The following is a 57,671-nucleotide window of genomic DNA, read 5'->3' as shown; positions in this document are numbered from 1 at the left end:
TCATCAAGCGGTTGATCAATATTTCCCTGATATTATCGATATTGAGTTTACTGCGCAGATGGAAAAAAGTCTGGACCATGTGGAAGAAGGCAGCATCGAATGGCGGAAAGTTATTGATGCGTTTTATCAGGATTTTGAAAAGCATGTGGAAGTCGCTGATGCAGAAATGGAAAAGATCGAAATCAAAGATGAACCAGCCGGGGAAGACTGCGAGAAATGCGGCTCTCCGATGGTTTACAAGATGGGCCGCTACGGAAAGTTCATGGCCTGCTCCAACTTCCCGGATTGCCGTAATACGAAAGCCATTGTCAAACCGATTGGCGTGACGTGTCCGAAATGTAAAGAAGGCGAAGTCGTTGAACGCAAGAGTAAAACAAAGAGAATATTCTTTGGCTGTGACCGCTATCCGGAATGTGATTACGTGTCATGGGATAAACCGATCGTGCGTCCATGTCCGAAGTGTCAACATACACTGGTGGAAAAGCGTTTGAAAAAAGGTGTACAGATTCAATGTACGGAATGTGATTACAAAGAACAGCCGCAGAGCTAGAGAGCAAAACGAGGAAGAGGGATTGAGATGACGCAAACTGTAAATGTCATAGGTGCGGGTCTGGCGGGCAGTGAAGCAGCCTGGCAGCTGGCCAATCGGGGAATTCAAGTGAAATTATTCGAGATGCGTCCGGTCAAACAGACGCCAGCCCACCATACAGATAAATTTGCAGAGTTAGTATGCAGTAATTCATTGCGCGCGAATAATTTAACGAATGCAGTCGGTGTGATCAAAGAAGAGATGCGTCAGCTGAATTCATTGATCATCCAGGCGGCAGATAAGTGTGCAGTCCCTGCAGGAGGCGCACTGGCAGTGGACCGTCATGAGTTTGCAGGGAATGTCACGGAGCAGATCCGCAGCCACCCGAACATTGAAATCATAAATGAAGAAGTGACGAAACTGCCGGATGGCATTACAATTATTGCTTCCGGACCGCTTACATCACCTGCATTGGCAGAGGAAATCCGTTTGCTGACAGGTGAAGATTATTTATACTTCTATGATGCAGCAGCTCCAATCGTGGAAAGTGATTCGATCGATATGGATAAAGTCTATTTGAAATCACGCTACGACAAAGGGGAAGCAGCTTATCTGAACTGCCCGATGAATGCCGAAGAGTTTGACCGTTTTTATCAGGCGCTCATTACTGCGGAGGTAGCACCGTTAAAAGATTTTGAAAAAGAGATGTATTTTGAAGGCTGTATGCCAATTGAAGTCATGGCAAAGCGCGGAGTGAAAACCATGCTGTTCGGTCCTTTGAAACCAGTAGGACTGGAAGACCCGAAAACAGGGAAATGTCCAAAAGCAGTCATTCAGCTTCGGCAGGATGATGCAGCGGGAACGCTCTATAATCTGGTCGGTTTCCAGACTCACTTGAAATGGGGCGCACAGAAAGAATTGCTGCAGCTGATCCCCGGACTGGAAAATGTTGAAATCGTCCGTTATGGCGTGATGCATCGGAATACTTTCATTAATTCACCGAGAGTGCTGAACTGCACGTATCAGTTAAAGTCCAAGCCGACCATTTTCTTTGCAGGTCAGATGACGGGCGTAGAAGGATATGTGGAATCAGCCGGTTCAGGTCTAATTGCTGGAATCAATGCTGCGCATTTGGCGAAAGGCGAAAAACCGATCCGTTTGCCGAAAGAAACGGCGCTGGGCAGCATGTCCCGCTATATTACGGAAGCAGATCCGAATAACTTTCAACCTATGAATATTAATTTCGGACTGTTCCCAGATTTAGAACGCAGATTCAAGACGAAAGCAGAACGCGCAGAAAAACACGCTAACCGTGCGCTTGATGCACTGAAGGAATTTAAAGAAACGACTGATATTTGAATTCAGACCTTACCCTGACTTTTGGGTAAGGTTTTTCTCTTGTATGCAACTAAATTAAGAGGAACACGTCTTGTACTTAAGAGGGAATAGTTTGACATCGAAGTAATTTGAACATTATGTGTCAAATTAGAGTTTTCAGGGAATAACTGATGATGGATCAGTTTTCTTAGTTGCCCAAAAATCCTTGCTATTGTATAGTGTTTCAGGGAGAACATTTGGATTTCATTATAAATTCCAAACTATATACATTCAAGAATCTTTAGACTCTTCAAAAAATGCGCTGTCCTATAATCAGCAAGAGGTGGAGAAAATGGTTCCTGAGATAAAAGAGCTGGCGGATGAATATGTGTCGTATATTTGCTTGGAAAAAAACTATTCGTCTTATACTGTTGCGGAATATGAAAATGATTTGCGAGAATTTCTGGCATTCCTAGAATCGGAACATATCGAAAAACTGGATGATGTGCAATATCCTGCAGCCAGACTGTATGTTACCAAATTGTATGACAGATCACTGGCAAGAACAACGATATCGCGGAAAATTTCTTCAATCCGGTCTTTTTTCAAATTCACAAACGCCCGTTATGGCATTCAGGACCAAGCGTTTCGTTTATTGTTTCATCCGAAAAAGGAAGAGCGCCTGCCTGCTTTTTTTTATGAGCAGGAACTGCAGAAACTGTTCGAGGCAACGGTCGGCGATGATGCCCGTTCGCTTCGTGACCGTGCGCTGCTTGAATTACTCTACGCGACGGGTATCCGGGTAGGCGAGCTTGTGACAGTGGAGGTCCGTGATATCGATCAATACCTTGGAATTGTGAAAGTGATGGGAAAAGGCCGCAGAGAACGTTTTGTACCGTACGGCAGTTTTGCGGAAGAAGCGCTTCAGGAATATATCGATACGGCAAGACCCCGGCTGATGAAGCAAAAGAAGCATTCAAGTCTTTTTGTGAATTTGCGCGGTGATCCACTGACGGACCGGGGAGTGCGCTATATATTGAATGACTTAATGGAACGCGCAGCTTTGCATACAAAAATCACGCCGCATATGATCCGGCATACGTTTGCAACGCATTTACTCGGTGCAGGTGCAGATCTGCGCAGTGTGCAGGAATTGCTCGGTCACCGTCATTTATCATCAACTCAAGTATACACACATATTACGAATGAACATTTACGGCAAACCTATTTACAGACGCATCCGCGTGCTTAGGAGGAGATTGAATGGAATTCCATGCAACAACGATTTTTGCGATACACCATGAAGGGCAATGTGCCATGTCAGGTGACGGACAAGTGACGATGGGCAATGCGGTCGTCATGAAGCATACAGCCAGAAAAGTCCGCAGATTATTCAACGGACAAGTGCTTGCAGGCTTCGCGGGATCTGTAGCGGACGCATTTACTTTATTCGATTTATTTGAAGCGAAATTGATGGAGTACGACGGCAATTTGCAAAGAGCGTCTGTCGAGCTGGCAAAAGAGTGGCGCGGCGATCGGATTCTGCGCAAACTGGAAGCGATGCTGCTCGTGATGGATAAGAAAACCCTGCTGCTTGTCTCCGGTACAGGTGAAGTAATTGAACCGGACGACGGGATTTTAGCAATCGGTTCAGGCGGCAACTATGCGCTGTCGGCAGGAAGAGCTTTGAAGAAATATAGCAGCGGGTTAACAGCGGAGCAAATTGCGAGAGCTTCTTTGGAGACAGCTGCTGATATTTGCGTCTATACAAATCATGAGATCATCGTGGAGGTGCTTTGATTGGTAATGAAACAAGAAATGACACCTAAAGAGCTCACGGCCTATTTAAATCGCTTCATCGTTGGACAGGAAAAGGCTAAAAAAGCGGTTGCTGTTGCGATGCGCAACCGATACCGCCGTATGCAGCTGTCGACTGAAGAACAGGAAGAAGTCATTCCGAAAAACATCCTGATGATTGGACCGACGGGCGTAGGGAAAACGGAAATCGCCCGCCGGATCGCAAAGCTGATCCATGCACCGTTCGTCAAAGTGGAAGCGACGAAGTTTACAGAAGTGGGCTATGTCGGCCGAGATGTCGAATCCATGATACGTGATCTGACGGAAGTCGGGATCCGTATGGTGAAGGAAGATATGCGTGAGGCTGTTAAAGAGCAGGCGCAGAAGCTGGCGGAAGAGCGCCTGGTCAAACTGCTGGTCCCGGAAGTGAAAAAGAAAAGCAGCGGACAGAATCCATTTGAGATGTTCTTTGGACAAAAAGATCAGCAGGAAGAAGAGAATCCTGAAGAGCAGACGGAAATTAGGAGAAAGCGCTCAGAGATAGCGGAACTTCTGAAAAGTCGTCAGGCCGAAGAACAAATGGTCACAGTGGAAGTAACCGCTCAGCAGCCATCCTTATTTGATGCCCTGCAAGGTTCAGGCATGGAGCAGATGTCAGGCATGCAGGATGCATTATCTTCCCTGATGCCGAAGAAAAAGACGAAGCGCCGAATGAAAGTGAAAGATGCACGCGTGGTGTTGGAGGCGGAAGAAGCGGATAAACTGATCGACCAGGATGAAGTGGCACGCAAAGGCATCGAATTGACCGAGCAGGCAGGCATCATCTTCTTGGACGAGATGGATAAAATTGCAAGCAGCAACCAGAAATCGTCAGGTGAAGTATCACGCGAAGGTGTTCAGCGGGACATCTTGCCGATTGTTGAGGGATCGACTGTCACAACGAAATACGGGGCGGTTAAAACAGATTATATTTTATTCATCGCAGCGGGCGCTTTCCATATGTCAAAGCCTTCAGATATCATTCCGGAATTGCAGGGACGTTTCCCAATCCGCGTAGAATTGGATAAATTGACAAAAATCGATTTTGAGCGTATACTCCGAGAGCCAGATTTTTCACTGCTGCGTCAATATGAACGTCTGCTGTCTACCGAAGAAGTGGAAATCGAATTTACAGATGACGCAATCAGCAAAATTGCTGAAATTGCATTTGAAGTAAACAATGAAACGGAAAATATCGGTGCCAGAAGACTGCATACCATATTGGAAAAACTTTTGGAGGATCTTTCATTCGAAGCGGCGGATATCGGGCCGGCTTCCATAAAGATCACACCCGCTTATGTAGATGAAAAATTAGATGGAATCGTTAAAAACAAAGATTTGTCACATTTTATTTTGTAATTGAGGCTTTATAGTTTATTTAATGATTAAAAACCTTTAGAATATTCAATATAGTCAACAGAGAATTTGAGGAGGAACAATTGAAATGAGTTTATTAGTCAAAACAAGAAAAATTAATGCAATGTTACAAGAAGGCGCGGGCGGCCCAGTCAATTTCAAAGAGATGGCAGAGGAACTGAGCGATGTCATCGATTGTAATGCGTTTATCGTCAGCCGGAAAGGTAAATTGCTCGGACTTGAAGTACACCATCAGATTGAAAATGACCGCATGAAGAAAATGTTTGAAGACCGTAAATTCCCTGAAGAATACACGAATCATTTATTCGAAATTCAGGAAACATCACCGAACATCGATATCGAAAGTGAATATACTGTATTCCCTGTAGAGAATAAAGAGCTGTTCAAAGACGGCTTGACTACGATCGTTCCGATTATTGGCGGCGGAGAGCGTTTGGGAACACTGATTTTGGCGAGACTGAAGGAAGGCTTCAAAGAAGATGACCTGATTCTTGCTGAGTACGGCGCTACTGTAGTCGGCATGGAAATCTTGCGTGAGAAATCAGAAGAGATCGAACATGAAGCGCGCAGCAAAGCGGTTGTTCAGATGGCGATCAACTCTCTGTCATACAGTGAGCATGAAGCAATCGAGCATATCTTCAAAGAGCTGGACGGAAATGAAGGCCTGCTGGTAGCGTCAAAAATTGCAGACCGTGTAGGAATCACTCGTTCTGTAATTGTTAATGCACTTCGTAAATTAGAAAGTGCCGGCGTAATCGAATCACGTTCCCTGGGAATGAAAGGGACATACATCAAAGTATTGAACGATAAATTCCTGTCTGAGTTAGAAAAACATAATTCATAAAAAAAGAGCGCTGCTTCTTTACAGAAGCGGCGCTTTTATATTGGGTATGAATACATTGTGATTACCAGAGGAATGGGTAATAATTACATGATTTGACACAAGTACATAAGATACAGTTTCTTTAGTGTGGTATTCTATATAATGGTTTAAGGGATAAAAAAATAATCATATAAAAAAATATTTACCGATTTAGCCCTAAATAAGCATAAAAGAAAAAGCGTTTTCAAAATACAAAGTAGTGAAAATACGACGCTTTATAGTTCGAAAATAGCTAAAAGGGAAATTAGTCCTAGGGAATTATCTAGAATTCATTGGACAAAAATCATTAGAATCCGCTACAATAGATTAGTAGATAAAACAAGAATTTTACATTTACGTTTATAATCATAGCGAAAAATGTCTAGTATACTAGTTTGGAATCGGATAATGTAGGAATATAAGAAGAATGTGACTACTTTAAGAGAGGGAGGCATGACATTGAATATTTATGGCAGCACTATCAATCTGCTTGAAAAGGGCCTGGACTACTCGTCTGCCAAAGGTAAAGCTATTTCGCAAAATATCGCGAATGTTGACACACCCAAGTACAAAGCGAAATCTGTTAACTTTCAAGAAGTGTTTTCCAGTGAAAAGAGCAAAGCGTTTGAAGCGTATAAAACAGATGCAAGACATCTCGACTTTACGGCTTCTGCGGGAAGTAAAACATTCGACTTATCCAATTTGCGCTATCGTCAGGACCGCAACGGAGTCGATATGGATAAAGAACAGGCAGATTTAGCTGCCAATCAAATTTATAACTCTGCATTGATCGAACGGCTGAACGGCAAATTCAACAGCCTGCAAAACATTATTAAAGGAGGGCGCTAATCTTGAGTATATTTCACAGCCTGAATACTTCATCCTCCGCTCTGACTGCGCAGCGGCTTCGAATGGATGTTATTTCATCCAATATGGCGAATGTCGATTCAACGCGGGCAAAGCAAGTAAATGGCGAATGGGAGCCATACCGCAGAAAAACTGTTACGCTGCAGCCTAAAGAAGGGCAATTCGCTTCATTTCTGCAGGCGGCAAAAGGAGTTCAGTCTCATAGCGGCGCCGGCAATGGAGTCGCAGTGACAAGAGTGAAAGAAGACCGCGAGACGCCTTTCAAGCAAGTGTTTGATCCAACTCATCCAGATGCCAACGACGAAGGCTATGTACAGATGCCAAATGTGGATCCTCTTCGTGAAATGATTGACCTGATGTCAGCAACACGGTCATACGAGGCGAACGTCACGGTGCTGAACGCAAACAAATCCATGTTAATGAAAGCTTTAGAAATAGGAAGATAACGTATACGAACTACTATAGAAGGAGTGGAAAAGATGCCGATTCAAGCAATTACGGGCGCTTTGCCGACTATGCAGGTTCAGCCAGCTGAAGTACGGACTCAAAAGACCCCGTTCGAAGCGCAGCAAAACTTCTCAGCCATGCTGAATGATGCAATTCATCAAGTCGATCAGGCGCAGCAAACTTCTGATACTTTGACAGTCAAGCTGATTAAAGGCGAGGATGTAGACTTGCATAATGTCATGATCGCTGCCCAAAAGGCGAGTATTGCATTAAATGCGACGGTGGAAATGCGTAATAAAGTGGTTGAAGCATACCAAGAAATCATCAGAATGCCTGTCTAACAGAACAAGTTACGCTGGGCAGACGTGAAATTTTGCCTAGTTAGGCTGACCGGGGGATTAGAATGAAAGAAAGATTCACAAAGCTCAGAGCGGATCTTAAGGCGTTCTGGGAAAGTCGCTCCAAAAAACAAAAAATCACATACATTGCTACGGCAGCAAGTGTTATTGCATTGGCCATTTTTTTAACAATTTATCTATCACGAACTACATATGTCACACTTTATTCAGAAGTTTCACCTTCTGAAATAGGCCGTATTAAAGAAGTATTGGATGGTCAGGGTGTTCCGTATGTTGTCCAGCCCGGCGGAACTGCGATTGCAGTGCCTGAAAAACAGCTGGATACGCTTCGTGTTTCATTGGCTGCGGAAGGATTTCCGGACTCTGGTCTGATTGATTACTCCTTCTTTTCTGATAATGCAGGCTTTGGAACGACAGATAATGAATTCAATATGATTAAACTGGCTGCTATGCAGACAGAATTAGCAAACTTGATTAAGGGTATAGAGGGTATTAAGGACGCAAAAGTAATGCTGACTTTACCGACTGAAGGCATTTTCGTCAATGATTCAACACAGGAAGCCAGTGCGGCAATCATGCTGAAGACCAATCCGGGTCAAAGTTTCTCAGAACAGCAGATTGCATCTCTGTATAACTTGGTATCCAAGAGCTTGCCGAACCTGTCTAATGATAATATCGTCATTCAGAACCAATATTTTGAGTACTTTGATTTAAAAGGTTCAGAAAACTCCTACGGTCAGAGTGTCACGGATCAAATGGGTCTGAAGAAAACGATAGAGCGCGACTTGCAGAGACAAGTGCAGATGATGCTCGGCACGATGATGGGACAGGATAAAGTCGTTGTTTCGGTTACAACCGATATCGACTTCAAAGTGGAAAAACGTAAAGAAGACTTGGTGTCACCGGTGGATGAGGAAAATATGGAAGGCATCGCGCTGAGTGTACAGCGGATTACGGAGTCATTTTCCGGTACGAATCCGGCTGTCGGCGGAACACCGGAAGCCGAAGATCCGACCGATAACCGCACCACTTATGTGGAAGGTGAAATGGGCAACGGAGATTATGAACGATTGGAAGAAACCATCAATAATGAAGTGAACCGGATCAGTAAAGACATTATTGAAAGTCCTTATAAAATACGCGATCTGGGTATACAGGTAATGATCGAACCACCAACAGCGGACGATCCGAATTCATTGGCACCTGAAGTTCAGCAAGACGTAGAGCAGATTCTGGAAACAATTATTCGGACTTCACTGGATAAAGAAGCAGCAGGGGAACTGACAGATGAAATGCTGGCAGAGAAGATTGCTGTTTCGGTACAGCCGCTGAAAGGTAAAAATGTACTGTTTGAAGAGCCGAAGACGGTTATTCCTTGGTGGGCATACGTTATCGGCGGAGTCCTGCTGTTAGCATTAATCGCAGTAATTGTTCTGTTGCTGCGTAAACGACGCCGTGAAGCCGAGATGGAAGATGAGCTCGCATTGGAAGCGCAACTTGAAGCAATTCAAGTGGATGACATTAATCTGGAACAGGAAACAGAAGCAACAGCACGCAGAAAACAGCTTGAAAAAATGGCGAAAGATAAGCCGGAAGAGTTTGCCAAGCTATTGAGAACGTGGATTGCTGAGGAGTAACGGAGGGATGCAAGTTGGTAAAGAAAGATAAAGAAATGTCAGGCAAACAGAAGGCTGCCTTATTGCTCATCTCTCTAGGGCCTGAAGTCTCAGCAGCAGTTTATAAGCACTTGAACGAAGAGGAGATAGAGCGTCTGACGCTGGAGATTTCAGGCGTGAAAAAAGTAGATTCTTCGGTGAAAGAAGAGATTATTGAAGAATTTCATAATATTGCGCTGGCTCAGGATTATATTTCGCAGGGCGGGATCGGTTACGCCAAAACGATACTTGAGAAAGCACTCGGTAAAGAACATGCGCAGGCAGTAATCAATCGGCTGACATCATCGCTTCAAGTACGGCCGTTTGACTTTGCCAGACGGGCAGAGCCGTCTCAGATTTTAAACTTTATTCAAAATGAACACCCGCAGACAATCGCGCTGATTCTTTCCTATTTAGAGGCGGAGCAGGCAGGTTTGATTCTTTCTTCACTGCCGCAGGAAATGCAGGCTGATATAGCGAAGCGTATTGCGACGATGGAATCTACTTCACCTGAAGTGATCAGTGAGATTGAAGCTGTTTTAGAGCGGAAATTATCTTCTACTGTTACGCAGGATTTCACAGAAACCGGCGGAGTCGATGCGGTGGTCGAAGTACTGAACGGAGTAGACCGTGCGACCGAGAAAACAATTCTCGATGCACTCGAAATACAGGATCCCGAACTGGCAGAAGAAATCCGCAAAAGAATGTTCGTCTTCGAAGATATTATTACATTGGATAACCGTTCGATTCAGCGCGTGGTCCGCGAATGTGAAAATGAAGATCTCATTCTGTCCATGAAAGTATCCAGTGAAGAAGTAAAAGATATTCTATTCAAAAATATGTCGCAGCGGATGGCGGAATCATTCCAGGAAGAAATGGAAATTATGGGTCCAGTCAGACTCCGTGATGTAGAGGAAGCCCAGTCACGGATTGTTGGCATTATTCGCAGATTGGAAGATGCGGGTGAGATTATTATTGCCCGCGGCGGAGGAGATGACATCATTGTCTAATCTGTTTCGTTCAGATCGTACAGTAGTGAATCAAAGCGGCGCAAAAGAAATTTCAATACGCAGTCTTCAGCAGCAAATGCCGGATGATCAGTCTCCTGCTCAAGTGCCTGCAGACACAGGTGCAGTATTTGCCGAACGAAGCCGAATGGTTCAGGAAATGGAACAGCGCAGCGCCATGGTGAATGCAGACATTCAGCAGCGCATGGAGCATGCAGCGGCGGATATTGAAGCAATGCGTGCTGCGTGGGCTGAAGAGAAAGAACGGCTGCAGCAGCAGGCCTATGACGAAGGATTCCAGGCAGGTTTTGAAGACGGGCGCAACAAGGCGCAATCTGATATGCAGGAAACGATACAGGCGGCGAATGAAACGACTACTTTATCGTATCAGAATGCTACCCAGTATTTACTTAATCAGGAACGGGTCATTCTCGACATTGCCATTCGTTCCGCTGAGCAAATTATTAATAAAACAATTGAAGATGATGAAGAAACCTATCTCTCCATTGTTCGAAAAGGTATAAAAGAAGCACAGGAAATGAAAGAGATTAAACTGTATGTCCCGACCGAGCATTTTAAAATGGTGACAGCCAGCCGAGCTGAATTGGCATCAATCTTCCCTCCTGAAACGCCGTTTATGATCTTTGTCAACGAAGACTTTGATGCCAACGATTGTTTTGTCGAAACAAACCATGGCCGCATTGTCGTCAGTGTCGATGAACAATTGAATGAATTGAAGGAGCAGCTTGTCGAAATTATGGAAAGTGGTGTGTAATTTTGAGAAAAGCAGAAGATTTGATTCGAATCATTCCTAATATCAATACGATGAAAAAATATGGCCGGGTTATCCGGGTAGTCGGTTTATTGATTGAGTCACAAGGACCGGAATCCTCCATTGGAGATGTCTGTCTAATTCATTTGAATGTGCCGGACGCAGGAAGATCTATTATTAAAGCGGAAGTAGTCGGTTTCCGGGAAGAAATCGTCATGCTGATGCCTTACACAGATATCAGTAATATCTCGAGTGGCTGCCTGGTGGAATCGCTCGGCAAACCGCTGGAAGTTAAAGTGGGCATGAACTTAGTCGGCCAGGTGCTGGATTCGATGGGCAAACCGATCGATCACAGTGCTTTGCCGAAGGGGCTGGCGACAGTGCGGACTGAAAATAGCCCGCCAAACGTGCTGACCCGCCCGACGATCAATGATAAGCTTGCGGTTGGTGTCAAGGCGATTGACGGCATGCTGACGGTCGGAAACGGCCAGCGTGTCGGAATATTCGCCGGTTCCGGTGTAGGGAAAAGTACGCTGCTCGGCATGATTGCCCGCAATACGGAGGCTGATATCAATATCATTGCGTTAATTGGTGAGCGTGGACGCGAAGTACGGGAGTTTATTGACCGCGACTTAGGGCCTGAAGGCATGAAGAAAACAATTGTTGTTGCTGCTACGTCAGACCAGCCAGCGCTGATGCGAATTAAAGGAGCCTTTACGGCAACTGCCATTGCAGAGTACTTCAGAGACCGCGGTATGCGTGTCATGCTGATGATGGATTCCGTAACGCGTGTCGCTATGGCACAGCGTGAAATCGGACTTGCTGTAGGCGAACCGCCGGCAACTCGAGGGTACACACCGTCGGTCTTCGCGATTCTGCCAAAGCTGCTGGAACGGACAGGCACCAATGAACACGGTGCAATTACTGCGTTCTATACCGTTCTCGTTGACGGTGATGATATGAATGAGCCGATTGCGGATGCAGTGCGGGGGATTTTGGACGGGCATATTGTCCTGGACCGGACCCTTGCCAATAAAGGTCAGTATCCTGCGATTAATGTCCTGAAAAGTGTCAGCCGGCTGATGAATCATATTGCAGATCCGGAACATGTCAAAGCGGCAGAAAAGTTGCGGGAGCTGTACTACACCTATGATAAATCGGAAGACTTGATTAATATCGGTGCCTATAAAAAAGGGACATCGAAAGAAATTGATGAAGCGATTGACTATGAACCGATCATTACGAACTTTTTGAAGCAGAGCTATAAAGATAATATCCAGCTCGAAGATACAGTGAATGAAATGATCGCATTGGCTTCTGGAGGAGGAGGCAGCATATGACTTCTTACCGCTACCGATTTGAAAAAGTGCTGACATTGCGGGAACAAGAGCGTGATGAAACGGAAATGGCTTATAAAGAAGCCATTGAGCAGTTTGAAGAAGTGGCCAGGGAGCTGTATGACCAGCTGAAAAAGAAAGAAGACACACTGGAAGAGCAGCAGCAGCGAATGAGCACTGGTTTCTCCATTGATGATCTGCATCATTATTCACGATTTATCGGTACGCTCGATGTGAAAATTGATCAAATTCAACAGGAAGTCATGAAATCGCGTTCGAAAATGAGCTGGTATGAGTCGCAATTGCTGGAGAAAAATATTGAAGTGAAAAAGTTTGAGAAAATGAAAGAACTGAATAAACAACAATATGATGCAGAAATGGAACATGCGGAGGCAAATCGGATTGACGAACTGGCCACGATGAAATTTCGCTCAAAAGAAGACAGGTGGTAAAGTGGCAAAAGCTAAGAAGAAAAAAGAGGTAGAATCTGTAGAGGTGCAAGAGAAGAAGTCCACTGGTTTTTTTCAGATTTTATTAGCTTGGATCATTATTCCTCTCATGTTCACAATGGCTGTCGTATTAATTATAGCGAAAGTCGCGGACATAAATGTCTTTGATCAAGCTAAAGAATGGACTTCAAAAATACCTTTTCTTGAAGAAAAAGCACCTGACGAGCAGGCGGAAGGTGACTTAATCCTGGAAGAGCGTGTCATTTCACTGCAGGCTGAAATCCAGGAAAAAGAAGCCCAGCTGTTTGAAGTGCAGGATGAACTGACGAAAGTGAAAGATTCCAATGAAACACTGGAAATCGAAAAAGAAAAACTGAATGAAGAAATTGAAAAGCTGAAGCTCGCACAAAGTGAAACAAAGCGTGATTTCAAAGAAATTGTGACGACCTATGAACAAATGTCGGCTAAATCAGCAGCTCCTGTCATTACAAAAATGGGCGATGCAGAGGCAGTTCAAATTTTATCTAGCCTCAAACCTGCGACTTTAGCAGCGATACTTGAGAAGATGTCCCCGGAACAAGCTGCAAAATATACAACTATGCTTACAAAGTAGTATAATAGTAGTTAAAGGAGGTGGAAAAGTGAATTTAGGACTATTGATGGGTGTTGGTGCACCGAGTGTGCCGTCTGTTACTCCAAGTAATTCTTCCAGTGGTACAAGCGGTGCCGGATTTGGCAGTGTGTATCAGAGTTTGATGGGGGCTTCACAATTGCCGGATACCTCGCAAACGGTTGGAACTGACAGTGCTTTAGCTGAACTGATGCAGGATATTATGCAGGCTGGAAGTTTAAAAGAACTGGCAGCTATTTTAGAAGAATTGCAGCAGGATGGCAAGACGGTTTCGGCGATGGATCAGTTGATGAAAGTGTTGGGCGGTAAGCAAAACGTGGTTATCACAGATTCTGCAACTGAGGAAATTAATACTGAGTCGAAACTGGATGATAATCTAAACAGTGCGTTAGAAAGCGAATTACTTCTAACTGATCTGCCAAACTTAAATAAGTTTCCTAGTCTGCAACAATTAGCTTTTCTTATTACGGAAAATCCTGATAAACTAGTAGAAGTGATGACTAAGGCCCTAGCAGAAGCAGGTGTTTCGGAAGAAGAAATTAAGCAGTTGGAAGCAACCGGTGATATTTGGTTTGTATTGGAGACATTGCAAAAACTGCCGCCTGAACAGTTGCAGATCGTGACAGAGAATCTGCCTGAAAAAGTTGCAGTGGAAATCACAGCTTTATTCAAAGCCATTGAACTGACAGCTCCTAAAATGGATCTGCATATAAAGCAGGAAGAACTAATTAAGACCATTCAGCCATTGCTTGCACAGTTCGCGGGTCATATAGAAGAGAAATCCATTCAGCCGGAGATCAAACAGACAATCCAGCTGCCTGCTGCAGTTCAGCATATGATTCGTTTTACGACGGAACAGCCGGCTGCGGATACAAAACAGCAGGGCGAACAAACAAAGTCTAACGAGGCATCGACTCTTCAAACCGCGATGACGCAAACAGAAGCGAGACCCGTGTTTCAGATGACTCAGACTGAAAAAGTACCGGAAAGCCGCAGTGAAGCATTAATGAGAGAGTTTCAGGCTGTATTGAACCGTGCGAATTTTGGTCAGACAGGCGGAACGAACCGTCTATTAGTGAAACTGTATCCTGAGCATTTGGGGCAGGTACGTATTGAACTGCTGGAAGTAAACGGCGTTATGACAGCCAGAATCCTGGCATCGTCTGCCATGGCCCGTGAAATGCTCGACAGCCAGATGCACCAGCTGCGTCATGCATTCAACCAGCAAAACTTGCAGGTGGAACGCATTGATCTTTCACAGACGTTACAGGACCCGGGCAAGAATGAACGGGAGCAGGCTTTTAATAAACAGCATGAGAAGCAGAATGAACAGACTTCTGAACAAAACGAAAGTCAGGATGAACATGAACAGACTTTCCAGGAGTTCATGATTGAACTGGAGGTATAGAAATGGCTAACGAAGTAAATTCGATGTCAGGCCAGCAGGCGATCACAGACTCGATGTATCTGATCAACAAGCAGCGTGACGAACGTAAGACAGGACCCGATACAATGGGGAAAGATGCGTTCATGAAAATTCTGATCACCCAGCTGACAAACCAGGATCCGACGAATCCAATGAAAGATACGGAATTCATGGCACAGATGGCGCAGTTCTCAGCGCTTGAGCAGACGATGAATATGGCGAAAGCTTTTGATAAGTTTGCAGATATTCAGTCTCAAAGTCAATTGATTCAGTATAATAGTTTCATTGGCAAAGACGTGAAATGGCATGAAGTGACAGATAAGAAAGATGAAGACGGCAAGCCGATTATTAATGAAGGAACCGGCAATATCCAATCCATTAAATATGTGGATGGCTCAGTCATCTTTACACTGGCAGACGGCAAAGAGCTATCACCCGGCAATATTTCCGAAGTGCTTGCGAACGGTACAGGCGGAAGTGCAGGAAGCCAACCAAATAATCTCGTACAGGCCAGTATGCTGATCGGCAAGACAGTCGGTTACATGGACGGCGACGTAGAAAAGACAGCCAAAGTGATTTCAGTTACAAATAAAGAAGGCAAGTTGCATTACGTATTAGATAATGACAGTAAGATTGAAGGTAATCAATTTACTTCTATAAGTGAATAAAAATTGAATGGAGCGATGTCATGAACAAAATTGATTTCCATCGCATTCCATCACAGCCGCTCATACGCCCAGGACAGACACAGCAGAAAACTCAGCCCAATCAGTCATTCTCAGCACATTTGCAGCAAGCGGTACAGCCTGAAAAGCTGAAGATCAGCAAGCATGCCAACGACCGTCTGCAAGAACGAAGCATTCAGATGACCGAGGCAGAATGGGCACGCATCTCAGAGAAAGTGGACGAGGCGAAGAGGAAGGGAATCCGTGAAACGCTCGTGCTGACCGACCAGGCCGCACTCATAGTCAGTGCAAAGAACTCAACCGTCATCACTGCGATGAACCGCATGGAAGCGAAAGACCAGTTATTTACGAATATCGACGGCACTATATTGCTCAGCTAAAAACGGCAGGACCTTACGAGGATGCCACCGTACCGCCGACTGAACGAAGCGGTACACTTTAAAACCGAGAGGGGAAACTACATTATGTTACGCTCAATGTACTCAGGAATATCAGGATTAAAGAACTTTCAAACGAAATTAGACGTTATCGGTAATAATATTGCCAATGTTAATACTTATGGATTTAAGAAGGGACGTACGGTTTTTAAGGATTTGTATTCGCAGACTGTGGCGGGAGCAACTGGACCTGGAGACAACCGAGGTGGTGTGAATCCTAAGCAAGTGGGCTTGGGTGGACAGTTGGCAACGATTGACACACTCCACACTCCTGGATCAACACAATTTACTGGGAACACTTTAGACTTAGCTATTGAAGGAGATGGTTTTTTCCTGGTAGGAAATGCTGACGACCCTTATTATACGAGAGCTGGAGTGTTTTACCTGGATCAAGATGGTGCCATTGTGGATGGCGATGGTAGATTTTTAAGCGGAGAACAGATTCTCATACCAACAGAAGCTACGAGTTTATCGATTGGGCAAAATGGTCAAGTTTCGTATGTTCTTGATGGAACTTTAACAGAAGGGCCTGTTATTAACTTGTATAAATTCGCTAACCCGGGGGGATTAGAAAAGGCTGGTGGTAATTTATATAGAGAATCTCCGAACTCTGGTGCACCTGTCGAAGGAGTACCGGGAGAAGCAGGTGGACATGGTGTCATCAAATCCGGTTCGCTAGAAATGTCCAACGTAGACCTATCCGAAGAATTCACAGAAATGATCGTAGCGCAGCGTGGATTCCAAGCAAACACACGGATCATCACAACATCAGACGAAATCTTGCAGGAACTAGTAAACTTAAAACGATAATAATAGCATAGTTTGAAAAGGAGGGTCGGGCCGGCCTTGGCCTGGCCCCTTACATATGATTAAAGTTACGAGATTGAATAACACGACATTCACGTTAAACGCTTTATACATAGAGAAGGTTGAGTCGTTTCCAGACACGACCATTACGCTGACTTCAGGGTCGAAGTACATCGTTCTTGATACGGTTGAGGAAGTGAACAGCCGGATCATTGAATTTTATCAAGCGGTCCAGCTGTTGTCGAATCCGCATATCCGGGGTGAAGAAGATGAAGAATAAATTATTGACGATTTCATTGATTATTTTAGTAAGTATTACGCTCATCGGCGTAGTGGCGGTTGTACTCATTTTGAATTTTAACAAAGGTGACGAAGAGGCCGAGAAAGGTCCGAATATCGATGAAATTCTTGAGTCCTCTGTCGATGTCGAAGAAATTACAACCAATCTGTCCGGTCGCAATTTTATCCGGGTTTCATTGAAAATCCAGACGGACAGCAAAAAAGCCGGAGAAGAATTGACGAAGCGTGATTTCCAGGTGAAGAACCTCGTCATCCAGGAGCTTTCCGAATTAACGGCGAAAGATTTTGAAGGAAAAGCAGGAAAACAGCAGTTCCAGGATTCTATAAAAGCCCAGCTGAATGAACTGATGCAGGATGGTAAGATAGAGAAAGTGTATATTGTCTCTTACATTATTCAGTGACGGGCCGTATGATCTGTAAGAGGTGCTTACGCAAGAGGAGGTGGGCTAATGTCGGGAGATGTGCTGTCCCAAAATGAAATAGATGCGCTTCTGTCTGCCTTATCGACAGGTGAGATGTCAGCGGAAGAAATGAAGAAAGAAGAAGAAACCCGCAAAGTACGGGTCTATGATTTTAAACGTGCGCTGCGGTTCTCGAAAGATCAGATTCGCAGTCTGACACGGATTCATGAAAACTTCGCCAGATTGCTGACGACCTATTTTTCAGCTCAGCTGCGTACATATATTCAGATCAATGTCGTTTCGGTCGATCAGATTCCTTTTGAAGAGTTTATCAGCTCGATTCCGAATATGACGCTGATCAATATATTTGATGTGTCACCGCTCGAAGGCAATATCTTGATGGAAGTGAATCCGAACGTTGCCTATTCCATGCTGGAGCGCTTAATGGGCGGATTCGGCTCGAGTTCCGGCAAAGTGGATAATATGACTGAAATCGAGACGAAAATTTTAACGAACTTATTTGAACGTTCTTTTGACAGTTTGCGGGAAGCGTGGTCAGGTTTGATCGATATCGATCCGTATCTCGCGGAGATGGAAGTGAATCCGCAGTTCCTGCAGATGATCTCTCCCAATGAAACGGTCGTCGTTATTTCATTCAACATAATGATCGGCGAATCAAGCGGAATGATCAATATCTGTATCCCGCACATTGTACTGGAACCGATAATTCCGAATTTGTCGGTCAGCTACTGGATGCAGACGAATAAAAAAGAACCGACGCCTGAACAGAGTGTACTTCTCGAAAAACGAATTAAAAAAGCCTCACTGCCGATTACTGCTGAACTGGGTAAAGGAGAAATCTCTGTAGAAGACTTCTTATACTTGCAGATGGGTGATGTCATTTCATTAAATACAAGGATTGAAGAACCATTAACGATCCGAGTCGGTGATACGCCTAAATTCACCGCACAGCCGGGAAAACTGCGAAACCGCATGGCTGTTCAAATACTGGATATTTTGAAGACGGGAGGGGATGAGGATGATGAGTGATAACATTCTCTCACAGGAAGAAATAGAAGCGTTGCTGCGGGGGGAAACATTGGAACCCGCTGAAGAAGCTGCACCTGAATCAGATGAAATCGAAATTAATGATTATTTGACGGAGATGGAGCAGGACGCGCTTGGGGAGGTCGGCAATATTTCATTCGGCAGTTCGGCGACTGCACTGTCTGCATTGCTTGGACAGAAAGTGGAAATTACGACACCGAAAATCACACTGATTAAACGTGACGAGCTGGATAGAGAATTTGTCCATCCTTATGTTGCGATTAAAGTGGAATACACAGAAGGTCTGAGCGGTGTGAATCTGCTTGTTATTAAGCAGAGTGACGCAGCGATTATCGCAGACTTGATGCTGGGCGGGGACGGGACTTCGCCGAATGAAGATTTGGGGGATATCCATCTTAGCGCTGTACAGGAAGCGATGAATCAAATGATGGGATCTTCTGCTACTTCGATGTCCACTATTTTCAATAAGAAAGTGGATATTTCACCGCCTACAATTGATTTGATGAATATTCAGCTGGACCAGGGAACAGAACATATTCCGCCTCATAATCTGCTGATCCGCGTGTCTTTCAATTTAAGGGTGGGCGAGTTAATTGATTCGAATATTATGCAGCTATTCCCTCTGGAGTTTGGTAAGAAACTAGTTTCATCTTTGATGGGAGAAGAAGAGGCGGCAACTGTTACAGAAGAACCGCCTGCACCGGCACAGCCTGCACCGCAGCCGCAGCAGCAGGAATATCAGCAGCCGGCCGCCCAGCAGGAGCCAGAGCCGGCTTATCAGGCACCGCCCCAGCAGCAGGTTCAGCAAGCGCCACCTCAGCAAAGACCGGCACAGCCTCAGGTTCAAGTACAGCAGGCACAATTTGCCAGCTTCGACGCGCCGAGCTTGAACAAAGAAGAAGCAAATAATTTAAATATGCTGCTTGATATACCTCTTCAAGTAACGGTAGAATTAGGCCGTACGAAGCGTTCAGTCCAGGAAATCCTGGAAATGTCCGGAGGCTCTATTATTGAACTGGATAAATTGGCGGGTGAACCTGTCGATATCTTGGTCAACAACCGCTTTATTGCTAAAGGAGAAGTAGTAGTCATAGATGAAAACTTCGGTGTCCGGATTACGGATATACTAAGTCAGATGGACCGATTAAACAATTTACGATAGTAGATACTTGGAGGGATAAGCAATGGGAAAACGAATTTTAGTAGTTGACGACGCAGCATTTATGCGTATGATGATCAAGGATATCTTGACGAAAAATGATTATGAAGTAGTAGGAGAGGCAGCAGACGGTGCGCAGGCTGTAGAAAAGTACAGTGAGTTAAAACCGGATCTGGTCACAATGGATATCACGATGCCGGAGATGGACGGAATCGCTGCACTTAAAGCAATTAAAGGCAATGATCCGTCTGCAACAATCATTATGTGTTCAGCTATGGGGCAGCAGGCCATGGTTATTGATGCAATTCAAGCGGGCGCTAAAGATTTCATCGTAAAACCATTCCAGGCTGACCGTGTGATTGAAGCGATCGACAAAGCGTTGAGCTAAGTCATCTTATGAACGTAAAACAATTGACCAAATGGTTTGTTATGCTGCTCGTATGCCTCGTTTTCTGGATGCCGCACGCAGAGGCAGAAACAGATCCTAATGCCCGTGTATCTGACTGTTTTGGAAAAGGAAAAGACTGCAGTTCGGATGATACTGCCGGAAATCAAGCAGATAAAAAAGATCAGGAGATCCCGTCGGGGGCCCCGGGAAGCCTGTCCGATCCGCAGGAGACTGAGAAAGCGCCAAAAGGGCTGTCTGCCTGGGATTATATCCGGACCCTATTAGCCTTTATTTTTGTTATCGGTTTGCTTGTATGGCTGCTGCGATTTCTTAATAAACGCAACCGCAGTTTTGACCAGACCCGCTTGATGACCAATTTGGGCGGCGTGCCGCTTGGACAGCATAAATCTATTCAATTAGTGAAAATGGGCAATCATTATTTTGTAGTAGGTGTCGGCGAAAACGTCCAGCTGCTGAAAGAAATTGATGATCCTGCCGATATCGCTGACTTGCTGGACCGTTATGATTCCGAAGGCAGTGATGTTCGCAAAGGCATTATTTCACAGCTTTATGAACGCTTTTTCTCGAAAGCACAATCTGGAAACACCTCAACGGATTCATCTGATTTCAGTCAATTGTTTTCTTCCAAAATGGATGAGATCAAAGCAGATCGCAAGGAACAATTGGATCGGTTGAAGCGGAAAGGAAGCGACCGGGATGGCTGATTTTCTAAATTCGTTTTCAAACAGTGATCCGGCTAACGTTTCGACTTCCATCAAAATGCTTTTGCTGCTGACAGTGTTGTCACTGGCTCCCGCTATTTTGATATTAATGACATCTTTTGCCCGGATCATTATTGTATTATCATTTGTTCGGACGGCTCTTGCGACACAGCAGATGCCGCCTAACCAAGTGCTTGTAGGACTGGCTTTATTTCTGACTTTCTTTATTATGGCGCCTGTTTTATCTCAGGTGAATGAAGAAGCGCTGACTCCTTTATTTGATGAAAAAATTTCATTGGATGAAGCATATGAACGGGCGAGCGGTCCGTTTAAAGAGTTCATGAGTGAACATACGAGACAGAAAGATTTAGAATTATTCATGCGTTATAACCAGATGGAACAACCTGAAACGCTTGAAGAAATACCGCTGACGATGATGGTGCCGGCTTTTGCGCTGAGTGAAATCAAAACAGCCTTTCAAATGGGTTTCATGATCTTTATTCCATTTCTGGTGATCGATATGATTGTCGCCAGTGTCCTCATGTCGATGGGTATGATGATGCTTCCGCCAGTTATGATCTCATTGCCGTTTAAAATATTATTGTTTGTGTTAGTGGACGGTTGGTATCTCATTATCCAGTCATTGCTGCAAAGTTTTTAGGGGGGATTTGAATGACGAGCGAATTTGTTATTTCTATTGCAGAACGATCTGTGTGGGTTATTCTTCTCGCTTCAGGGCCTCTCTTGCTCGTTGCGTTATTGACTGGACTCGGGGTCAGTATTTTTCAGGCGACAACGCAAATTCAGGAACAAACATTGGCTTTTGTACCGAAAATTATCGCAGTTATGGTGGCCATCGTATTTTTTGGACCTTGGATGCTGTCGTATGTCACCAATTATGCAAGTGATATTTTTTCCGGTCTTGCAAGGTATATTGGGTGATTAAATGAATGAACTCATCCCGTCAATACCCGCATTTTTACTTATACTAACGCGTGTGACATCTTTTTTTGTGACACTGCCCTTATTTTCATACCGCTCGATTCCGGCAACACAGCGTTTGGTTTTTGCTGCGATACTCGCTTGGATGATGTCTTACTCGGTTGATATCCCGGTTGTCGAAATAGATGGCCAATACATATTGCTGGTGATTAAAGAAGCGGTAGTCGGCTTGTCCATTGGCATTGCCGCCTTTATTATTATGTCGGCCATTCAAGTGGCTGGTGGCTTTATCGACTTTCAGATGGGTTTTGCGATAGCGAACGTCATTGACCCACAAACTGGTGCCCAGTCACCTTTGCTAGGTCAATTTTTCAATTCATTGGCGATGCTTCTGCTGCTCGTCTTAAATGGCCATCATATGCTGCTGGACGGTATTTTCTACAGTTATGAATTTGTGCCTGTAAATGAAATGTTTCCGCCATTCGGCAGTGAAAATGTGGCGGAATTCATGGTGTTGACGTTTGCTAAATCTTTTGCCATCGCTTTCCAAATGGCGATACCGGTTGTGGCTACGTTATTCCTCGTAGACTTGGCTCTTGGAATCACAGCACGTGCTGTGCCGCAGCTGAATATATTCGTAGTTGGCTTTCCGATCAAGATTGGAGTTAGCTTCATGGTTCTTGTGACCATGTCAGGCGTGCTGATTACTTTAATGAAGAAGCTGTTTGAAGTGATGATCATAACAATGAGAGATTTGATGGTACTGCTGGGAGGTGGCTGATTTGTTGCTGAGGCTTGATTTACAATTTTTCGCCGGCGAGAAAACAGAAAAAGCCACCCCGAAAAAGCGTGAAGATTCTCGAAAAAAAGGACAGGTATTGAAAAGTCAGGACGTTACAAGTGCGATTGTTCTGCTTTCTGTCTTTACTTTCATGTTTTTTGCAGCAGGTTTTATGAGAGATAATTTCTTTGTTTTTTTTCGGGAGTCTTTTACACATTTTATTCCTATACATATATTGGACGAAGACCAAGTGATGTTAGTTTATATGAACATCGTGAAACAGATGGCGGTCATTCTGTTGCCGATTATGATTATTGCTGTAATCGCGAGTGTTGCAGCAAACCTTTTACAGTTTGGTCTGTTGTTTACTGGTGAACCATTGAAGTTTGATTTGAAAAAGATTGATCCGATTAAAGGACTGAAGCGAATATTCTCTATACGGGCCATTGTAGAATTACTTAAATCCGTACTGAAGATTTCGTTTATCGGGACTGTGACGACACTTGTCATTTGGATGAACTTGGGACAGGTCCTGGATCTGGCTTTCAGAACACCGCATATGATCTTGCTGACCATTGCAAAATTAGTCGGAATGATGGGGATTATCGCCTCACTTGTCCTGCTCTTTATCTCTATACTGGATTTCCTTTATCAGAAATTTGACTATGAAAAGAATCTTAGAATGTCCAAGCAGGATATCAAAGATGAACATAAAAATATGGACGGGGATCCGCTTATTAAATCACGGATCAAGCAGCGTCAGCGGGAAATGGCAATGCGGCGGATGATGCAGGAAATTCCTGAGGCGGATGTAGTGATTACCAACCCGACGCATTTTGCGATTGCACTGAAGTATGATGACGAGCAGATGGATTCTCCGATCGTCGTAGCGAAGGGTGCGGACTTCATTGCACAGAAGATCAAGATGATTGCCAAGGAGAATGAAATTGTCATGGTGGAAAACCGTCCGCTTGCACGGGCAATGTTTGATCAAGTGGAAATTGGTGATCGTATTCCTGAAGAATTTTTTAAAGCAGTAGCTGAAATCCTGGCGTACGTATATCGTATCCAGCGAAAAATATAAGTGAATTGAGAAAGTAGGGGTGGCATGCAGTTTAAAGATATCGGAGTATTAGCAGCGGTAATTATGATCGTTGCGATGCTCGTCATCCCGTTACCACCCTGGCTGTTAAGTTTTCTAATCATTATTAATATTACACTTGGTTTAATGGTGCTTCTGACGGCGATGAATATGCAGGAAGCACTGCAATTCTCGATTTTCCCGTCACTCTTGCTGTTATTGACGCTGTTCCGTCTCGGTCTGAACGTATCTACTACACGTGCAATCCTTTCTGAAGGTGATGCAGGGGGCGTAGTTGATACATTCGGTACGTTTGTAACTGGTGGTAATATTGTTGTCGGTCTTGTGGTCTTTGTTATTTTGATTATTATTCAATTTATCGTTATTACGAAAGGTTCGGAACGTGTTTCGGAGGTTGCTGCGCGGTTTACGCTGGATGCGATGCCGGGTAAGCAAATGAGTATCGATGCCGATTTGAACGCCGGTATGATCTCCGATACAGAAGCGCGTACTAGACGTGAGAAAGTCAGTAATGAAGCGGACTTTTACGGTGCGATGGACGGTGCGACGAAATTCGTAAAAGGGGATGCAATTGCCGGAATCATTATTGTAATGATCAACTTACTGGTTGGTATGATCATTGGAGTCGTGCAGATGGGACTGCCATTTGCTGAAGCTGCGGTTCAATTCTCCACTTTGACAGTCGGTGACGGAATCGTTTCGCAGATTCCCGCATTATTAATCTCGACAGCTACCGGTATTGTCGTTACGCGTGCCGCTTCTGAAGGGAACCTGGGCTCAGATATTACGAATCAGCTGCTCGGACAGCCGAAGCTGCTGTATGTTGCAGCGGTAACAATCTTTTTATTAGGATTAGCTACTCCAATTAATGACATTTTGACCATTCCGATTGCTTTAGCTTTGGCAATCAGTGCATACATGATGTCACATAAGGCGGCTGAAGATCCGGAAGAATTGCTCGAGATGGAAGAGGATGTAGAAACTGAAGGGCTGAAACGGCCTGAAAATGTTGTCGACTTATTGAACGTTGACCCGATTGAGTTTGAATTCGGCTACGGGCTTATACCTCTTGTGGATGCAACACAGGGCGGAGACTTACTTGACCGCGTTGTCATGATCAGACGCCAGCTGGCAATTGAGCTCGGCCTCGTTATTCCAGTTGTGCGGATCCGTGACAATATCCAGCTGCAGCCGAATGAATACCGCATCAAAGTTAAAGGCAATGAAATGGCGCGGGGCGAGCTGCTGCTCGATCATTACTTGGCCATGAGTCCGGGCGGGGAAGATTTAATTGAAGGAATTGATACGATTGAGCCTTCATTCGGACTTCCTGCCAAATGGATTACAGAAGAAGCAAAAGAAGAAGCGGAAATAATGGGGTACACGGTTGTCGATCCGCCGAGTGTTGTTTCTACTCATTTGACCGAAATAATTCGCGCGAATGCAGCCGACTTGCTGGGCCGCCAGGAAACAAAACAGCTGGTCGATCATGTGCATGAAACCTATCCTATTTTGGTCGACGAATTAACGCCAACGCCATTATCCATCGGCGAAATTCAAAAAGTGCTGGCTAAGCTGTTAAGTGAACAAGTATCTGTCAGAAACTTGCCGATCATTTTTGAAACACTTGCGGATTATGCAAAATACACATCAGATGTGGATGTGCTGACAGAATATGTGCGCCAGTCATTGGCGCGTCAAATTACGAGCCAGTACGTAACCGGCAATGCAGCGCTGAAAGTATTGACGGTTTCCGGCAAGGTGGAAAAACTGATTGCTGACAGTATCCAGCAGACCGAACAAGGAAACTTCCTGTCGATCGACCCTTCACAGTCGCAGGCGATTCTGGAGCGCATTGCACAGGAAGTCGAGCGGGTGGCTTTGCTTGATCAGGCACCGGTCATTCTATGTTCACCTGCCATTCGAATGTACTTGCGCCAGATTACGGAGCGTTATTTCCCGCAAATTCCTATCTTGTCTTATAATGAACTCGAAGCATCCGTTGAAGTACAAAGTGTAGGGGTGGTGGATATTTAATGAAAATGAAAAAATATACAGCTCCAACCATGGTCGAGGCTATGAAAAAAGTACGGGAAGATTTTGGCGATGATGCCGTGATCCTTAGTTCTAGCGTGATCAAAACAAAAGGTTTTCTCGGACTGTTTCAGAAACGTTCTGTAGAAGTCGTGGCAGGCTTTGACCAAAAAGCTGAAAAACCAATATATGAACCGCCTGTAAGAGCTGAGCCGCCAGCCCGCTCTGAGGCTGCGGAAACACTTCAGGCAGAAATGCGGGAAATGAAGAAAATGATTAAGGGGATGCAGCAAAGTGACCGTACGCTGGAGAAATATCCCGATGAATTGATACCGCTTTTAGTGAAGCTGCAGACACAGGGGCTTGCGCACGAATACATAGCGGAGGCCGGCGACGCACTCTATGAACAAATGAAAAAAGAGAAGAAAGATTTCACAGAAACAGAACAACTTGAATTATTGAAACAATGGTTTTCCGCCAAACTTAGAGAAGTATCGTTCGGCGGAATTTCTTATACCAAAAAATATATTAATGTGCTCGGTCCGACCGGCGTCGGGAAAACGACAACGATTGCGAAGATTGCTGCGCGTGCACTGCTGGAAGAAAAAAAGAAAATCGGCTTTATCACTACCGATACGTATCGGATTGCCGCGATTGAACAATTGCGGACATACGCCAATTTGCTGCAGGCTCCCGTGGAAATTGCTTATAACGCAACTGATTTTGCCGCTGCGATTGAAAAGCTTCAGGACCGCGACTTAATTTTTATTGACACGGCCGGCCGCAATTATAAAGAAACAAAATTTGTTGAGGATTTACAGAGACTTGTAGATTTTTCATTGGATATGGAAACGTTTCTGGTCTTGTCGACTACGTCTAAAGAGCAGGATATGGATATTATCATAGAACGTTTTGAAAAGTTTCCGATTGAGAAATTTATTTTCACAAAGACAGATGAAACCAGTTCAGTTGGCTCGATGATCAACTTAATGCTGAAGTATTCTATAGGCATGGCTTATTTTACAGACGGCCAGGAAGTTCCTGAAGATATAACAGAAGCGAATTTTGAAAAACTGTTCACTCTTTTGCTGGCAGGTGATCAGCATGCATGATCAGGCAGAAGCACTGCGTTTGAAAATGTTGAAAGCACAAGTGAAAACGGCCAGATCTGTTGCGGTTATCAGTGGAAAAGGCGGAGTTGGAAAATCTAACTTTACAGCAAATTTTTCATATTCACTAGCCGCTAAAGGCAAAAAAGTATTAATTGTAGATATGGACATCGGCATGGGCAATATTCATATTCTATTCGGCGCTGCTCCTAATTATAGTTTGAAAGATTATTTAAACGGTTCAAGAGACCTCTATGACGTCATTACACCTTTAGAAGACAGATTGTCGTTTATCGCGGGCGGCTCCGGACTGGAGACAGTAATGGAATGGTCTGAATTGATGTTCGACCGTCTGATAGAAGGATTTACGACTCTGCAGTCCGATTACGATGTTATTTTATTCGATATGGGTGCAGGTGCAACACAAAACTCCTTGGACTTAATTATGGCAGTCGATGAAATTATTCTGATCGCCACTCCGGAACCGACTTCCATTACCGATGCGTATTCGATGATGAAATTCATTTGCATGCAGGATGCAGAGCGGACTTTTCATATTGTTGGAAACCGGGTACTGAAAGAAGAAGAAGGCCGGGACTCCATTGCCAGATTGCAGCTCGCAATGCGTAAATTTTTATCGGCGGAAACGAATCTATTGGGTTTTTTGCCGGATGATTTGAATGTGCGAAACGCAGTCGTCGCACAAACACCTTTTGTAAAGCTGTATCCAAATGCGCACATCACGAGACGAATGACCGCAATTACGGATTCATTTTTAATTGGCCATCAGCCGGGCACCTCTATTGAGACGTCAGGTTTCCTTGGCAAATTAAAGAGCATTTTTCGGAAAGGGCGTGCCTGAAATGATAGTCGGTAAGAAAAAACGAGTACTTGTCGTGGATGATTCAGCCTTTATGCGGAAATTGATTTCAGATATGCTGAATAAACATCCGATGATGGAAGTAGTTGGTATTGCCAGAAACGGACAGGATGCAGTCCAGAAAGTACGCGACTTTTCTCCTGATGTCGTGACAATGGACATTGAGATGCCGGTGATGGACGGGCTGCAGGCACTGAAGGAAATGATGGATCATCATCCGGTTCCTGTCGTCATTTTATCGAGTACGACAAAACATAATACAGAAAATGCAGTTCTTGCTATGGAGTACGGTGCCGTGGATGTAATTGCCAAGCCGGGCGGAGCGATTTCTTTGAATTTGCATGAAATCGAAAAAGAGATTGTTGAAAAAGTTTTTGCTGCCTCGAATGTCGGAATTCACTCACTGACGAGGAAGATTACGCCTGTTAGAACTCGCTATACTATGCCTGTTGAAAAGAAAGGTACAGCGGAAAAAAGTAATTCCATCACAGGAACGCCTGCTAATTTAGCAAGTTTTTCTAGAAATAAAGCCCAAAGTTCTAAAACATTTGTTATAATAGGTACATCGACAGGGGGACCGCGGGCCTTACAGGAAGTAATTACCCGCCTGCCAGCAGATTTCCCTTCTCCCATTTTAATCGTTCAGCACATGCCGCCGGGATTTACGAAGTCACTGGCAGAACGTTTAAACGGGCTTAGTGAGATTACTGTTAAAGAGGCTGAGCACGGGGAGTTACTTTACAACGGCACGGCTTATGTTGCTCCAGGCGGCCTGCATTTAACATTCGAAAAAACAGCAGCGGGATATCAGGCGGTCCTGGATGCAAAGGAAGCACCGCGCTCCGGACATCGACCGGCTGTAAACGTCCTACTGGAATCAGCCGCGAAACATCCTGAATTGAATTATCTCACCGTTATTATGACGGGGATGGGCTATGACGGAAAAGAAGGAATGGAGTTACTGCGTGCAACATGCAAAACCATAACAATTGCGGAATCCAAAAATACTTCAGTTGTCTATGGCATGCCGAAAGCCATCATAGATGCGGGCTTGAGCGATGAAGTCAGAGATGTTCAGCAAATCGCTGATGCAATATTGGGAAATTTGAAGTGATTAGGGGGCTTTACAGTGGATACAAGTCAATATTTGGATATGTTCATCGAGGAAAGTAAAGAACATTTGCAGGCGTGTAATGAACAATTGCTTGCATTGGAAAATAATCCTGATGATCTGGCAATCGTCAATGAAATTTTCAGAGCAGCCCATACATTAAAGGGTATGTCCGCTACTATGGGATATGAAGATATTGCGGATTTAACACATAAGATGGAAAACGTCCTCGACGCAATCCGTAACTCAAAAATCAGCGTCACCACAGAAATTTTGGATGTAGTATTTGAAGCGTCCGACGATCTGGAATTAATGGTACTGGATATCGAAGCAGGCGGAGACGGCAAGAAGGACGTCAGCCATCTGGTCGACACACTGAATCGGATTGAAGCGGGAGAGCCGCTGGATTTAACAGAAACAGCTGCCGCGACAGAAGAAGCGCCGACAGAAGTCTTGACTTCATCGGGCATACATTATGATGAATTTGAGTTGACTGTTATTTCCCAGTCATCTGACCAGGGCTTCAATGCCTATGAAATCACTGTAGAACTGCGCGAAGACTGTTTATTGAAAGTGGCGCGCGTATTCATGACATTTGAAATCCTGGAAAAATCAGGGGAAGTTATCAAAACGGTACCGACAGTAGAAAAGCTGGAAAATGAAGACTTCGATCAGAAGTTTACCATTGTTTTGCTGACACATGAAGATGCTGATGAACTGAGAGCAAAAGTTATGAAGGTTTCCGAAATTGAAGATGTGAAAATCACTCATATTACAGATGAATACGTGCAAAAATATAAGCAGACAGAGTTTGAGAGTCTGGAAGAACAACCGCAGGAAATAGAAAAGAAAACACAAAATCCCACAGTAAAAGCAGCACAGGAAAAGGCAGAGCCTAAGGACACGGCACCAAGCAAAAAATCAGGCCAGTCATCTTCCAATAAGACGATCCGCGTAAACATCGACCGTCTCGACATCTTAATGAACTTGTTTGAAGAACTGGTTATTGACCGCGGACGTCTGCAATCGATCGCGAGCGAGCTCCATAATCCGGAACTCAATGAATCAGTGGAACGTATGACGCGGGTGTCGGGTGACCTTCAAAATATTATCCTGAATATGCGGATGGTTCCAGTTGAGACTGTCTTTAACCGTTTTCCTAAAATGGTTCGGACGCTGGCGCGTGATCTGAATAAAAAGGTTAATTTGGAAATTATCGGTGCTGAAACGGAATTGGACCGGACAGTTATTGATGAAATAGGCGATCCGCTTGTCCACTTGATCCGAAATGCTCTCGATCACGGAGTCGAAAGTCCGGAAGAGCGAATTGCGGCCGGTAAGCCTGAAGAAGGCACTGTGACTTTGCGTGCGTATCACTCTGGAAATCATGTCTTTATTGAACTGGAAGATGATGGAGCCGGTGTGAACCGTGAGCGTGTATTGAATAAAGCAATTGAGCGCGGCATTGTCAGCGAAGAAATTGCGCCGACTTTATCCGATAAGCAAGTGGCAGAGCTCATACTGGCGTCCGGTTTCTCGACTGCCGCTGCCATAACAGATGTATCGGGACGCGGAGTCGGTCTTGATGTTGTGAAAAATACAATCGAGTCCCTCGGCGGCCATATCTCTATTGATTCAAAAGAAGGAAAAGGCTCGTTATTCCAAGTTCAGCTGCCGCTGACTCTATCCATCATTTCCGTTATGCTGGTAGAATTGGATCAGGAAATCTATGCGATTCCTTTATCCTCTATTATCGAAACGGCTATTATTCAAAAATCCGATATTCTGAATGCGCATAACCAGCCTGTAATCGATTTCCGGGGTACTATCGTGCCGTTAGTGGATCTTAAAGAAATCTTTGAAATGCGTGATAGAAATGCAGATGAAGAAGATTTCCAATCAATCGTTATTGTACGAAAAGGTGAAAGTTTAGCAGGATTAGTAGTAGATTCATTCATCGGCCAGCAGGAAATTGTTTTGAAATCACTTGGTAACTATTTGCAGAGTGTCTTTGCCATATCAGGAGCAACGATTCTTGGTAATGGCCAAGTGGCATTAATTGTCGACTGCAACGCACTGATTAAATAATCGAGGTGACAAAAGGTATGACAAAAGCTGTAGAAGTTAGCGATATGAAAGTAATTGTCTTTCAATTGATGAATAAAGAATATGCAATCGGACTGGATGTCGTAGAATCTATCGAGAAATCGCTGTCTATTACACGTGTGCCGAGAATGCCTTCCTATGTCAAAGGAGTTTTGAATCTGCGCGGTGTGGTAACGCCAGTCGTTGATTTGCGTGAGCGCTTTGATATGGAATATAAGGAATTTGATGAATCAAGCTGTATTATCATCGTCTCGTATGCAGATTCAGAAGTAGGCTTGATCGTTGATGACGCGAATGATGTCATGGATGTTCCGACAAGTGCGATTGGACCACAGCCGGAAGTAGTAGGATCTGTTGAGTCTGAATTCATTTCGGGTGTGGCCAAAGTAGATAAGCGTTTGCTCGTTATGCTGAATCTGGAAAAAGTGCTGCAGCCGATTAAAAAGGTGAATGCGGATGAACTCTGAAAATGAAATCACCGAAATGCATTTGGATGTTCTGAAGGAAATCGGCAATATAGGAGCTGCACACGCGGCTACTTCGCTGTCTCAATTACTGGGGCATAAAATCGATATGAGAGTACCAAATGTGGAGCTAGTATCATTTGATGAAATGTTTGAGCTGGCGGGCGGTACGGAAAAGATTGTAGCAGGCATATTCCTTCGCATTGAAGGTGATCTGACAGGCAGTATGTTTTTTGTACTGACAATCGAGTCCGCGACTGAATTCATTCGGAAACTGATGAATGACCCAACATTCACATTTACAGACGTGGAAGATTTAGGTTTAGGCGCTTCTGCATTACAGGAATTGGGTAATATCCTTTCGGGATCGTATTTATCCGCTCTTTCTGATTTCACATCGCTGAATATCTATCCGACTGTTCCTTCTTTAAGCGTGGATATGGTCGGTGCGATTGTAAGTTTTGGTTTAATAGAAGTTTCTCAATACAGCGATGAAGTCATCGTAATTGAAACGGAAATTTTGCAAGAAGGGGAACAAGGTGTTTCGAGTTTAGCAGGTCATTTCTTCTTATTACCGGACCCGCCCTCATACCGCACGATATTCAGTTCTTTAGGTGTACTCTAAATGCAAAACACTAAAACCGTCGTAAGAGTTGGGATTGCGGATATGAATATCGCCAAGACTCCTCAGACGATTCGAACATCTGGCCTCGGCTCCTGTGTCGGAGTAGTGCTGTACGATGCTTCAAAAAAAGTTGCGGGCATGGTGCATGTCATGCTGCCGGACAGCCAATTAGGAAAGTCATCTAAAATAAATGTCGCGAAATTTGCCGATACCGGTATTTATGCCATGATGGAAATGTTGAAATCACAAGGCGTTCGTCCGTTCAGCATTAAAGCAAAAATTGCCGGCGGCGCTCAAATGTTCCAATTTGGCTCTAATGATACGATTCGCATCGGCCCGAGGAATGTGGAGGCAGTCAAAGCAGAGCTTAAGCGTCTCTCCATACCAATCATCGCTGAAGACACGGGCGGCTCTAGCGGAAGAACAATTGAATTCGATCCAGAAACATGCATTCTCCATGTGCGCACAGTCAATGCAGGTACCCAGGAGATGTAACTGGAATCCAAAGCGATAAAACACAGGCGGCTATTTGATTAGTCGCCTTTCTTTATGGAGATTTGCTATACTAGTAGATAAGAAGTAAGAGCAGGCAGACGGAAGCCGACAGGAAAGGCGTGAATTCGATGGCAAAGCAAGATACAGCTGAACGGCATCAGTGGAAGTTATGGCTCGAAGACCGTGATCCTGAGGCAGGTGACACGCTAGTCCAACTTTATACACCATTAGTGAATTATCATGTACAGCGAATCAGTGCGGGGCTGCCGAAAAATGTCTCGCGAGACGAAATTAAATCATTGGGATATCAAGGGTTATTCGACGCTTTGACCAAATTCGATCCCGATCGCGACTTGAAATTTGATACGTATGCATCTTTTCGTATTCGCGGAACTATTATGGATGGCCTGAGAAAAGAGGACTGGCTTTCCCGTTCCTCCAGAGAAAAAACGAAAAGAATGGATGAAGAAATCAGCAAGCTTGAACAGTCATACTTGCGGACGGTAACACCTGAAGAAGTGGCGGATCATCTGGGGATCACTACAGATGAAGTATACCAGACAGTCCATGAACAATATTTTGCGAACGTTTTGTCGATTGATGAGAAAATGAATGACGATGATGAGCAAAGTGATCAGACATTCGTATTGCGCGATGAACAGACAAAGACACCGGAACAGCTGGCAGTCAAAGACGAGCTGATCAGTGATCTGATGACGAAGATTAAAGAACTTAATGAAAACGAGCAGCTGGTACTCAGTTTGTTTTATCAGGAAGATATGACATTGACCGAAATTGGCGAAATTTTAAGTCTATCCACTTCCAGAATATCGCAGATTCATTCGAAAGCTTTATTTAAACTGCGAACCTTGCTGGCGGGTGAAATAACGGATGGAGGGATTTTATGAGCTTGAAAAGTATTGAATTGCAAATAGCGATACCTAAAACATTTGAAGCCGGGAAAATTGCCGAGCAAAAACAGCAGCAATCTCAAATAGCGCAGCAGCATGCAAATACTTCAACAGAAAAACAAGCGCTGAAGAATCAGGAGACCGTTGTGGAATCCGATCCATATGCTAAATTAAATCCGGATGACCGGCAGCAGGATGAACAAAGCGAACAGCAGAAGAGAGAAAAACAGGAAGAAGAAGCACGACGGGTGAAGCATCCTTTTAAGGGCTCGTTTGTGGACTTTAGTGGGTGAACAAACATGGGAATCATCGTAGCGATTTTATTCATCTTGCAAATCATCAGTTTTATGATTATGACGCTGCTGTTTCTAAAAGTCTCCAAATTCAATAATCTGGAGAAGAAACAGCAACAACTAATGGATGAAATGGATCATTCCGTAATGGCATATCTGGCAGAAATTAAAGAAGAAAATGACCGCTTGATCGAACAGTTGAACAGAAAAACAGACTTTACCCTTTCTCCGGAAGTTCCGTTTCAGCAGCCGCCGGTAAAACAAAAACCCGCTGCCGAACCTGAAAGAGTACAACAGAAATCTCATCCGGTACCGGTACAATTTGCTCTTCGCTCCTATCAAAAGACGGCCGCCACGACCGAACAGCAGGAAGCAGAGCCGCTGGACGACCGGGCAAAAGCGAAATTGATGCATGCCGAAGGAAAATCAGTGGAAGAAATCGCGAAAGAACTCGGAAAAGGCCGGACAGAAATCGAATTGCTGTTAAAATTCAGCTGAAACAAAAGTCTGCGGTTGCAAATGGCTCGTATATATGTTATTTTAGTAGATGGTATTACTACACACGTGTGCGGACAAAAGAGTAGGTGCCGTTTCGGTCACTCTTTTGCAGGAAGTACGCGGAGGACAAAAACCAATAGGAGGAATTACCATGTCAGTAATCTCAATGAAGCAATTACTAGAAGCAGGTGTTCATTTCGGACACCAAACACGCCGCTGGAACCCGAAAATGAAGAAGTATATTTTTGTGGAGCGTAACGGCATTTACATCATCGATCTTCAAAAAACAGTTAAAAAATTAGAGGAAGCTTACAACTTCATGCGCCAAGTCGGTGCTGACGGCGGAAAAGTCCTTTTCGTAGGTACGAAGAAACAAGCACAGGAAGCAATCAAAGAAGAAGCAGAACGTGCTGGAATGTACTATATCAACCAACGCTGGTTGGGCGGTACATTGACTAACTTTGGTACAATTCAAAAACGTGTAGCTCGTATGAAAGCAATCGAGAAAATGGAAGAAGACGGCACATTTGACGTACTTCCGAAGAAAGAAGTTTCTCAATTGAAAAAAGAACATGAGCGTCTTGTTAAATTCTTAGGCGGTATCCGTGATATGAAAGGATTGCCGGATGTTATTTTCATCGTAGATCCTCGTAAAGAGCGTATCGCAGTTGCTGAAGCAATCAAATTGAATATTCCACTCGTTGGAATCGTAGATACTAACTGTGATCCGGACGAAATCGACTATGTCATCCCGGCGAACGACGATGCAATCCGCGCAGTACGTTTACTTACAAGTAAAATGGCAGATGCATTGATTGAATCCCGTCAAGGTGAAGACGATGAAGCGGCTGCTGAAACAGCGAACGAAACTGAAACTGTAGCTGCAGACTGAAATGAGTAAATGAGAGACGATAAGCGGCGTACCCCTTATCGTCTTTTTTTAAAGTAATCTATAACAGATGAATTATAATAGGAGGAATTTTTAAAATGGCAACAATTACAGCACAAATGGTAAAAGAACTTCGTGAAAAAACAGGCGCAGGTATGATGGACTGCAAAAAAGCACTTACTCAAGTAGACGGCGACATGGATGCGGCAATCGATTTCATGCGCGAAAAAGGTCTTTCAAGTGCTGCTAAAAAAGCTGACCGTATCGCAGCTGAAGGTGTGGCGAACATTTTAGTTCAAGGTAACGAAGCAGTTATTCTTGAAGTGAATGCTGAAACAGACTTCGTTGCAAAAAATGAAGGTTTCCAAGTACTTGTTAAGGAACTTTCTGAGTTCTTGCTTGCAAATAAACCAGCTTCTGTGGAAGAAGCAAATGAAGCAAAAATGGACAGCGGTCTGACTGTATCACAGCATATTTCAAACGCTGTAGCTAAAATCGGAGAGAAAATCACTCTTCGCCGTTTTGAAATCCGCCAAAAGACAGACCAAGATGCTTTCGGTCCTTACTTGCACATGGGCGGACGTATTGCAGTATTAACAGTACTTGAAGGTTCAACTGATTCTGAAGCAGCGAAAGATGTAGCAATGCATATTGCGGCAATGAACCCGAAATACATTTCACGCGACGAAGTATCTGCTGACGAAGTAGAGGCAGAGCGTAAAGTATTGACTGAACAAGCACTGAACGAAGGCAAGCCGGAGAACATTGTAGCGAAAATGGTAGAAGGACGTCTTGGAAAGTATTTCGAGGAAATCTGTGTACTTGACCAGGCATTCGTTAAAAACTCTGACCAAAAAGTCCGCGATTTCGTAAAATCAACTGGCGGAACTTTAGTTGAGTTCATTCGCTATGAAGTAGGCGAAGGAATCGAGAAGCGTGAAGACAACTTTGCTGACGAAGTAATGAGTCAAGTTAAAGGAAACTAAGTCTAAAACCAATCATACAGAGGGGCACATCCATTATGTGTTCCTCTTTTTTGAGAATAGGAAATTGCAGGAGGGTCTACATGAGTAATCCAAAATATAAGCGGATCGTATTGAAATTAAGCGGAGAAGCACTGGCCGGGGAGCAAGGTTTCGGATTGTCTCCAGAAGTAGTGAAGTCAGTTGCAACTCAAGTGAAAGAAGTAGTTGAACTCGGTGTAGAAGTAGCAGTAGTAGTAGGCGGAGGCAATATCTGGAGAGGTAAAGTCGGAAGCGAAATGGGCATGGACCGTACTACAGCGGATTATATGGGGATGCTTGCGACCGTCATGAATTCCCTTGCACTGCAGGATGCTATTGAAAAGCTTGGACATGAAACAAGAGTGATGAGCTCCATTGACATGAGACAAGTGGCAGAACCGTACATACGCCGAAAAGCAATCCGTCATTTGGAGAAAGATCGTGTAGTTATTTTCGCAGCAGGCACAGGAAATCCGTATTTCTCTACGGATACGACAGCTGCTTTGCGTGCAGCTGAAATTGAAGCGGATGTCATTTTAATGGCAAAAAATAACGTAGACGGTGTGTACTCTGCAGATCCAATGAAAGATGCAAGCGCAGTTAAATATTTTGAACTGTCATACTTAGAAGTAATCAGCCAGGGTCTTGAAGTAATGGACTCGACTGCATCCACATTATGTATGGACAATGATATCCCGCTCGTAGTATTCTCAATTATGGAGAATGGAAATATAAAAAGAGCCGTACTCGGTGAAGAAATCGGTACGGTGGTCAGGAGGAATAAACAATGACGAAAGAAATTATGAATTCCGCAACTGAACGGATGGACAAAGCATTGGGTGCCTACTCAAGACAGCTGGCCTCCATACGTGCAGGAAGAGCCAATGCAAGCATTCTGGACAGAATTTCTGTAATCTATTACGGAGCGCCTACCCCATTGAATCAAATGGCCGGCATTTCTGTTCCCGAACCCCGCCTGCTCGTTGTTCAGCCGTACGACAAAACAACGATCGGTGAAATCGAAAAAGCGATCCTGAAATCAGATATCGGCATCACGCCTTCCAATGATGGAAATGTGATCCGTCTGGCAGTGCCGGCCTTGACAGAGGAACGCCGTAAAGATTTGGTTAAAGAAGTAAAGCGTGAAGCAGAAGACGCGAAAGTTGCAGTTCGTAACGTTCGCCGCGACAGCAATGATGAGCTGAAGAAGAGTGAAAAAGACGGAGACATTACGGAAGATGAACTGCGCCGCTATAATGATGAAGTTCAAAAGTTAACAGATAACTTCATTGAAAAAGTAGACGAGATGGCAAAAGATAAAGAAAATGAAATTTTAGAAATCTGAGTATAGAACTTTCTATCAGGAGGAGCGTCCTACTTTTAGGACGCTTTTTTCTGTCTTTTGCATGCTATTTACTATGCAATTTGGTAGGATAGGCTATAGGAGTATCCGAAATGAGCCAAGTGGGGGAACGCTATGCTTAGAAAACTGTTGCGAAAAAAAACACCAGATATTCAGTTTTTAGATGACCGAATAGAATCTGTTAAGAAAAAACCAATCCCAAACCATGTGGCGATCATTATGGATGGGAATGGAAGATGGGCTAAACAGCGGAAAATGCCGCGTATAGCAGGTCATCATGAAGGAATGAAGAAGGTCCGGCAAATTACTAATTTCGCAAATGCGCTCGGTGTAAAAGCTCTAACACTCTATGCTTTTTCTACAGAAAATTGGAAACGTCCAAAAATCGAAATCGATTTTTTGATGAATCTTCCAGGCGAATTCCTCAATACATATTTACCAGAGTTGATGGAAAGAGATATTAAAGTAGAGATGATCGGAAATATAGAGGCACTTCCTGCACATACTAGGAGCGCCATCACAAAAGCGATTGACGCGACGAAACATAATAAAGGGCTTGTACTGAACTTTGCGATGAATTACGGCAGCCGGGTGGAGCTGGTCAACGTAATGAAGGAAATTGCGCAGGAAGTCGCAGACGGCAGGATTCAGAAAAACGATATAGATGAGAATGTCATTAATTCTAGACTCATGACAGCTCACTTGCCGGAGCCGGATCTGCTTATCCGTACTAGCGGTGAAGTCCGGCTGTCCAACTTCATGTTATGGCAGCTGGCTTATGCAGAGTTCATTTTTACGAATGTACTGTGGCCGGACTTCAATGAAGAATGTTTTTTGGCGTCAATTGAAGACTTCCAGCGTCGCGATCGCAGATTTGGAAGTTTGGAAGGGGATCAGAAAGGATGAAGCAAAGAATCATCACGGCCATCGTAGCCCTCGCATTTTTTATTCCTATGATTTGGATCGGCGGTCTGCCTTTCATCATAACGATATTTGCAATTTCTACAATAGGGTTATATGAATTACTTCGTATGCGGAAGATGTCAATATTCACAGCCGGCGGTTTTTTATCCTGGCTGCTGCTACTGGTCATCCTGCTGCCTTCTAAATGGACTGCACAAGTGGAAAGTAACTTACATTTACAGAAACTTGAAATGATTTACATTCTTATTCTATTGCTGCTTGTGTATACCGTACTTGTGAAGAACCGTTCTACTTTTGAAGACGTGGCATTCATCGCAATGAGCGCCTTATATGTCGGAGTAGGATTTTATTACTTAATCGAAACCCGGCTTTTTGGACTAGAATACATAGGCTATGCGCTGCTGATCATTTGGTCAACAGATTCAGGCGCTTATTTCGTCGGCCGTAAAATAGGCAAGCGGAAATTATGGCCTGAAATCTCTCCAAATAAAACAATCGAAGGATTTATTGGAGGAATTATCTGCGCGGTTATTTTCACGCTGATCTACAATATATTCTTTCCGATTGCAGGCTCGTATACAGCATTCATCCTCATCACCGTCGTTGCATCAATTGTCGGTCAGATGGGAGATTTAGTGGAGTCTGCATTAAAACGCTATTATGATGTGAAAGATTCGGGCACGCTGCTGCCTGGACACGGCGGAATTATGGATCGTTTTGACAGTCTGCTTTTCGTATTGCCGTTACTTCACTTTTTGCAGTTTGTAGGATAACCGAAGGGAAGTTTACGTATGAAGAAAATAAATTTACTGGGTGCTACAGGATCAATCGGCACGCAGACGCTCGATATTATAGAGTCGAATCCGGAGCTCTTTACATTAACTGCGATGTCAGCAGGAAGAAATATTAAAAAAGTCAGTGAAATCATTGCACAGTTTAAGCCGCAGCTGGTCTCTGTCATGGAGAAAGCAGATGCTGATCGCTTGCAGGCTGAATTTCCAAACGTTAAAATTGTCCACGGCGATGAAGGTCTCATCGAAGCAGCGGTTGGAATCGAAGCAGACGTCCTGCTGAATTCCGTGATCGGAAGCGTTGGACTGAAGCCGACACTGGCAGCAATTGCAGCCGGTATGACGATCGCCATTGCAAATAAAGAAACATTAGTTGCAGCCGGGGATCTGGTTGTCCAGGCTGCAAAACGACACCAAGTGCCGCTTGTGCCGGTCGACAGTGAGCACTCCGCTTTATTTCAGGCATTGAACGGTGAAAATGAAAAGCGTATTACCCAGTTGATCATTACCGCTTCAGGCGGGAGTTTCAGAGACTTAACTCGCGATCAGTTGCAGCATGTAACGGTCGAGCAGGCATTGGCGCATCCAAACTGGTCGATGGGCAATAAACTGACGATTGATTCAGCTACTATGATGAATAAAGGGTTGGAGGTCATAGAAGCGCATCACCTGTTTGCCATGCCGTATGATCAGATTGAATGTCTTCTTCATAAAGAAAGTATCATTCATTCGATGGTCGAGTTTGAAGATACGAGTGTCATGGCGCAACTCGGTTCCCCCGATATGCGGGTGCCGATTCAGTACGCACTGACGTATCCCGACCGGATTCCCATGGCGAATGCCAAACGTCTGCGTCTGGATGAAATCGGGAAACTTCATTTTGAAAAAATGGATTTTGAGCGATTCAGAGCCCTGTCCTTTGCATATGATGCAGGTAGGGAAGGAGGCACGCTGCCGACAGCAATGAACGCGGCAAATGAAGTAGCAGTTCAGTTGTTCATGGAAGGCCGTATTCCTTTCATGAAGATCGAGGATATTATCGAGCAGATGATGGATCAGCACCAGACTATAAGTCATCCTGATTTGGAAGAAATTTTGGAGACAGATCGCGTTACGCGAAAAAAAGTGTATGGTATAGTAAAGTAATGAGATGAATCTAAGGCGTTATAGCCTGTGAAGGTGGTTACTGAATGGAAACCGTTATTGCGTTCATAGTAATATTCGGGACACTCGTTGCGTTTCATGAATTCGGGCATTTTCTGTTTGCGAAAAGAGCAGGCATCATGGTGCGTGAATTCGCGATAGGCATGGGACCAAAAATATTGGCAATTCGTAAAGGCGAAACACAATATACGCTTCGTCTGCTTCCGCTTGGCGGATATGTAAGGATGGCAGGAGAAGATTTTGACACGGTGGAACTGCAGCCTGGCTATCGAGTGGGTCTGCTGCTGAATGCTCAAAATGAGATTGAAAAAATTTATTTAAACCGAAATGTTTCCAATCCGAACATTTTAAATGTGGAAGTAGAAAAATCAGACTTAGATCGAGAGTTGTTTATAGAAGGTTATGACGAAGACGGGCAGTTTGTTCATCTGAATATCGCAAGAACTGCTATGATTATTGAAAAGGGACAAGAAACACTGATCGCGCCGTATGACCGTCAGTTTGAATCCAAGTCACTCGGCAAGCGGTCGATGGCCATTTTTGCAGGACCGCTTTTCAACTTCATCTTGGCGTTTTTCATTTTCCTGGCACTTGGACTGATGAATGGTGTCCCAACCAATGAACCGATTATTACAGAAGTGAAGCCTGATACCCCTGCAGAAGTGTCGGGTATGCAGGATAATGACCTGGTAACGGGCGTTGACGGAAAAGAAATCAAGACATGGACGCAGTTTTCACAGGCGATTCAGGACAGTCCAGGCGTTCCGATGGCAGTGGAAGTGGAACGTGACGGAAGTTCAGTATCTTTGAACGTCACACCGGATACTGTCGAAGATGCCGGGAAAGAGTATGGTCAGATTGGTGTATTATATTCAAGTCCGCTTGAAAAGGGCATTGTGAAATCATTTGTTTTCGGTGCAGAGCAGACTTACACATGGACAGTGAAAATTTTTGAACTGCTCGGCCAGCTAGTAACAGGACAATTTACGATTGATGCGTTGTCAGGGCCGGTTGGTATTTATAAAGCGACAGAAGAAGTGGCTCAATATGGAATTTTCAACCTGATGAACTGGGGAGCTGTGCTGAGTATTAACCTTGGCATTATGAACCTGCTTCCGCTGCCTGCACTTGACGGCGGCCGGTTATTGTTCTTCCTGTTCGAAGGACTGCGCGGAAAACCGATCGATAAACAAAAAGAAGGTATGGTGCACTTCGTCGGAATCATGCTGCTCATGGTCTTGATGCTTGTTGTGACATGGAATGACATTCAACGATTTTTCTTTTAAAAAAGGTGGAAGCATATCATGAAACAATCCAAAACATTTATACCTACGATGCGGGAAACGCCTGCTGACGCTGATATCCGCTCACACCAGCTATTGTTGCGTGCGGGCTATATCCGTCAGAATGCGAACGGCGTCTTTACCTATTTGACACTTGCGCAGCGGGTATTTCGTAAAATGGAAAACATCATACGTCAGGAAATGGAAGCAATTGAAGGCATCGAAATTTCTATGCCTGCTTTACAGCGGACTGAAATCCGGCAGGAATGCGATCGCTGGAAATCTTACGGTAAAGAGCTGTTTCAAGTTCAGGACCGTCATGGCAAAGAATTCACACTCAGTCCGAGCGATGAAGAACTGATGATTTCGTTGCTGAGAGACGAAGTGAGATCGTATAAGAAACTGCCTTTGACACTGTTTCAGATTCAAACCAAGTTTCGTGATGAAGACAAGCCGCGTTTTGGATTGCTTCGGAGCCGTGAGTTTATCATGAAAGATGCCTATTCATTCCATGCGACACAGGAAAGTTTAGATGAAAAGTATCTCGAAGTGATGCAGGCATATACAAATATCCTGACGCGTCTCCGTGTTCATTTCCGCATGGTTATATCAGGCGGCGGAGCGGGCATGCATGAATTTATTGCGCTGGCGGCAATCGGCGAAGATAAGATTGCATACAGTGACAGTTCGTCCTATGCAGCAAATATCGAATTGGCGGCAGTCAATATTGATTATGAGCAGACGGAGGAGAAACCGAAAGAGACAGCGAAAGTAGCCACGCCAAATGTCCGGACTATAGATGATATCACTTCATTCCTGTCTGTTGATCCGAAAAAAATCATTAAATCACTAGTCTATACAATAGACGGCGACCAAGTTTTACTAGTTTGCCGCGGTGACCATCGCATTAATGAACATAAATTAAAAGCAGTGCTGAAGGCTGATGAAGTTTCATTGGCAAGTGAATCAGAGATTGAAGAATTACTTAACTGTCATGCAGGATCAGTGGGTCCGGTGAAACTGCCGATCGGTGTAAAAGTTTTTGCTGATCACGCGGTGGGGTACATTGTCAATGGGGTGGCGGGAGCCAATGAAGAGGATCATCATTTAATCAATGTCAATCCGGAGCGGGATTTCGCGATTGATGACTATCTGGACATCCGCTATATACAGGAAGGTGAGCCTTCGCCGGACGGAATGGGTTCGGTCAAGTTTGCTGAAGGCATCGGTATTGGTCATATTTCCAAGCTGGGAACCGGCTGCAGTGAACAAATGAAAGGAAACTTCCTTAATGATCATGGACGGGCTGAGCCTTTCATTATGGGCAGCTACGGACTGGGCGTATCGCGGCTTATTGCTGCCATCGCTGAACAGTATAACGACGAAAATGGGTTAAAATGGCCGAAGCATTTAGCGCCTTTTGATATTCATCTGGTCGCTGTGAATGTGAAAGATGAAACTCAAAAGCAATTGGCTGATGAGTTGTATGCAGTACTGGAATCTTATCGTTATGATGTTCTGTATGATGACAGGGACGAACGGGCTGGCGTGAAATTTGCTGATTCTGACTTGATTGGACTGCCGGTTCGGATTACAATTGGTAAGAGAGCCGGCGAAGGAATTGTCGAAGTGACATTCCGGCACAGTGGTGAGTCAATAGACTGGCAAAAAGAAGAAGTGCTTGAGAAGCTGCAATCATTTTTTACTGCAGAATAAACAGAGAAGGGGAGTCCGTCAGCGGAACTTCCCTTCTTTTCGCGATAGATTGGAGGAATTTATATTGGATGCCGCCCAGAAATTTTTAACTTTGCTGCAGCAGACCGGTTTGACGGATGATCAGCTGATGCCGTTTTTTGAGCACGCTGAATTAAACCGGGTAACTGTACAGACGAAATCGAGAGTGTGGAAATTTAATGTGACACTTGACCAGGTGCTGCCTGTCAATGTATTTCAGCTAATGCAGCAACGTGTCCATGAAACATTTGCCGCGATTGCAAATGTGCACCTTCAAATTGAAAGCCGTAATAAATCATATGATGAGCAGTTGATTATTTCCTATTGGCCGCTTGTAATAGAAGGACTGGCGGATATTTCTCCTCCGCTCCGTCAATGTTTGAACGGACAGAAACCGGTTCTGCAGGGAGAGAAGTTGCAGATTAATTGTTCAAGCGATTTGGAATGTCAGACGCTGAAAAATAAATACACGGAACCGTTGGCTGCGCTTTACCGTCAGTTTGGTTTTCCTTCTTTACTAGTCGACGTAAAAGTAGAAGAAAATACACGTGCACAAGAAGAACTGCAGCAATTTCTTTCGCAGAAACAGCAGGAAGAAGACGTACTTTCAAAGAAAGCATTTGAACAACTGCAGCAGCGTGAATCTATGAAGAGTGAGCAGGGCGATTCGGATAAACCAATGATTCTTGGCACACCGATCAAGGCAGGAGAAGCGATCGTGCCGATTCATGAAATTCAAGACGAGGAACGCCGGTTGATTATTGAGGGATTTGTCTTTGATGCGGAAGTGCGGGAACTTCGCAGCGGGCGTTCATTGCTGACGTTAAAAGTTACAGATTATACCGATTCAATTTTGGTGAAAATGTTCTCACGCGACAATGAAGATGCCGAAATCATGAAGTCGTTCAAGAAAGGCATGTGGGTACGTGCACGGGGAAGCATCCAGAATGATACGTTCGTAAGGGATTTAATTATGATGGCGCAGGATCTTGCCGTTATCCCTTCTGTTGAACGCAAAGACAAAGCGCCGGCTGGACAAAAGCGTGTGGAATTGCATGCACATACGTCCATGAGTCAGATGGATGCAGTTGTTTCTGCCCAGGCACTCGTTGAACAGGCGGCAAAATGGGGTCACCCGGCTATCGCGATTACGGACCACGCTAATGTACAATCGTTTCCTGAAGCCTATAACACAGGAAAAAAACACGGAATTAAAGTGTTATTCGGCCTGGAAGCTAATTTAGTGGATGACGGGGTGCCGATTGTTTATGAAGAACAGCATAGACGATTGGAAACCGATACGTATGTGGTATTTGACGTGGAAACTACCGGACTGTCGGCAGTCTACGATACCATTATCGAGCTTGCTGCGGTTCGCGTCCGCGATGGAGAAATTATTGACCGCTTTGAACGATTTGCCAATCCGCATCATCCGCTGTCTTCTATCACAACCGACTTGACGGGGATTACAGACGACATGGTCAAAGATGCACCGGAAGTATCTGAGGTAATGGCTGATTTTATTGAATTTATCGGAGATGCTGTACTGATTGCGCACAATGCTTCATTCGATATGGGCTTTTTCTATGCTTCGTGCAAACGGGCGAAAATTGAAACTGCCGCATATCCTGTAATCGATACATTAGAACTCTCACGTTTCCTGTATCCAGAACTGCGGAATCATCGCTTGAATACGCTGGCGAAGAAGTTCGATATTGAACTAACTCAGCATCACCGGGCGATATATGATACGGAGGCAACAGCCTATTTATTTCTGCGTCTGCTGACGGAAGCACAGGAAAAAGGGATCGAATGGCTGGATGATCTCAATAAAAACATTGGAGAGGGAGACGCATATAAACGATCGCGTCCGTCTCACTGTACTTTGCTTGCGACCGACAATGAAGGTTTGAAAAACTTGTTCAAGCTCGTGTCCATCTCACATATGGATTTTTTCTACCGGGTGCCGCGGATTCCGCGTTCGCTGTTAGTGAAACATCGCAAAGGACTGCTGGTAGGTTCAGGCTGTGACAAAGGAGAAGTCTTTGAAGGCCTGATGCAGAAACCGATGGAAGAAGTTGAAGAAATAGCGAGTTTCTATGATTATCTTGAAATCCATCCAAAGCCTGTATACTCTCACTTACTGGAGCTGGATTTAATTCGGGATGAGTGGAACTTGGAAGATATTATGCGGAAAATGTTGAAACTCGGCAAGAAAACCGGCCTGCCGGTCTGCGCAACAGGGAACGTTCATTATCTGGACGAGACGGATGCAACATACCGCAAAGTATTAGTACGTTCTCAAGGCGGGGCTAACCCGATGAACCGGCATTCTCTGCCAGCGGTCCATTTCCGGACGACTGATGAAATGCTGGAAGAATTCGCATTTTTAGGCGAGGCGGCAGCAAAGGAAATTGTCATTGAAAATCCGTTGAAGATTGTGGAACGTGTCGGTGACGTTAAACCAATCAAGGATGATTTGTATACACCGACGATTGAAGGTGCCGATGAAGAGGTCAGAGAGCTGACATATTCAATGGCCCGTCATATATACGGAGATAAGCTGCCTGAAATTATTGAAGCGCGGATTGAGAAAGAGTTAACATCCATTATCGACAATGGTTTCGCGGTTATTTATTTAATTTCTCATAAACTTGTTAAGAAATCGCTCGATGACGGCTATTTGGTTGGATCACGGGGGTCTGTCGGTTCATCATTTGTCGCGACAATGATGGAAATCACGGAAGTTAACCCGATGCCGCCTCACTACGTCTGTCCGTCTTGTAAAACGTATGAATTTTTTGACGACGGTTCAGTCGGCTCCGGCTACGACTTGCCTGATAAAGAATGTACGAACTGCAATGTCATGTTCAAAAAAGATGGACAGGATATCCCGTTTGAAACCTTTCTTGGTTTTGCCGGAGACAAAGTACCGGATATTGATTTGAACTTCAGCGGTGAATATCAAGCTCATGCGCATAATTATACGAAAGAACTGTTCGGCGAAGATTATGTGTACCGGGCAGGTACGATCGGTACAGTTGCTGAAAAAACAGCATACGGTTATGTGCGCGGCTATATGAATGACAATGATCTGCAGATGAGGGGTGCGGAAATTGACCGTCTAGTCCAGGGCTGCTCCGGAGTAAAGCGTAATACAGGGCAGCACCCGGGCGGTATTATTGTTGTTCCGGATACGATGGATATTTTTGATTTTACCCCGGTTCAATTTCCGGCGGACGATATAGAATCGAGTTGGAAGACAACGCATTTCGACTTCCACTCCATCGATAATAACTTGCTCAAGCTTGATATTCTTGGTCATGATGATCCGACGATGATTAAGATGCTTGAAGATTTATCAGGAATTGATGCCAAAACGATCGCACCAGATGACGCAGGAGTTATGGCACTGTTCAGCGGAACTACTTCATTAGGCGTAACGCAGGAGCAGATCGACTGTAAGACCGGGACGCTCGGTGTGCCCGAATTCGGTACGCGTTTCGTCCGTCAGATGCTTGAAGAGACAAAACCGTCGACTTTCTCGGAATTGATTCAGATTTCAGGGTTGTCTCACGGAACAGATGTCTGGCTTGGAAATGCGCAGGAACTGATACAGAATAAAACGTGCCAGCTGTCAGAAGTAATCGGCTGCCGGGATGATATTATGGTCTATCTGATTTATCAGGGTCTTGAACCCTCGCTGGCATTTAAGATTATGGAATCTGTCCGTAAAGGTAAAGGACTGACACCCGAATTCGAAGCTGAAATGAAAGCGAATAAAGTACCGGGCTGGTATATCAGCTCATGCAAGAAGATTAAATATATGTTCCCGAAAGCACACGCTGCGGCCTATGTATTGATGGCTTTGCGAATAGCATATTTCAAAGTGCATCACCCAATCATGTATTATGCAACATATTTTACGGTGCGGGCAACGGACTTCGATCTGGTGACGATGTCAAAAGGTTCTGCGTCCATCCGGGCAAAAATTAAAGAAATCAATGATAAAGGTCTGGATGCACCGCCGAAAGAAAAAAACTTGGTGACAGTGCTTGAAATTGCGCTGGAAATGGTGGAGCGGGGCTTCACTTTTGCGAAGCCTGATCTGTATAAATCGGATGCGACTCAGTTCTTGATAGACGGCAATCAATTGATACCGCCGTTTAATTCAGTTCCTTCATTAGGAACGAACGTTGCCAAAACAATAGTGGAAGCGCGAAAAGACGGCGAGTTTTTATCAAAAGAAGACCTGCAAAAGCGCGGCCGTGTTTCCAAGACCATTACCGAGTACTTAGATACACTCGGCTGCTTGGAAGGTATGCCTGAAGCCAACCAATTATCCTTGTTCTAAAGGCTGTGCATGGCCCCATCAGTTGCATTGTAAATGGCGTTGTGATACGATTGAAACAACTTTTGCTATACGTCTTGCTGAAAAGAGTGGGGTTTCCCGCTCTTTTCTGTTGTTTATCTGGATTCAGCAGAAGCCTGCTTCTAACATTCAGGAGCAGGGCGAATGCAAGCGGTTTTTTTGTTTAGTGGGTTTCAAACTCCGGCTGAATCCAGATAAGCCTCCGGCGGATGTCATGGATTTTGAGTGGAGTTACATTTGAGGCGTGCGGACGACACTGCATTCTGCGGTAACGTCTGTCTGACCTGCATTTTGCAGGCCTCATTTCAAAATCCAGACGCAATCACGCCAAGGCGTGATTGATTTTAATTTCGGGAGGGATACATGTGAGTAAAATTACAGAGGAAGTCGAGCAGTTTGCGAGACCGATTGTTGAAGAATTGGGGCTTGAACTGGTAGACGTCGAGTTCATAAAAGAAGGCCGGGACTGGTTCTTGCGTGTTTATATCGACACACCTGAAGGGAGTATCGACATAGACCAATGCGCCGCGGTCAGTGAGAAGCTAAGCGAGGAATTGGACCGAACAGATCCAATTCCACAAAACTACTTCCTTGAAGTGTCTTCTCCCGGAGCGGAAAGACCATTGAAAAAAGATGAGGATTTTGAAAAAGCTGTCGGTCAGTATGTTTTCATCAAAACATACGAGCCGATTGACGGGCTGAAAGAATTCGAAGGATACCTGCTCGGATACGGTCCTGACTTCGCGAAAGTAGAAATACGCATCAAGACGCGAAAAGTACTAGTAGAAATTGATAAAACCAAAATTGCCCTCGCCCGGCTGGCCATTGACTTTTAACACCAAAAGCGGAAAGCGGCTGTTCAGAGGCGGCAGGCATAAGACAAAGCTGCGACGCGGCGTTCTTTGCCGCACAGCAGGTCATGAAGATAATTGAATGTGGGAGTGATGAACATGAGTAGTGATCTACTCGAAGCACTGACAGCTCTTGAACAACAAAAAGGTATTTCAAGAGATGTATTAGTGGATGCGATTGAAGCGGCCCTAGTGACTGCCTATAAGAGAAACTTTAACCAGGCACAAAACGTCCGTGTGGATTTAAACTTGGATAAAGGTACAATGAAGGTTTATTCGCGAAAAGATGTTGTAGAAGAAGTGGAAGATGAGCGTCTGCAGATTTCATTGGAAGATGCAGAAGTCATCAATCCCGTATATGAACTTGGCGACATTGTCGAAGAAGAAGTCACACCGCGTGATTTTGGACGGATTGCCGCACAGACAGCGAAGCAGGTTGTTACACAGCGTGTGCGTGAAGCGGAACGCGGCTTGATTTATGAAGAATATATTGACCGTGAAGAAGATATTGTCAACGGTATTGTTGAGCGGATGGATCCGAAAAACCTGTTTGTCGGTTTAGGTAAAGTAGAGGCTGTGCTGCCTTCAAGTGAACAGATTCAGACAGAGTCGTACGCGCCCCATGACCGAATTAAAGTATATATTACAAAAGTGGAAAGAACGGCAAGAGGCCCTCAAGTATTTGTTTCCCGAACACATCCCGGATTACTGCGCCGTTTATTTGAACTGGAAGTCCCGGAGATTTATGATGGTACAGTAGAGATCAAATCCATTGCGCGTGAAGCTGGAGACCGCTCGAAAATTTCCGTTTTTACAACAAATGACGAAGTGGATCCGGTCGGTTCCTGTGTAGGAACAAGAGGTGCACGGGTACAGTCGATCTCCAATGAACTGAACGGTGAGAAGGTCGATATCGTCGAATGGTCGGAAGATCCGGTTATATTTGTAGCGAATGCCCTGAGCCCGTCAAAAGTGATGGACGTTCAAGTGAACGAGGAAGACCGTTCCACTACCGTGGTGGTTCCGGATTATCAGCTATCTCTGGCAATTGGAAAAAGAGGTCAGAACGCCAGACTGGCTGCTAAATTGACAGGCTGGAAAATCGATATCAAAAGTGAAACAGATGCTCGAGAAATGGGAATCTATCCCCGCGCTGCAGAAGAATTGGATACTGTAGAGTCCGAATCAGACGAATTCCTAGAAGCATATGAGTATGAAGATGAAGTGCCGGCTGAACAAACAGAAGACTTTGATTTGTACGCAGATACAGACGAAGAAGATTGATTGGAAAGGATTGCATGCCCATGTCGAACAATCGGAAAATCCCTTTGCGCAAATGTGCAGCTACAGGCGAAATGCTGCCTAAAAAAGAAATGATCCGGATTGTCCGTACGAAAGAAGGAGAAGTATCAGTGGATCTGACAGGGAAAAAGTCAGGACGCGGAACATACGTCTCCAAGTCGGAGGACGCCGTAGAAAAAGCACGGAAACAGCACTCGATTGAACATCAGCTGGGTGCAAAGGTTCCTGAGCAGGTATATGATGATCTGCTTCACGCGATTCGCCGAGAGGCAATCAAATGACAGATGCTAAGCAAATTTATCAACTGCTCGGAATGGCGGCGCGTGCACGGAAAATTGTGACGGGTGAGGATCTGGTTGTTCGGGAAGTACGTGCGGGCAATGCGGCACTTGTCATCCTTTCAGAAGATGCATCAGCAAATACGAAAAAAAAACTAACTGATAAATGTAACACTTACAACGTTGAGAAGCATGATTTCGGGAGTCGTGAAGACCTTGGGCATGCGATAGGAAAAGAAGCGCGGGTAGTATTGGCGCTTACGGATACAGGTTTTGCCAAAAAGTTATCCGAGCTCCTCAACGATTATAACCGGGGGTGGGCTAATGACGAAAATACGAGTACATGAATATGCCAAAAAGGTAAATAAATCGAGTAAAGACATTATTAATGAATTAGGGAATATGAAAGTGGAAGTCAGCAATCATATGTCAGTAATTGATCCGGACACTGTGACGAAGCTGGATAAAAAGTTTACTGCTCCGCAGAAAACGCAAAATGCCGGTCCGTCGAATAAGCCAAACAATAATCAAAAGACAGACCGTCCGGCAGCAAACCGCCAAGGCGGAAATAATGCAGGAAAGCCTCAGCAGTCCAACTCAGGACAGTCCACAGCAAAAGGAAGCAGCAACAACCGTTCACAGCAAACTGGAAACCGCACAAACCAAGGCGGCAATACAGGAGCTAAGCGTCCGGCTGGGGCAGCAACCGGCAACAGAACACAAGGACAACAAACTGGTGCGAATCAGCAAACGCGACAGGGCCAAGGCCAAGGAAGTAACCAACAATCAAGACCGGCCCAGACGACAGGCAGCAATCAGCAATCAAGACCTGCTCAAACAGCAGGCAGCAATCAGCAGCCAAGACAAAATCAGGGCGGTAATACAGCACGTCCTGGCGGTGGAGGACGTCCAGGCGGCGGCCGTGGCGGAAGACCGCCGGCACGCGGCATTAACCAAGGGCGTCGCAGATACCGTCCGGCAGTACCGGCACAGAAGATTGAAAAGCCGCTGCCGGAAAAAATCACATTCTATGAATCATTATCAGTCGGCGAACTGGCACAGAAACTGGGCAAAGAGCCTTCTGAAATCATCAAAAAGCTGTTCATGCTTGGTGTAATGGCAACCATTAACCAAGAACTTGATAAAGATGCAATTGAATTAATCTGTGCTGAATACGGTGTAGATGTGGAAGAAGAGATTCGAATTGACGTTACGGATTTGGAAATCTACTTTGAAGATCCTGAGGAAGAAGAAGAACAGCCAGGCGCTTTAGAAGAAAGACCACCGGTTGTTACAATCATGGGTCACGTAGACCACGGTAAAACGACACTTCTTGACTCTATCCGCGATACAAAAGTAACGCAAGGTGAGGCAGGCGGGATCACACAGCATATCGGTGCGTATCAAATTAAACAAGGTGATAAGAAAATTACTTTCTTAGATACACCGGGACACGAAGCTTTCACGACAATGAGAGCACGCGGAGCGAAAATCACGGATTTAACAATTTTAGTGGTCGCAGCTGATGACGGTGTAATGCCGCAGACTGTCGAAGCGATCAATCACGCGAAAGCAGCTGAAGTTCCAATCATTGTAGCTGTAAATAAAATGGATAAGCCAACAGCAAATCCTGACCGCGTTATGCAGGAACTGACGGAACACGGTTTAGTTTCTGAAGACTGGGGCGGCGATACAATTTTCGTTCCGATTTCAGCGCTTAAAGGTGAAGGCATTGATCAGTTAATCGAAATGGTTCTATTAGTAGCAGAAGTAGGCGAATTAACTGCAGATCCTTCTATTAGAGCTAGAGGGACAGTTATTGAAGCACAGCTTGATAAAGGAAAAGGATCCGTTGCTACACTTCTTGTCCAGAACGGAACACTGCACGTTGGAGATCCGATCGTAGTAGGTAATACTTACGGACGTGTTCGTGCGATGGTCAGTGACTTAGGCCGCCGTGTGAAAGAAGCTGCTCCTTCAACTCCTGTTGAAATCACAGGATTGAGCGATGTGCCGCAGGCTGGCGATCGTTTCGTCGTATTTAAAGATGAAAAGACAGCACGTCAGATCGGTGAGACCCGTGCAGGAGAAGCATTGCAGGAACAGCGCGTGGAGAAAACACGTGTTACACTCGACAATCTGTTTGATCAAATGAAGCAAGGTGAAATGAAAGAGCTTAATTTGATTGTAAAAGCAGATGTGCAGGGTGCTGTTGAAGCAATGGCTGCCTCACTTATGAAAATTGAAGTAGAAGGCGTCAACGTGAAAATCATCCATACGGGTGCAGGTGCAATCAATGAATCAGATATTTCATTGGCGGCAGCTTCAAATGCCATCGTAATCGGCTTTAACGTACGACCTGATACAAATGCGAAGCGTTCAGCAGAAGCGGAAGGCGTAGATATCCGACTTCACCGTGTTATATATAAAGTAATCGAAGAAATCGAATCTGCGATGAAGGGATTATTAGATCCTGAGTTTGAGGAGAAAGTAATCGGACAGGCCGAAGTTCGTGAGACATTTAAAGTAACGAAGATCGGTACAATCGCAGGTAGTTATGTGATTGACGGTAAAATCACACGTGATTCAAGTGTTCGTATCCTGCGTGATAACATCGTAATCTTTGAAGGAGAGCTTGATACATTGAAGCGTTTCAAAGATGATGTGAAAGAAGTAGCGAAGGGTTATGAGTGCGGAATTACCATCGTAAAATTCCATGATATTAAAGAAGGAGATATCATTGAAGCTTACGTAATGGAGGAAATTAAGCGAGTATGATTGTCTACGCGGAATGTTCCTTTTTCATACCGGGGGCTGCTTCTCTGAAAGAGAAACGGGCCGTTTTAAACCGGATGAGAGATCGAGTGAAAAATTCTTATAATGTTTCTGTCGCGGAAATTGATCATCAGGATCTTTGGCAGCGTACTACTTTTGCTTTAGTTGCGGTAGCTTCGGCTAAGGAAGCTGCAGAACGTGAAGTCAGAAGAGCGATCCGTTTATTTGAATCGAATCCAGATTGGGAAATGACTGCGTGTACAGTCGATTATTTATAATCGAAATACTTTCAAAGATGATGAAATTGAGGTGAACTGCCATGTCAGTGCGTGCAAATCGAATAGCCGAGCAAATGAAGAAAGAACTGGGCGATATTATCGGTCAGAAGCTGAAAGATCCGCGTATCGGATTTGTAACGGTTACAGGAGTAGACGTAACAGGTGACCTGCAGCAAGCAAAAATTTTCATTTCTGTTCTTGGTACCGATAAAGAACGAGAGGATACGTTAGTCGGTCTCTCAAAAGCGAAAGGATTTATTCGCACAGAGATCGGTCAGCGCATTCGCTTGCGTAAAACGCCGGAAATTGAATTTGAAATGGATGAATCGGTTGCCTATGGTAATCGAATCGAGAGCTTGATCCGTCAAGTGAATGTTGAAGAAGAAGAGCAGTAAACAATGAGGAGGAAGTTCATTATCGCTTAGGCATAATGACTTCCTCCCTTCTTACATAGAACAATAAATAATATAGTATCCATAGGAAAGAAGGTATAGTATGAACGGCATTCTTCCATTATGGAAAGAAAAAGGCATGACATCGCATGATTGTGTATTTAAGCTTCGCAAAATTTTACACACTAAAAAAGTAGGCCATACAGGCACGCTTGATCCTGAAGTAGAAGGTGTCCTGCCTATTTGTATCGGCCGTGCAACAAAAGTGGCGTCTTATATTACAGATGCCGGTAAAGAGTATATCGCTAAAGTTTCCATAGGCAGGTCAACAGAAACGGAAGATGCGCAGGGAGCAACTGTGAGCCGCGATGATTCTGATAAAGTAATTTCCAGAGAACAGCTACTGGAAGTGCTTCAGCAGCTGACAGGTGAAATTACACAAATACCCCCTATGTACTCGGCGGTGAAAGTGAATGGGAGACGGCTGTATGAATACGCAAGAAAAGGGATAGAAGTGGAAAGGCCGGCAAGACAAGTTCATATTGAAGAAATTGAACTGCTGGATGAAGCATCTGTTTTCTCCGGAAAAGACGTGTCTTTTTCTATACGAGTCCGCTGTGGAAAAGGGACTTATATACGAACGCTCGCTGTTCAGATTGGCGAGTTGTTCGGATATCCGGCACATATGGAATCTTTGGTTCGAACTGTTTCAGGGAACTTTACGCAAAATGACTGCAAGACGCTTGCAGAAGTCGCGCAGCTGATGGAAGAGGGACAAGTCGATTCAATCCTGCGTCCTGTAGAAGATGTCTTAAGAGAATTTCCGCGATTGGAAATTGATCCTGATTTATTGGAAAGTATTCGAAACGGACAGGTGCTTCCAGCCGTTCAGTTATTGCAGGAACACGTTTCGGTTATTTTGACGTATAATGGACAAGTATTGGCGATTTATAAAAATCATCCAACGAAAATCGGGCTGATGAAACCTGAAAAGATGTTACTGTCCAACGAGTAAGGAGAGATAGAAATGAAAGTCTATAGATTACGATATCCTGATCAGCTGCAAATTGAACCGGGACATGAATATTCATTGGCAATCGGCTTTTTTGACGGCGTACATAAAGGGCATCAAAAAGTCATTACGACAGCCGCAAGAATGGCAGAGCAGTTAGAAATAGAAACCGCTGTCATGACATTCGATCCGCATCCATCCCAGTTGTTTTCAGGAAAAAATGTAGGATATATAACTCCGCTGCCTGAAAAAATCAGACTGCTTGAAGAGTTGAAAGTGGATGCTTTGTTCATTGTCAGCTTTGATTGGGACTTGGCAAGTCTGTCACCTCAACAATTTATCGATACCTTTATCAAAGGGTTAGGTGTAAAGCATGTGACAGCGGGCTTTGACTTTACATTCGGCATGAAAGGCTCGGGTACGATGAGCGATATGCAGGAACTTTCTGACGGAATGTATGGCACGACGGTAATCGAGAAAGTGACATTTGACGAAGAAGAAAAGGTCTCTTCCACCAAAGTGCGCCAGCTGCTTGCAGACGGCAACGCAGAGGAAGCTGCCGGTCTTTTGGGTCGTCCATTCAGGACTTTCGGAGAAGTGATCCATGGAGAAAAGCGAGGGCGTCAATTAGGATTTCCAACAGCAAATATTCATACACAGGAAGAAGTGATCGTGCCTGCAAACGGCGTGTATGCGGTGCGCTGTCTGATTGACGGGGACTGGCATGCAGGTGTTTGCAATATGGGCGTGAAACCGACTTTCCATGATCCGCAGCATCGACTGCCCACAGCTGAAGTCCACCTTCTGGACGCTAATATGGATCTTTACGGGAAGCATGTGGCGATTGACTGGCTTTACCGCATAAGATCTGAGCGGAAATTTGATTCACTCGATGCGCTGAAAGAACAGATTGGCAAGGATAAACAAACTGCAATAGACTTATTAAACGGTTAGAGTTGGTTGTTGCAACTGACAGAATGCCGTGATATGATAAAGTAGTGTTAATGACACGAACCGCTTCTTGGCAACACGAGTCACCAACGTTTGCTCGGGAGATGGGGATACTTTTATTTAGGAGGTGAAAAGGATGGCTATTACACAAGAGCGAAAAGCTGAATTGATCAACGAATTCAAGACTCATGAAAATGATACTGGATCTGCTGATGTTCAGATTGCTATCCTTACTGAAGAGATCAATAACCTGAACGGCCACTTGCGTACGCACAAGAAAGACCACCACTCACGTCGCGGTCTGTACAAAATGGTTGGTACACGTCGTCGTCTTTTAAGATATTTGCGTGAAACTAACGTTCAACGTTACCGTGATCTTATTGCAAAACTTGGCTTACGCCGTTAATAAGACTAAAAAGCGGGCATTGCCCGCTTTTTTCTATGGAATGAAGAATATTTTTAGCATAAATGTATCAGGTTTGATACACTACTACTAATTACATACAACTATTATGCAACAAGTTCCACAATAGAGAGGAGTTCTACCATGTCAGAACAAAAAAAAGTTTACACACTTGAATGGGCAGGCCGTCCGCTGACGATTGAAGCAGGACAGCTTGCAAAACAGGCAAACGGCGCAGTTCTTGTGCGTTATGGCGATACGACCGTTTTATCCACAGTTACCGCTTCGAAGAAACCAAAACCTCTGGACTTTTTCCCGCTTACCGTTAACTATGAAGAACGTTTATATGCAGTCGGTAAAATCCCCGGCGGCTTTATTAAGCGCGAAGGACGTCCGTCTGAACACGCAGTATTGACGAGCCGTCTGATCGACCGTCCGATCCGTCCTTTATTTCCCGACGGCTTCCGTAATGATGTACAAGTTATTTCACTTGTGATGTCTGTAGATCAGGACTGTCCTTCTGAGATTGCTGCTATGATTGGTTCTTCTTTGGCGCTGTCTATTTCGGATATCCCGTTTGACGGACCGATTTCCGGCGTGCAGGTAGGGCGCATTGACGGTAATTTTATCGTCAACCCGACACCAGAACAGCTCGAAACGTCTGAAATCGACTTAGTAGTAGCCGGAACAAAAGATGCGATTAACATGGTGGAAGCAGGAGCGAAAGAAGTTTCTGAAGATATCATGCTGGAAGCCATCATGTTCGGTCACGATGAGATCAAAAAGCTGATCGCTTTCCAAGAGCAGATTATTCAGGAAATCGGTAAAGAAAAGTTTGAAATCGAGTTGTTCGAATTAGATGCAGACATCAGCAAAGAAGTAAAAGACCTCTGCGAAAATGATTTGATGGCAGCTATTCAGACGGAAGAAAAACATGCCCGTGAAGAAGCAATCAATGAAGTGAAGGCATCTGTTCTTGAACGTTACACGGAGCAGGAAGCTGACGATGCTACGATGAAGCAAGTGAAAGCTGTGCTTGAGCAGATGGTGAAAGATGAAGTCCGCCGCCTGATCACAGTTGATAAAGTCCGTCCGGATGGCCGTGCATTGGATGAAATTCGTCCGCTGGCTTCTGAAACAGGTCTCTTAAACCGTGTGCACGGCTCATCTTTATTTACACGCGGTCAAACACAAGTATTGAGTGTTTGTACTTTAGGGGCGCTTGGAGAAGTGCAGATCATTGATGGAATCGGTCTGGATGAGTCAAAGCGTTTCATGCATCATTATAATTTCCCGAACTTCAGTGTCGGTGAAACAGGACCGATCCGCGGACCCGGCCGTCGTGAAATCGGTCACGGAGCACTTGGAGAGCGTGCATTGCTTCCAGTTCTTCCGAATGAAGTGGAATTCCCTTACACCATGCGTCTCGTTGCAGAAGTACTGGAATCAAACGGTTCTTCTTCACAAGCATCAATCTGTGCGTCTACAATGGCCATGATGGATGCAGGTGTTCCGATTAAGTCACCGGTTGCAGGCATTGCAATGGGCTTGATCAAAAAGGATGAAGATTACTCCATCTTGACTGATATTCAAGGCATGGAAGACCATTTGGGCGATATGGACTTTAAAGTGGCAGGTACTGATAAAGGCATCACTGCTCTTCAAATGGATATCAAAATTGATGGGTTATCCCGTCAGATCCTTGAAGAATCATT

The 57,671-nt window shown here is 44.6% G+C and carries 61 protein-coding genes (2 of these 61 cut by a window edge); all 61 read left to right on the top strand.

The features are described from left to right. Nucleotides 1-550, top strand: the final stretch of a protein-coding gene (topA, locus tag NCCP2331_RS01755; RefSeq protein ID WP_251668095.1) for a type I DNA topoisomerase. It extends 1,526 nt beyond the left edge of the window; only the last 550 of its 2,076 coding nucleotides appear in the window; the start codon falls outside the window, past its left edge; it ends in the stop codon at nucleotides 548-550. Nucleotides 551-577: 27 nt separating this feature from the next. Next, nucleotides 578-1,888, top strand: a complete 1,311-nt coding sequence (gene trmFO / locus NCCP2331_RS01750; protein WP_251668093.1) for an FADH(2)-oxidizing methylenetetrahydrofolate--tRNA-(uracil(54)-C(5))-methyltransferase TrmFO — start codon at nucleotides 578-580, stop codon at nucleotides 1,886-1,888. Between the two features lie 310 nt (nucleotides 1,889-2,198). Further along, on the top strand, nucleotides 2,199-3,098 hold the full coding sequence (locus tag NCCP2331_RS01745) for a tyrosine recombinase (RefSeq protein ID WP_251668091.1): 900 nt from the start codon (nucleotides 2,199-2,201) through the stop codon (nucleotides 3,096-3,098). 11 nt (nucleotides 3,099-3,109) lie between these two features. Beyond that, nucleotides 3,110-3,646, top strand: a complete 537-nt coding sequence (gene hslV / locus NCCP2331_RS01740; RefSeq protein ID WP_153720443.1) for an ATP-dependent protease subunit HslV — start codon at nucleotides 3,110-3,112, stop codon at nucleotides 3,644-3,646. Between the two features lie 6 nt (nucleotides 3,647-3,652). Further along, a complete protein-coding gene (gene hslU / locus NCCP2331_RS01735) occupies nucleotides 3,653-5,041 on the top strand; it encodes an ATP-dependent protease ATPase subunit HslU (RefSeq protein ID WP_251668187.1) in 1,389 nt (462 codons plus the stop codon). An 85-nt stretch (nucleotides 5,042-5,126) separates the two neighbouring features. Beyond that, a complete protein-coding gene (codY, locus tag NCCP2331_RS01730) occupies nucleotides 5,127-5,903 on the top strand; it encodes a GTP-sensing pleiotropic transcriptional regulator CodY (protein ID WP_153720442.1) in 777 nt (258 codons plus the stop codon). Between the two features lie 477 nt (nucleotides 5,904-6,380). Further along, nucleotides 6,381-6,770: a flagellar basal body rod protein FlgB gene (gene flgB, locus NCCP2331_RS01725; protein ID WP_251668186.1), complete on the top strand. Its 390-nt coding sequence runs from the start codon at nucleotides 6,381-6,383 to the stop codon at nucleotides 6,768-6,770. A gap of 2 nt (nucleotides 6,771-6,772) precedes the next feature. Further along, nucleotides 6,773-7,234, top strand: coding sequence for a flagellar basal body rod protein FlgC (gene flgC, locus NCCP2331_RS01720; RefSeq protein WP_153720441.1), 462 nt, complete (start codon nucleotides 6,773-6,775; stop codon nucleotides 7,232-7,234). Nucleotides 7,235-7,267: 33 nt separating this feature from the next. Beyond that, complete coding sequence (gene fliE / locus NCCP2331_RS01715; RefSeq protein ID WP_376776789.1) at nucleotides 7,268-7,576, top strand: flagellar hook-basal body complex protein FliE; 309 nt, start codon at nucleotides 7,268-7,270, stop codon at nucleotides 7,574-7,576. 62 nt (nucleotides 7,577-7,638) lie between these two features. Then, the gene (gene fliF, locus NCCP2331_RS01710) at nucleotides 7,639-9,231 is read left to right on the top strand and encodes a flagellar basal-body MS-ring/collar protein FliF (RefSeq protein WP_251668089.1); all 1,593 of its coding nucleotides are present in this window, start codon (nucleotides 7,639-7,641) and stop codon (nucleotides 9,229-9,231) included. Nucleotides 9,232-9,245: 14 nt separating this feature from the next. Further along, a complete protein-coding gene (fliG, locus tag NCCP2331_RS01705; RefSeq protein WP_153720438.1) occupies nucleotides 9,246-10,259 on the top strand; it encodes a flagellar motor switch protein FliG in 1,014 nt (337 codons plus the stop codon). Continuing rightward, complete coding sequence (gene fliH, locus NCCP2331_RS01700; protein ID WP_251668087.1) at nucleotides 10,252-11,031, top strand: flagellar assembly protein FliH; 780 nt, start codon at nucleotides 10,252-10,254, stop codon at nucleotides 11,029-11,031. Before fliG ends, fliH begins: the two co-directional genes overlap by 8 nt. A gap of 2 nt (nucleotides 11,032-11,033) precedes the next feature. Continuing rightward, nucleotides 11,034-12,368 carry a flagellar protein export ATPase FliI gene (fliI, locus tag NCCP2331_RS01695; RefSeq protein ID WP_153720436.1) on the top strand — a complete coding sequence of 445 codons (1,335 nt, stop codon included), beginning with the start codon at nucleotides 11,034-11,036 and terminating at the stop codon, nucleotides 12,366-12,368. After that, nucleotides 12,365-12,817: a flagellar export protein FliJ gene (fliJ, locus tag NCCP2331_RS01690; protein ID WP_153720435.1), complete on the top strand. Its 453-nt coding sequence runs from the start codon at nucleotides 12,365-12,367 to the stop codon at nucleotides 12,815-12,817. The genes fliI and fliJ overlap by 4 nt, the downstream gene beginning before the upstream one ends. A 1-nt stretch (nucleotide 12,818) precedes the next feature. Then, on the top strand, nucleotides 12,819-13,427 hold the full coding sequence (locus tag NCCP2331_RS01685) for a MotE family protein (RefSeq protein WP_251668085.1): 609 nt from the start codon (nucleotides 12,819-12,821) through the stop codon (nucleotides 13,425-13,427). A gap of 28 nt (nucleotides 13,428-13,455) precedes the next feature. After that, nucleotides 13,456-14,853, top strand: a complete 1,398-nt coding sequence (locus tag NCCP2331_RS01680) for a flagellar hook-length control protein FliK (protein WP_251668083.1) — start codon at nucleotides 13,456-13,458, stop codon at nucleotides 14,851-14,853. Between the two features lie 2 nt (nucleotides 14,854-14,855). Continuing rightward, nucleotides 14,856-15,539 (top strand): flagellar hook assembly protein FlgD, encoded by a 684-nt coding sequence (gene flgD, locus NCCP2331_RS01675; protein ID WP_251668081.1) that lies wholly within the window; start codon nucleotides 14,856-14,858, stop codon nucleotides 15,537-15,539. Nucleotides 15,540-15,559: 20 nt separating this feature from the next. Then, nucleotides 15,560-15,937 (top strand): TIGR02530 family flagellar biosynthesis protein, encoded by a 378-nt coding sequence (locus NCCP2331_RS01670; protein WP_251668079.1) that lies wholly within the window; start codon nucleotides 15,560-15,562, stop codon nucleotides 15,935-15,937. 84 nt (nucleotides 15,938-16,021) lie between these two features. Then, nucleotides 16,022-16,804, top strand: a complete 783-nt coding sequence (gene flgG / locus NCCP2331_RS01665) for a flagellar basal body rod protein FlgG (RefSeq protein WP_251668078.1) — start codon at nucleotides 16,022-16,024, stop codon at nucleotides 16,802-16,804. Nucleotides 16,805-16,859: 55 nt separating this feature from the next. Beyond that, nucleotides 16,860-17,081, top strand: a complete 222-nt coding sequence (locus tag NCCP2331_RS01660) for a flagellar FlbD family protein (protein WP_153720429.1) — start codon at nucleotides 16,860-16,862, stop codon at nucleotides 17,079-17,081. Beyond that, the gene (gene fliL / locus NCCP2331_RS01655; protein WP_153720428.1) at nucleotides 17,071-17,502 is read left to right on the top strand and encodes a flagellar basal body-associated protein FliL; all 432 of its coding nucleotides are present in this window, start codon (nucleotides 17,071-17,073) and stop codon (nucleotides 17,500-17,502) included. Before NCCP2331_RS01660 ends, fliL begins: the two co-directional genes overlap by 11 nt. 48 nt (nucleotides 17,503-17,550) lie before the next feature. Continuing rightward, complete coding sequence (gene fliM, locus NCCP2331_RS01650; RefSeq protein ID WP_251668076.1) at nucleotides 17,551-18,552, top strand: flagellar motor switch protein FliM; 1,002 nt, start codon at nucleotides 17,551-17,553, stop codon at nucleotides 18,550-18,552. Beyond that, nucleotides 18,545-19,732: a flagellar motor switch phosphatase FliY gene (fliY, locus tag NCCP2331_RS01645; RefSeq protein ID WP_153720662.1), complete on the top strand. Its 1,188-nt coding sequence runs from the start codon at nucleotides 18,545-18,547 to the stop codon at nucleotides 19,730-19,732. The genes fliM and fliY overlap by 8 nt, the downstream gene beginning before the upstream one ends. 22 nt (nucleotides 19,733-19,754) lie before the next feature. Then, nucleotides 19,755-20,117, top strand: coding sequence for a response regulator (locus NCCP2331_RS01640; protein WP_153720426.1), 363 nt, complete (start codon nucleotides 19,755-19,757; stop codon nucleotides 20,115-20,117). Between the two features lie 8 nt (nucleotides 20,118-20,125). Next, complete coding sequence (locus NCCP2331_RS01635; RefSeq protein WP_251668074.1) at nucleotides 20,126-20,842, top strand: flagellar biosynthetic protein FliO; 717 nt, start codon at nucleotides 20,126-20,128, stop codon at nucleotides 20,840-20,842. Beyond that, nucleotides 20,835-21,500, top strand: coding sequence for a flagellar type III secretion system pore protein FliP (gene fliP, locus NCCP2331_RS01630; RefSeq protein ID WP_251668072.1), 666 nt, complete (start codon nucleotides 20,835-20,837; stop codon nucleotides 21,498-21,500). Before NCCP2331_RS01635 ends, fliP begins: the two co-directional genes overlap by 8 nt. A gap of 11 nt (nucleotides 21,501-21,511) precedes the next feature. Next, nucleotides 21,512-21,781, top strand: a complete 270-nt coding sequence (gene fliQ, locus NCCP2331_RS01625) for a flagellar biosynthesis protein FliQ (RefSeq protein WP_153720423.1) — start codon at nucleotides 21,512-21,514, stop codon at nucleotides 21,779-21,781. A 4-nt stretch (nucleotides 21,782-21,785) separates the two neighbouring features. Then, nucleotides 21,786-22,562, top strand: coding sequence for a flagellar biosynthetic protein FliR (gene fliR, locus NCCP2331_RS01620; protein ID WP_153720422.1), 777 nt, complete (start codon nucleotides 21,786-21,788; stop codon nucleotides 22,560-22,562). Next, a complete protein-coding gene (gene flhB, locus NCCP2331_RS01615) occupies nucleotides 22,555-23,646 on the top strand; it encodes a flagellar biosynthesis protein FlhB (protein ID WP_251668070.1) in 1,092 nt (363 codons plus the stop codon). The genes fliR and flhB overlap by 8 nt, the downstream gene beginning before the upstream one ends. 24 nt (nucleotides 23,647-23,670) lie before the next feature. Further along, nucleotides 23,671-25,701 carry a flagellar biosynthesis protein FlhA gene (flhA, locus tag NCCP2331_RS01610; RefSeq protein ID WP_251668067.1) on the top strand — a complete coding sequence of 677 codons (2,031 nt, stop codon included), beginning with the start codon at nucleotides 23,671-23,673 and terminating at the stop codon, nucleotides 25,699-25,701. Continuing rightward, nucleotides 25,701-26,810: a flagellar biosynthesis GTPase FlhF gene (gene flhF / locus NCCP2331_RS01605; protein WP_251668065.1), complete on the top strand. Its 1,110-nt coding sequence runs from the start codon at nucleotides 25,701-25,703 to the stop codon at nucleotides 26,808-26,810. The genes flhA and flhF overlap by 1 nt, the downstream gene beginning before the upstream one ends. Beyond that, on the top strand, nucleotides 26,803-27,669 hold the full coding sequence (locus NCCP2331_RS01600) for a MinD/ParA family protein (protein WP_251668063.1): 867 nt from the start codon (nucleotides 26,803-26,805) through the stop codon (nucleotides 27,667-27,669). Before flhF ends, NCCP2331_RS01600 begins: the two co-directional genes overlap by 8 nt. Before the next feature lies 1 nt (nucleotide 27,670). Then, on the top strand, nucleotides 27,671-28,801 hold the full coding sequence (locus tag NCCP2331_RS01595; RefSeq protein WP_251668061.1) for a protein-glutamate methylesterase/protein-glutamine glutaminase: 1,131 nt from the start codon (nucleotides 27,671-27,673) through the stop codon (nucleotides 28,799-28,801). 15 nt (nucleotides 28,802-28,816) lie between these two features. Continuing rightward, nucleotides 28,817-30,886 carry a chemotaxis protein CheA gene (locus NCCP2331_RS01590; protein WP_251668059.1) on the top strand — a complete coding sequence of 690 codons (2,070 nt, stop codon included), beginning with the start codon at nucleotides 28,817-28,819 and terminating at the stop codon, nucleotides 30,884-30,886. A gap of 17 nt (nucleotides 30,887-30,903) precedes the next feature. After that, nucleotides 30,904-31,371, top strand: a complete 468-nt coding sequence (locus NCCP2331_RS01585) for a chemotaxis protein CheW (protein WP_153720415.1) — start codon at nucleotides 30,904-30,906, stop codon at nucleotides 31,369-31,371. Continuing rightward, complete coding sequence (locus NCCP2331_RS01580; protein WP_251668058.1) at nucleotides 31,361-31,993, top strand: chemotaxis protein CheC; 633 nt, start codon at nucleotides 31,361-31,363, stop codon at nucleotides 31,991-31,993. Before NCCP2331_RS01585 ends, NCCP2331_RS01580 begins: the two co-directional genes overlap by 11 nt. Then, nucleotides 31,994-32,488, top strand: a complete 495-nt coding sequence (locus NCCP2331_RS01575) for a chemotaxis protein CheD (protein ID WP_251668057.1) — start codon at nucleotides 31,994-31,996, stop codon at nucleotides 32,486-32,488. A gap of 128 nt (nucleotides 32,489-32,616) precedes the next feature. Then, complete coding sequence (locus NCCP2331_RS01570) at nucleotides 32,617-33,396, top strand: FliA/WhiG family RNA polymerase sigma factor (protein ID WP_251668055.1); 780 nt, start codon at nucleotides 32,617-32,619, stop codon at nucleotides 33,394-33,396. Further along, entirely contained in the window at nucleotides 33,393-33,692 is a 300-nt protein-coding gene (locus tag NCCP2331_RS01565; protein ID WP_251668053.1) for an RNA polymerase subunit sigma, read from the top strand. Before NCCP2331_RS01570 ends, NCCP2331_RS01565 begins: the two co-directional genes overlap by 4 nt. 6 nt (nucleotides 33,693-33,698) lie before the next feature. Further along, entirely contained in the window at nucleotides 33,699-34,190 is a 492-nt protein-coding gene (locus NCCP2331_RS01560) for a helix-turn-helix domain-containing protein (RefSeq protein WP_251668051.1), read from the top strand. 151 nt (nucleotides 34,191-34,341) lie between these two features. Continuing rightward, nucleotides 34,342-35,082, top strand: coding sequence for a 30S ribosomal protein S2 (gene rpsB, locus NCCP2331_RS01555; RefSeq protein ID WP_251668049.1), 741 nt, complete (start codon nucleotides 34,342-34,344; stop codon nucleotides 35,080-35,082). A 95-nt stretch (nucleotides 35,083-35,177) separates the two neighbouring features. Then, nucleotides 35,178-36,065 carry a translation elongation factor Ts gene (gene tsf / locus NCCP2331_RS01550; protein WP_251668046.1) on the top strand — a complete coding sequence of 296 codons (888 nt, stop codon included), beginning with the start codon at nucleotides 35,178-35,180 and terminating at the stop codon, nucleotides 36,063-36,065. Between the two features lie 80 nt (nucleotides 36,066-36,145). Then, on the top strand, nucleotides 36,146-36,874 hold the full coding sequence (gene pyrH / locus NCCP2331_RS01545) for a UMP kinase (protein WP_251668043.1): 729 nt from the start codon (nucleotides 36,146-36,148) through the stop codon (nucleotides 36,872-36,874). Then, nucleotides 36,871-37,428, top strand: coding sequence for a ribosome recycling factor (gene frr / locus NCCP2331_RS01540; protein WP_153720406.1), 558 nt, complete (start codon nucleotides 36,871-36,873; stop codon nucleotides 37,426-37,428). The genes pyrH and frr overlap by 4 nt, the downstream gene beginning before the upstream one ends. Nucleotides 37,429-37,560: 132 nt before the next feature. Continuing rightward, entirely contained in the window at nucleotides 37,561-38,352 is a 792-nt protein-coding gene (locus NCCP2331_RS01535; RefSeq protein WP_153720405.1) for an undecaprenyl pyrophosphate synthase, read from the top strand. Further along, nucleotides 38,349-39,143, top strand: a complete 795-nt coding sequence (locus NCCP2331_RS01530; RefSeq protein ID WP_251668041.1) for a phosphatidate cytidylyltransferase — start codon at nucleotides 38,349-38,351, stop codon at nucleotides 39,141-39,143. The genes NCCP2331_RS01535 and NCCP2331_RS01530 overlap by 4 nt, the downstream gene beginning before the upstream one ends. Nucleotides 39,144-39,161: 18 nt before the next feature. Next, nucleotides 39,162-40,307, top strand: coding sequence for a 1-deoxy-D-xylulose-5-phosphate reductoisomerase (gene dxr, locus NCCP2331_RS01525; RefSeq protein ID WP_251668039.1), 1,146 nt, complete (start codon nucleotides 39,162-39,164; stop codon nucleotides 40,305-40,307). A 44-nt stretch (nucleotides 40,308-40,351) separates the two neighbouring features. Then, entirely contained in the window at nucleotides 40,352-41,611 is a 1,260-nt protein-coding gene (gene rseP / locus NCCP2331_RS01520; RefSeq protein ID WP_153720402.1) for an RIP metalloprotease RseP, read from the top strand. Between the two features lie 18 nt (nucleotides 41,612-41,629). Beyond that, nucleotides 41,630-43,324, top strand: coding sequence for a proline--tRNA ligase (locus NCCP2331_RS01515; protein WP_251668037.1), 1,695 nt, complete (start codon nucleotides 41,630-41,632; stop codon nucleotides 43,322-43,324). Nucleotides 43,325-43,385: 61 nt separating this feature from the next. Then, nucleotides 43,386-47,696 (top strand): PolC-type DNA polymerase III, encoded by a 4,311-nt coding sequence (locus NCCP2331_RS01510; protein ID WP_376776792.1) that lies wholly within the window; start codon nucleotides 43,386-43,388, stop codon nucleotides 47,694-47,696. A gap of 383 nt (nucleotides 47,697-48,079) precedes the next feature. Then, the gene (gene rimP / locus NCCP2331_RS01505) at nucleotides 48,080-48,550 is read left to right on the top strand and encodes a ribosome maturation factor RimP (RefSeq protein WP_153720399.1); all 471 of its coding nucleotides are present in this window, start codon (nucleotides 48,080-48,082) and stop codon (nucleotides 48,548-48,550) included. A gap of 114 nt (nucleotides 48,551-48,664) precedes the next feature. After that, a complete protein-coding gene (gene nusA / locus NCCP2331_RS01500; protein WP_251668035.1) occupies nucleotides 48,665-49,849 on the top strand; it encodes a transcription termination factor NusA in 1,185 nt (394 codons plus the stop codon). Nucleotides 49,850-49,869: 20 nt separating this feature from the next. Then, complete coding sequence (gene rnpM, locus NCCP2331_RS01495; RefSeq protein ID WP_153720397.1) at nucleotides 49,870-50,148, top strand: RNase P modulator RnpM; 279 nt, start codon at nucleotides 49,870-49,872, stop codon at nucleotides 50,146-50,148. Beyond that, complete coding sequence (locus tag NCCP2331_RS01490; protein ID WP_153720396.1) at nucleotides 50,145-50,492, top strand: YlxQ family RNA-binding protein; 348 nt, start codon at nucleotides 50,145-50,147, stop codon at nucleotides 50,490-50,492. The genes rnpM and NCCP2331_RS01490 overlap by 4 nt, the downstream gene beginning before the upstream one ends. After that, on the top strand, nucleotides 50,470-52,923 hold the full coding sequence (infB, locus tag NCCP2331_RS01485; RefSeq protein WP_251668033.1) for a translation initiation factor IF-2: 2,454 nt from the start codon (nucleotides 50,470-50,472) through the stop codon (nucleotides 52,921-52,923). The genes NCCP2331_RS01490 and infB overlap by 23 nt, the downstream gene beginning before the upstream one ends. Next, on the top strand, nucleotides 52,920-53,198 hold the full coding sequence (locus tag NCCP2331_RS01480) for a DUF503 domain-containing protein (RefSeq protein WP_153720394.1): 279 nt from the start codon (nucleotides 52,920-52,922) through the stop codon (nucleotides 53,196-53,198). Before infB ends, NCCP2331_RS01480 begins: the two co-directional genes overlap by 4 nt. 41 nt (nucleotides 53,199-53,239) lie before the next feature. Continuing rightward, a complete protein-coding gene (gene rbfA, locus NCCP2331_RS01475; RefSeq protein ID WP_153720393.1) occupies nucleotides 53,240-53,593 on the top strand; it encodes a 30S ribosome-binding factor RbfA in 354 nt (117 codons plus the stop codon). Nucleotides 53,594-53,693: 100 nt separating this feature from the next. Further along, nucleotides 53,694-54,605: a tRNA pseudouridine(55) synthase TruB gene (gene truB, locus NCCP2331_RS01470; RefSeq protein WP_251668031.1), complete on the top strand. Its 912-nt coding sequence runs from the start codon at nucleotides 53,694-53,696 to the stop codon at nucleotides 54,603-54,605. 12 nt (nucleotides 54,606-54,617) lie between these two features. After that, nucleotides 54,618-55,556: a riboflavin biosynthesis protein RibF gene (gene ribF, locus NCCP2331_RS01465; protein ID WP_251668029.1), complete on the top strand. Its 939-nt coding sequence runs from the start codon at nucleotides 54,618-54,620 to the stop codon at nucleotides 55,554-55,556. 133 nt (nucleotides 55,557-55,689) lie between these two features. Next, nucleotides 55,690-55,959 carry a 30S ribosomal protein S15 gene (gene rpsO, locus NCCP2331_RS01460; protein WP_153720390.1) on the top strand — a complete coding sequence of 90 codons (270 nt, stop codon included), beginning with the start codon at nucleotides 55,690-55,692 and terminating at the stop codon, nucleotides 55,957-55,959. 141 nt (nucleotides 55,960-56,100) lie between these two features. Then, nucleotides 56,101-57,671, top strand: the 5' portion of a protein-coding gene (gene pnp / locus NCCP2331_RS01455; protein ID WP_251668027.1) for a polyribonucleotide nucleotidyltransferase. Its footprint extends 544 nt past the window's final position; 1,571 of the gene's 2,115 nt are visible here — the first part of the coding sequence; its start codon is at nucleotides 56,101-56,103; its stop codon lies beyond the right edge, outside the window.

The organism is Sporosarcina sp. NCCP-2331 (assembly GCF_023707945.1).
Classification (GTDB): Bacteria; Bacillota; Bacilli; order Bacillales_A; family Planococcaceae; genus Sporosarcina; species Sporosarcina cascadiensis.
This window is presented reverse-complemented; position numbering and strand designations above follow the sequence as displayed.

What these genes read in the sequence shown, in the direction of transcription:
- flhF (WP_251668065.1), top strand. Translation starts at nt 25,701, where the DNA reads ATGAAAATGAAAAAATATACAGCTCCAACCATGGTCGAGGCTATGAAA.
- nusA (WP_251668035.1), top strand. Translation starts at nt 48,665, where the DNA reads ATGAGTAGTGATCTACTCGAAGCACTGACAGCTCTTGAACAACAAAAA.
- NCCP2331_RS01640 (WP_153720426.1), top strand. Translation starts at nt 19,755, where the DNA reads ATGGGAAAACGAATTTTAGTAGTTGACGACGCAGCATTTATGCGTATG.
- NCCP2331_RS01575 (WP_251668057.1), top strand. Translation starts at nt 31,994, where the DNA reads ATGCAAAACACTAAAACCGTCGTAAGAGTTGGGATTGCGGATATGAAT.
- rpsO (WP_153720390.1), top strand. Translation starts at nt 55,690, where the DNA reads ATGGCTATTACACAAGAGCGAAAAGCTGAATTGATCAACGAATTCAAG.
- fliR (WP_153720422.1), top strand. Translation starts at nt 21,786, where the DNA reads ATGAATGAACTCATCCCGTCAATACCCGCATTTTTACTTATACTAACG.
- rnpM (WP_153720397.1), top strand. Translation starts at nt 49,870, where the DNA reads ATGTCGAACAATCGGAAAATCCCTTTGCGCAAATGTGCAGCTACAGGC.
- fliM (WP_251668076.1), top strand. Translation starts at nt 17,551, where the DNA reads ATGTCGGGAGATGTGCTGTCCCAAAATGAAATAGATGCGCTTCTGTCT.
- fliY (WP_153720662.1), top strand. Translation starts at nt 18,545, where the DNA reads ATGAGTGATAACATTCTCTCACAGGAAGAAATAGAAGCGTTGCTGCGG.
- rbfA (WP_153720393.1), top strand. Translation starts at nt 53,240, where the DNA reads ATGTCAGTGCGTGCAAATCGAATAGCCGAGCAAATGAAGAAAGAACTG.
- NCCP2331_RS01560 (WP_251668051.1), top strand. Translation starts at nt 33,699, where the DNA reads ATGGGAATCATCGTAGCGATTTTATTCATCTTGCAAATCATCAGTTTT.
- NCCP2331_RS01480 (WP_153720394.1), top strand. Translation starts at nt 52,920, where the DNA reads ATGATTGTCTACGCGGAATGTTCCTTTTTCATACCGGGGGCTGCTTCT.
- NCCP2331_RS01565 (WP_251668053.1), top strand. Translation starts at nt 33,393, where the DNA reads ATGAGCTTGAAAAGTATTGAATTGCAAATAGCGATACCTAAAACATTT.
- fliL (WP_153720428.1), top strand. Translation starts at nt 17,071, where the DNA reads ATGAAGAATAAATTATTGACGATTTCATTGATTATTTTAGTAAGTATT.
- fliF (WP_251668089.1), top strand. Translation starts at nt 7,639, where the DNA reads ATGAAAGAAAGATTCACAAAGCTCAGAGCGGATCTTAAGGCGTTCTGG.
- NCCP2331_RS01660 (WP_153720429.1), top strand. Translation starts at nt 16,860, where the DNA reads ATGATTAAAGTTACGAGATTGAATAACACGACATTCACGTTAAACGCT.
- fliE (WP_376776789.1), top strand. Translation starts at nt 7,268, where the DNA reads ATGCCGATTCAAGCAATTACGGGCGCTTTGCCGACTATGCAGGTTCAG.
- NCCP2331_RS01515 (WP_251668037.1), top strand. Translation starts at nt 41,630, where the DNA reads ATGAAACAATCCAAAACATTTATACCTACGATGCGGGAAACGCCTGCT.
- NCCP2331_RS01585 (WP_153720415.1), top strand. Translation starts at nt 30,904, where the DNA reads ATGACAAAAGCTGTAGAAGTTAGCGATATGAAAGTAATTGTCTTTCAA.
- NCCP2331_RS01595 (WP_251668061.1), top strand. Translation starts at nt 27,671, where the DNA reads ATGATAGTCGGTAAGAAAAAACGAGTACTTGTCGTGGATGATTCAGCC.
- rseP (WP_153720402.1), top strand. Translation starts at nt 40,352, where the DNA reads ATGGAAACCGTTATTGCGTTCATAGTAATATTCGGGACACTCGTTGCG.
- flgD (WP_251668081.1), top strand. Translation starts at nt 14,856, where the DNA reads ATGGCTAACGAAGTAAATTCGATGTCAGGCCAGCAGGCGATCACAGAC.
- NCCP2331_RS01635 (WP_251668074.1), top strand. Translation starts at nt 20,126, where the DNA reads ATGAACGTAAAACAATTGACCAAATGGTTTGTTATGCTGCTCGTATGC.
- NCCP2331_RS01670 (WP_251668079.1), top strand. Translation starts at nt 15,560, where the DNA reads ATGAACAAAATTGATTTCCATCGCATTCCATCACAGCCGCTCATACGC.
- trmFO (WP_251668093.1), top strand. Translation starts at nt 578, where the DNA reads ATGACGCAAACTGTAAATGTCATAGGTGCGGGTCTGGCGGGCAGTGAA.
- dxr (WP_251668039.1), top strand. Translation starts at nt 39,162, where the DNA reads ATGAAGAAAATAAATTTACTGGGTGCTACAGGATCAATCGGCACGCAG.
- fliJ (WP_153720435.1), top strand. Translation starts at nt 12,365, where the DNA reads ATGACTTCTTACCGCTACCGATTTGAAAAAGTGCTGACATTGCGGGAA.
- NCCP2331_RS01530 (WP_251668041.1), top strand. Translation starts at nt 38,349, where the DNA reads ATGAAGCAAAGAATCATCACGGCCATCGTAGCCCTCGCATTTTTTATT.
- frr (WP_153720406.1), top strand. Translation starts at nt 36,871, where the DNA reads ATGACGAAAGAAATTATGAATTCCGCAACTGAACGGATGGACAAAGCA.
- NCCP2331_RS01745 (WP_251668091.1), top strand. Translation starts at nt 2,199, where the DNA reads ATGGTTCCTGAGATAAAAGAGCTGGCGGATGAATATGTGTCGTATATT.
- codY (WP_153720442.1), top strand. Translation starts at nt 5,127, where the DNA reads ATGAGTTTATTAGTCAAAACAAGAAAAATTAATGCAATGTTACAAGAA.
- NCCP2331_RS01535 (WP_153720405.1), top strand. Translation starts at nt 37,561, where the DNA reads ATGCTTAGAAAACTGTTGCGAAAAAAAACACCAGATATTCAGTTTTTA.
- NCCP2331_RS01490 (WP_153720396.1), top strand. Translation starts at nt 50,145, where the DNA reads ATGACAGATGCTAAGCAAATTTATCAACTGCTCGGAATGGCGGCGCGT.
- hslV (WP_153720443.1), top strand. Translation starts at nt 3,110, where the DNA reads ATGGAATTCCATGCAACAACGATTTTTGCGATACACCATGAAGGGCAA.
- ribF (WP_251668029.1), top strand. Translation starts at nt 54,618, where the DNA reads ATGAAAGTCTATAGATTACGATATCCTGATCAGCTGCAAATTGAACCG.
- flhA (WP_251668067.1), top strand. Translation starts at nt 23,671, where the DNA reads ATGCAGTTTAAAGATATCGGAGTATTAGCAGCGGTAATTATGATCGTT.
- tsf (WP_251668046.1), top strand. Translation starts at nt 35,178, where the DNA reads ATGGCAACAATTACAGCACAAATGGTAAAAGAACTTCGTGAAAAAACA.
- flgG (WP_251668078.1), top strand. Translation starts at nt 16,022, where the DNA reads ATGTTACGCTCAATGTACTCAGGAATATCAGGATTAAAGAACTTTCAA.
- rpsB (WP_251668049.1), top strand. Translation starts at nt 34,342, where the DNA reads ATGTCAGTAATCTCAATGAAGCAATTACTAGAAGCAGGTGTTCATTTC.
- fliP (WP_251668072.1), top strand. Translation starts at nt 20,835, where the DNA reads ATGGCTGATTTTCTAAATTCGTTTTCAAACAGTGATCCGGCTAACGTT.
- pyrH (WP_251668043.1), top strand. Translation starts at nt 36,146, where the DNA reads ATGAGTAATCCAAAATATAAGCGGATCGTATTGAAATTAAGCGGAGAA.
- NCCP2331_RS01580 (WP_251668058.1), top strand. Translation starts at nt 31,361, where the DNA reads ATGAACTCTGAAAATGAAATCACCGAAATGCATTTGGATGTTCTGAAG.
- NCCP2331_RS01570 (WP_251668055.1), top strand. Translation starts at nt 32,617, where the DNA reads ATGGCAAAGCAAGATACAGCTGAACGGCATCAGTGGAAGTTATGGCTC.
- NCCP2331_RS01600 (WP_251668063.1), top strand. Translation starts at nt 26,803, where the DNA reads ATGCATGATCAGGCAGAAGCACTGCGTTTGAAAATGTTGAAAGCACAA.
- truB (WP_251668031.1), top strand. Translation starts at nt 53,694, where the DNA reads ATGAACGGCATTCTTCCATTATGGAAAGAAAAAGGCATGACATCGCAT.
- infB (WP_251668033.1), top strand. Translation starts at nt 50,470, where the DNA reads ATGACGAAAATACGAGTACATGAATATGCCAAAAAGGTAAATAAATCG.
- fliQ (WP_153720423.1), top strand. Translation starts at nt 21,512, where the DNA reads ATGACGAGCGAATTTGTTATTTCTATTGCAGAACGATCTGTGTGGGTT.
- hslU (WP_251668187.1), top strand. Translation starts at nt 3,653, where the DNA reads ATGAAACAAGAAATGACACCTAAAGAGCTCACGGCCTATTTAAATCGC.